The 55,734-nt window shown below is 71.6% G+C and carries 58 protein-coding genes and 1 pseudogene (2 of these 59 running past the window's edge); 32 read left to right on the forward strand and 27 right to left on the reverse strand.

Annotated elements, in window-relative coordinates:
- From BLS43_RS18365 to purL, 3 genes are all read right to left on the reverse strand, one after another.
- Positions 1 to 1,074, reverse strand: partial view of a putative bifunctional diguanylate cyclase/phosphodiesterase gene (locus BLS43_RS18365; RefSeq protein ID WP_176921405.1) — the start only. It extends 1,086 nt beyond the left edge of the window; only the first 1,074 of its 2,160 coding nucleotides appear in the window; it begins with the start codon at positions 1,072 to 1,074; the stop codon falls past the left edge of the window.
- A 122-nt stretch (positions 1,075 to 1,196) separates the two neighbouring features.
- Positions 1,197 to 1,529 (reverse strand): sterol carrier family protein, encoded by a 333-nt coding sequence (locus tag BLS43_RS18370; RefSeq protein ID WP_093086464.1) that lies wholly within the window; start codon positions 1,527 to 1,529, stop codon positions 1,197 to 1,199.
- 7 nt (positions 1,530 to 1,536) lie between these two features.
- The gene (gene purL / locus BLS43_RS18375; RefSeq protein ID WP_093086466.1) at positions 1,537 to 3,804 is read right to left on the reverse strand and encodes a phosphoribosylformylglycinamidine synthase subunit PurL; all 2,268 of its coding nucleotides are present in this window, start codon (positions 3,802 to 3,804) and stop codon (positions 1,537 to 1,539) included.
- A 90-nt stretch (positions 3,805 to 3,894) separates the two neighbouring features.
- Between purL and BLS43_RS18380 the strand changes: the two genes are divergently transcribed.
- Positions 3,895 to 4,434 (forward strand): dihydrofolate reductase family protein, encoded by a 540-nt coding sequence (locus BLS43_RS18380; protein WP_093086468.1) that lies wholly within the window; start codon positions 3,895 to 3,897, stop codon positions 4,432 to 4,434.
- A gap of 61 nt (positions 4,435 to 4,495) precedes the next feature.
- Positions 4,496 to 4,870, forward strand: a complete 375-nt coding sequence (locus tag BLS43_RS18385; RefSeq protein ID WP_093086469.1) for a hypothetical protein — start codon at positions 4,496 to 4,498, stop codon at positions 4,868 to 4,870.
- A 19-nt stretch (positions 4,871 to 4,889) separates the two neighbouring features.
- Here the strand turns inward: BLS43_RS18385 and BLS43_RS18390 are convergent, their stop codons facing one another.
- From BLS43_RS18390 to purS, 6 genes are all read right to left on the reverse strand, one after another.
- Positions 4,890 to 6,062 carry an HNH endonuclease gene (locus tag BLS43_RS18390; RefSeq protein WP_093086471.1) on the reverse strand — a complete coding sequence of 391 codons (1,173 nt, stop codon included), beginning with the start codon at positions 6,060 to 6,062 and terminating at the stop codon, positions 4,890 to 4,892.
- A gap of 580 nt (positions 6,063 to 6,642) precedes the next feature.
- Positions 6,643 to 7,092: a response regulator gene (locus BLS43_RS18400; RefSeq protein WP_093086477.1), complete on the reverse strand. Its 450-nt coding sequence runs from the start codon at positions 7,090 to 7,092 to the stop codon at positions 6,643 to 6,645.
- On the reverse strand, positions 7,089 to 8,696 hold the full coding sequence (locus tag BLS43_RS31705; RefSeq protein ID WP_093086480.1) for a sensor histidine kinase: 1,608 nt from the start codon (positions 8,694 to 8,696) through the stop codon (positions 7,089 to 7,091). Before BLS43_RS31705 ends, BLS43_RS18400 begins: the two co-directional genes overlap by 4 nt.
- Positions 8,693 to 9,844: a PP2C family protein-serine/threonine phosphatase gene (locus BLS43_RS18410; RefSeq protein WP_093086484.1), complete on the reverse strand. Its 1,152-nt coding sequence runs from the start codon at positions 9,842 to 9,844 to the stop codon at positions 8,693 to 8,695. The genes BLS43_RS31705 and BLS43_RS18410 overlap by 4 nt, the downstream gene beginning before the upstream one ends.
- Positions 9,845 to 9,928: 84 nt before the next feature.
- Positions 9,929 to 10,591: a phosphoribosylformylglycinamidine synthase subunit PurQ gene (gene purQ / locus BLS43_RS18415; protein ID WP_093086488.1), complete on the reverse strand. Its 663-nt coding sequence runs from the start codon at positions 10,589 to 10,591 to the stop codon at positions 9,929 to 9,931.
- Positions 10,588 to 10,818, reverse strand: a complete 231-nt coding sequence (purS, locus tag BLS43_RS18420; protein WP_093086491.1) for a phosphoribosylformylglycinamidine synthase subunit PurS — start codon at positions 10,816 to 10,818, stop codon at positions 10,588 to 10,590. The genes purQ and purS overlap by 4 nt, the downstream gene beginning before the upstream one ends.
- A 68-nt stretch (positions 10,819 to 10,886) precedes the next feature.
- On the opposite strand from purS, the gene BLS43_RS18425 reads away from it, so the two are divergent.
- From BLS43_RS18425 to BLS43_RS18455, 12 genes are all read left to right on the forward strand, one after another.
- Positions 10,887 to 12,338 (forward strand): recombinase family protein, encoded by a 1,452-nt coding sequence (locus tag BLS43_RS18425; protein ID WP_093086494.1) that lies wholly within the window; start codon positions 10,887 to 10,889, stop codon positions 12,336 to 12,338.
- Positions 12,335 to 12,580: a hypothetical protein gene (locus BLS43_RS29475; RefSeq protein WP_143030113.1), complete on the forward strand. Its 246-nt coding sequence runs from the start codon at positions 12,335 to 12,337 to the stop codon at positions 12,578 to 12,580. Before BLS43_RS18425 ends, BLS43_RS29475 begins: the two co-directional genes overlap by 4 nt.
- A gap of 134 nt (positions 12,581 to 12,714) precedes the next feature.
- On the forward strand, positions 12,715 to 13,371 hold the full coding sequence (locus BLS43_RS29480; RefSeq protein WP_143030114.1) for a hypothetical protein: 657 nt from the start codon (positions 12,715 to 12,717) through the stop codon (positions 13,369 to 13,371).
- Between the two features lie 737 nt (positions 13,372 to 14,108).
- Positions 14,109 to 14,351, forward strand: a complete 243-nt coding sequence (locus BLS43_RS29485; protein WP_143030115.1) for a helix-turn-helix domain-containing protein — start codon at positions 14,109 to 14,111, stop codon at positions 14,349 to 14,351.
- A complete protein-coding gene (locus BLS43_RS30095) occupies positions 14,351 to 14,524 on the forward strand; it encodes a hypothetical protein (RefSeq protein ID WP_176921406.1) in 174 nt (57 codons plus the stop codon). The genes BLS43_RS29485 and BLS43_RS30095 overlap by 1 nt, the downstream gene beginning before the upstream one ends.
- A 113-nt stretch (positions 14,525 to 14,637) precedes the next feature.
- Positions 14,638 to 14,949 (forward strand): hypothetical protein, encoded by a 312-nt coding sequence (locus BLS43_RS29490; protein ID WP_143030116.1) that lies wholly within the window; start codon positions 14,638 to 14,640, stop codon positions 14,947 to 14,949.
- Entirely contained in the window at positions 14,949 to 15,797 is an 849-nt protein-coding gene (locus tag BLS43_RS18430; protein WP_093086496.1) for a hypothetical protein, read from the forward strand. The genes BLS43_RS29490 and BLS43_RS18430 overlap by 1 nt, the downstream gene beginning before the upstream one ends.
- A gap of 1,064 nt (positions 15,798 to 16,861) precedes the next feature.
- Positions 16,862 to 17,053: a hypothetical protein gene (locus BLS43_RS18435; RefSeq protein WP_143030117.1), complete on the forward strand. Its 192-nt coding sequence runs from the start codon at positions 16,862 to 16,864 to the stop codon at positions 17,051 to 17,053.
- A complete protein-coding gene (locus BLS43_RS29495) occupies positions 17,050 to 17,760 on the forward strand; it encodes a hypothetical protein (RefSeq protein WP_143030118.1) in 711 nt (236 codons plus the stop codon). The genes BLS43_RS18435 and BLS43_RS29495 overlap by 4 nt, the downstream gene beginning before the upstream one ends.
- Before the next feature lie 1,112 nt (positions 17,761 to 18,872).
- Positions 18,873 to 19,067: a hypothetical protein gene (locus BLS43_RS18445; protein ID WP_093086504.1), complete on the forward strand. Its 195-nt coding sequence runs from the start codon at positions 18,873 to 18,875 to the stop codon at positions 19,065 to 19,067.
- Entirely contained in the window at positions 19,045 to 19,260 is a 216-nt protein-coding gene (locus tag BLS43_RS18450) for a hypothetical protein (RefSeq protein ID WP_093086506.1), read from the forward strand. The genes BLS43_RS18445 and BLS43_RS18450 overlap by 23 nt, the downstream gene beginning before the upstream one ends.
- A gap of 90 nt (positions 19,261 to 19,350) precedes the next feature.
- Positions 19,351 to 20,058, forward strand: coding sequence for a hypothetical protein (locus BLS43_RS18455; RefSeq protein WP_093086509.1), 708 nt, complete (start codon positions 19,351 to 19,353; stop codon positions 20,056 to 20,058).
- Between the two features lie 302 nt (positions 20,059 to 20,360).
- Here BLS43_RS18455 and BLS43_RS18460 read toward each other — a convergent pair whose 3' ends face one another.
- Positions 20,361 to 20,585 (reverse strand): winged helix-turn-helix domain-containing protein, encoded by a 225-nt coding sequence (locus tag BLS43_RS18460; RefSeq protein WP_176921407.1) that lies wholly within the window; start codon positions 20,583 to 20,585, stop codon positions 20,361 to 20,363.
- 101 nt (positions 20,586 to 20,686) lie between these two features.
- On the opposite strand from BLS43_RS18460, the gene BLS43_RS18465 reads away from it, so the two are divergent.
- The 7 genes from BLS43_RS18465 (at position 20,687) to BLS43_RS18495 (ending at position 26,408) form a co-directional block, all read left to right on the forward strand.
- Positions 20,687 to 21,376: a hypothetical protein gene (locus BLS43_RS18465; RefSeq protein ID WP_093086514.1), complete on the forward strand. Its 690-nt coding sequence runs from the start codon at positions 20,687 to 20,689 to the stop codon at positions 21,374 to 21,376.
- A complete protein-coding gene (locus tag BLS43_RS18470; RefSeq protein WP_093086517.1) occupies positions 21,373 to 21,726 on the forward strand; it encodes a hypothetical protein in 354 nt (117 codons plus the stop codon). The genes BLS43_RS18465 and BLS43_RS18470 overlap by 4 nt, the downstream gene beginning before the upstream one ends.
- Positions 21,727 to 21,801: 75 nt before the next feature.
- A complete protein-coding gene (locus BLS43_RS18475) occupies positions 21,802 to 22,164 on the forward strand; it encodes a hypothetical protein (RefSeq protein ID WP_093086520.1) in 363 nt (120 codons plus the stop codon).
- Between the two features lie 74 nt (positions 22,165 to 22,238).
- Positions 22,239 to 22,544 carry a hypothetical protein gene (locus tag BLS43_RS18480; protein ID WP_093086523.1) on the forward strand — a complete coding sequence of 102 codons (306 nt, stop codon included), beginning with the start codon at positions 22,239 to 22,241 and terminating at the stop codon, positions 22,542 to 22,544.
- Positions 22,541 to 23,638 carry a hypothetical protein gene (locus BLS43_RS18485; RefSeq protein ID WP_093086525.1) on the forward strand — a complete coding sequence of 366 codons (1,098 nt, stop codon included), beginning with the start codon at positions 22,541 to 22,543 and terminating at the stop codon, positions 23,636 to 23,638. The genes BLS43_RS18480 and BLS43_RS18485 overlap by 4 nt, the downstream gene beginning before the upstream one ends.
- Before the next feature lie 155 nt (positions 23,639 to 23,793).
- Positions 23,794 to 25,452: an MBL fold metallo-hydrolase gene (locus tag BLS43_RS32080; protein WP_425438556.1), complete on the forward strand. Its 1,659-nt coding sequence runs from the start codon at positions 23,794 to 23,796 to the stop codon at positions 25,450 to 25,452.
- Positions 25,453 to 25,469: 17 nt separating this feature from the next.
- Complete coding sequence (locus BLS43_RS18495; protein ID WP_093086527.1) at positions 25,470 to 26,408, forward strand: zinc-binding dehydrogenase; 939 nt, start codon at positions 25,470 to 25,472, stop codon at positions 26,406 to 26,408.
- A 24-nt stretch (positions 26,409 to 26,432) separates the two neighbouring features.
- Here the strand turns inward: BLS43_RS18495 and BLS43_RS18500 are convergent, their stop codons facing one another.
- The 6 genes from BLS43_RS18500 to BLS43_RS18525 form a co-directional block, all read right to left on the reverse strand.
- Positions 26,433 to 27,173, reverse strand: coding sequence for a DUF2334 domain-containing protein (locus tag BLS43_RS18500; RefSeq protein WP_093086529.1), 741 nt, complete (start codon positions 27,171 to 27,173; stop codon positions 26,433 to 26,435).
- 71 nt (positions 27,174 to 27,244) lie between these two features.
- Positions 27,245 to 28,078: a phosphoribosylaminoimidazolesuccinocarboxamide synthase gene (locus BLS43_RS18505; protein WP_093086532.1), complete on the reverse strand. Its 834-nt coding sequence runs from the start codon at positions 28,076 to 28,078 to the stop codon at positions 27,245 to 27,247.
- The gene (purB, locus tag BLS43_RS18510; RefSeq protein WP_176921409.1) at positions 28,075 to 29,493 is read right to left on the reverse strand and encodes an adenylosuccinate lyase; all 1,419 of its coding nucleotides are present in this window, start codon (positions 29,491 to 29,493) and stop codon (positions 28,075 to 28,077) included. Before purB ends, BLS43_RS18505 begins: the two co-directional genes overlap by 4 nt.
- A 64-nt stretch (positions 29,494 to 29,557) precedes the next feature.
- Positions 29,558 to 30,109 carry a TetR/AcrR family transcriptional regulator gene (locus tag BLS43_RS18515; protein ID WP_093086534.1) on the reverse strand — a complete coding sequence of 184 codons (552 nt, stop codon included), beginning with the start codon at positions 30,107 to 30,109 and terminating at the stop codon, positions 29,558 to 29,560.
- Between the two features lie 70 nt (positions 30,110 to 30,179).
- Complete coding sequence (locus BLS43_RS18520; protein ID WP_093086536.1) at positions 30,180 to 30,878, reverse strand: hypothetical protein; 699 nt, start codon at positions 30,876 to 30,878, stop codon at positions 30,180 to 30,182.
- The gene (locus tag BLS43_RS18525; RefSeq protein ID WP_093086539.1) at positions 30,875 to 31,381 is read right to left on the reverse strand and encodes a SigE family RNA polymerase sigma factor; all 507 of its coding nucleotides are present in this window, start codon (positions 31,379 to 31,381) and stop codon (positions 30,875 to 30,877) included. Before BLS43_RS18525 ends, BLS43_RS18520 begins: the two co-directional genes overlap by 4 nt.
- Before the next feature lie 152 nt (positions 31,382 to 31,533).
- Here BLS43_RS18525 and BLS43_RS18530 point away from each other — a divergent pair, with 152 nt between their 5' ends.
- Complete coding sequence (locus BLS43_RS18530; RefSeq protein ID WP_093086542.1) at positions 31,534 to 32,637, forward strand: GntG family PLP-dependent aldolase; 1,104 nt, start codon at positions 31,534 to 31,536, stop codon at positions 32,635 to 32,637.
- On the opposite strand, the gene BLS43_RS18535 is transcribed toward BLS43_RS18530, so the two are convergent.
- The 4 genes from BLS43_RS18535 to purD all read right to left on the reverse strand — a co-directional run bounded on the left by BLS43_RS18535 (position 32,561) and on the right by purD (position 36,502).
- Positions 32,561 to 33,331 (reverse strand): potassium channel family protein, encoded by a 771-nt coding sequence (locus BLS43_RS18535; protein ID WP_093086545.1) that lies wholly within the window; start codon positions 33,329 to 33,331, stop codon positions 32,561 to 32,563. The two genes, BLS43_RS18530 and BLS43_RS18535, sit on opposite strands and share 77 nt — an antisense overlap.
- A 7-nt stretch (positions 33,332 to 33,338) precedes the next feature.
- On the reverse strand, positions 33,339 to 34,433 hold the full coding sequence (locus tag BLS43_RS18540) for a pyridoxal phosphate-dependent aminotransferase (RefSeq protein ID WP_093086844.1): 1,095 nt from the start codon (positions 34,431 to 34,433) through the stop codon (positions 33,339 to 33,341).
- Positions 34,434 to 34,675: 242 nt separating this feature from the next.
- The gene (locus BLS43_RS18545) at positions 34,676 to 34,936 is read right to left on the reverse strand and encodes a hypothetical protein (RefSeq protein WP_093086547.1); all 261 of its coding nucleotides are present in this window, start codon (positions 34,934 to 34,936) and stop codon (positions 34,676 to 34,678) included.
- Between the two features lie 303 nt (positions 34,937 to 35,239).
- Positions 35,240 to 36,502 (reverse strand): phosphoribosylamine--glycine ligase, encoded by a 1,263-nt coding sequence (gene purD, locus BLS43_RS18550; RefSeq protein ID WP_093086550.1) that lies wholly within the window; start codon positions 36,500 to 36,502, stop codon positions 35,240 to 35,242.
- A gap of 123 nt (positions 36,503 to 36,625) precedes the next feature.
- On the opposite strand from purD, the gene BLS43_RS18555 reads away from it, so the two are divergent.
- Positions 36,626 to 37,585, forward strand: coding sequence for a glycerophosphodiester phosphodiesterase (locus tag BLS43_RS18555; protein WP_245707568.1), 960 nt, complete (start codon positions 36,626 to 36,628; stop codon positions 37,583 to 37,585).
- Positions 37,586 to 37,625: 40 nt separating this feature from the next.
- Here BLS43_RS18555 and BLS43_RS18560 read toward each other — a convergent pair whose 3' ends face one another.
- From BLS43_RS18560 to acs, 4 genes are all read right to left on the reverse strand, one after another.
- Positions 37,626 to 38,498, reverse strand: coding sequence for an alpha/beta fold hydrolase (locus tag BLS43_RS18560; RefSeq protein ID WP_245707570.1), 873 nt, complete (start codon positions 38,496 to 38,498; stop codon positions 37,626 to 37,628).
- A gap of 50 nt (positions 38,499 to 38,548) precedes the next feature.
- Complete coding sequence (locus BLS43_RS18565) at positions 38,549 to 39,052, reverse strand: phage holin family protein (RefSeq protein ID WP_093086557.1); 504 nt, start codon at positions 39,050 to 39,052, stop codon at positions 38,549 to 38,551.
- A gap of 79 nt (positions 39,053 to 39,131) precedes the next feature.
- The gene (arfB, locus tag BLS43_RS18570; protein ID WP_093086560.1) at positions 39,132 to 39,572 is read right to left on the reverse strand and encodes an alternative ribosome rescue aminoacyl-tRNA hydrolase ArfB; all 441 of its coding nucleotides are present in this window, start codon (positions 39,570 to 39,572) and stop codon (positions 39,132 to 39,134) included.
- 4 nt (positions 39,573 to 39,576) lie between these two features.
- A complete protein-coding gene (gene acs, locus BLS43_RS18575; RefSeq protein WP_093086562.1) occupies positions 39,577 to 41,547 on the reverse strand; it encodes an acetate--CoA ligase in 1,971 nt (656 codons plus the stop codon).
- A 113-nt stretch (positions 41,548 to 41,660) separates the two neighbouring features.
- Between acs and BLS43_RS18580 the strand changes: the two genes are divergently transcribed.
- Positions 41,661 to 42,386 (forward strand): oxidoreductase, encoded by a 726-nt coding sequence (locus BLS43_RS18580; RefSeq protein ID WP_093086565.1) that lies wholly within the window; start codon positions 41,661 to 41,663, stop codon positions 42,384 to 42,386.
- A 381-nt stretch (positions 42,387 to 42,767) separates the two neighbouring features.
- Here BLS43_RS18580 and BLS43_RS31215 read toward each other — a convergent pair whose 3' ends face one another.
- On the reverse strand, positions 42,768 to 43,595 hold the full coding sequence (locus BLS43_RS31215) for an HAD family hydrolase (protein ID WP_281245848.1): 828 nt from the start codon (positions 43,593 to 43,595) through the stop codon (positions 42,768 to 42,770).
- A gap of 620 nt (positions 43,596 to 44,215) precedes the next feature.
- Between BLS43_RS31215 and ssd the strand changes: the two genes are divergently transcribed.
- From ssd to BLS43_RS18620, 7 genes and pseudogenes are all read left to right on the forward strand, one after another.
- Positions 44,216 to 45,298: a septum site-determining protein Ssd gene (ssd, locus tag BLS43_RS18590; RefSeq protein WP_093086848.1), complete on the forward strand. Its 1,083-nt coding sequence runs from the start codon at positions 44,216 to 44,218 to the stop codon at positions 45,296 to 45,298.
- Positions 45,295 to 46,632 carry a TadA family conjugal transfer-associated ATPase gene (locus tag BLS43_RS18595; protein WP_176921410.1) on the forward strand — a complete coding sequence of 446 codons (1,338 nt, stop codon included), beginning with the start codon at positions 45,295 to 45,297 and terminating at the stop codon, positions 46,630 to 46,632. The genes ssd and BLS43_RS18595 overlap by 4 nt, the downstream gene beginning before the upstream one ends.
- Positions 46,629 to 47,444, forward strand: a complete 816-nt coding sequence (locus tag BLS43_RS18600; protein ID WP_093086570.1) for a type II secretion system F family protein — start codon at positions 46,629 to 46,631, stop codon at positions 47,442 to 47,444. The genes BLS43_RS18595 and BLS43_RS18600 overlap by 4 nt, the downstream gene beginning before the upstream one ends.
- 52 nt (positions 47,445 to 47,496) lie before the next feature.
- Positions 47,497 to 48,258 (forward strand): type II secretion system F family protein, encoded by a 762-nt coding sequence (locus BLS43_RS18605; protein ID WP_093086851.1) that lies wholly within the window; start codon positions 47,497 to 47,499, stop codon positions 48,256 to 48,258.
- A gap of 77 nt (positions 48,259 to 48,335) precedes the next feature.
- On the forward strand, positions 48,336 to 48,755 hold the full coding sequence (locus tag BLS43_RS31220) for a DUF4244 domain-containing protein (protein WP_245707572.1): 420 nt from the start codon (positions 48,336 to 48,338) through the stop codon (positions 48,753 to 48,755).
- Positions 48,755 to 49,390, forward strand: a complete 636-nt coding sequence (locus BLS43_RS31225) for a TadE family type IV pilus minor pilin (protein ID WP_245707573.1) — start codon at positions 48,755 to 48,757, stop codon at positions 49,388 to 49,390. The genes BLS43_RS31220 and BLS43_RS31225 overlap by 1 nt, the downstream gene beginning before the upstream one ends.
- Positions 49,387 to 49,719 (forward strand): annotated as a pseudogene (locus BLS43_RS18620) (Rv3654c family TadE-like protein); the annotation flags it as partial. The gene BLS43_RS31225 and the pseudogene BLS43_RS18620, both read left to right, overlap by 4 nt.
- 480 nt (positions 49,720 to 50,199) lie before the next feature.
- Here BLS43_RS18620 and BLS43_RS18625 read toward each other — a convergent pair.
- Together BLS43_RS18625 and BLS43_RS18630 are read right to left on the reverse strand one after the other, a co-directional pair.
- On the reverse strand, positions 50,200 to 52,503 hold the full coding sequence (locus tag BLS43_RS18625; RefSeq protein ID WP_245707596.1) for a DEAD/DEAH box helicase: 2,304 nt from the start codon (positions 52,501 to 52,503) through the stop codon (positions 50,200 to 50,202).
- 183 nt (positions 52,504 to 52,686) lie between these two features.
- Positions 52,687 to 53,514 (reverse strand): serine hydrolase, encoded by an 828-nt coding sequence (locus BLS43_RS18630; protein WP_143030119.1) that lies wholly within the window; start codon positions 53,512 to 53,514, stop codon positions 52,687 to 52,689.
- Positions 53,515 to 53,931: 417 nt separating this feature from the next.
- Between BLS43_RS18630 and BLS43_RS18635 the strand changes: the two genes are divergently transcribed.
- On the forward strand, positions 53,932 to 55,734 hold the 5' portion of the coding sequence (locus BLS43_RS18635; protein ID WP_093086858.1) for a sodium-translocating pyrophosphatase. Its footprint extends 504 nt past the window's final position; only the first 1,803 of its 2,307 coding nucleotides appear in the window; it begins with the start codon at positions 53,932 to 53,934; its stop codon lies off the right edge, out of view.

Here is a 55,734-nt window from a genome sequence, read left to right on the forward strand (position 1 = left end):
CGCCGCGGTGCGCAGCCGGTCGGCCAGTGCGGCGAGCAGCTCGTCGCCCACCGCGTGCCCGTGCATCTCGTTGACCCGGCGGAACTCGTCGATGTCCAGCGCGCAGAGCCCCACCCGCAGCGCGGACCCGCCGAAGGCCTGCCGCACGGCCACCTCGGTCAGGTGGCGGTTCGGCAGCCCCGTGAGCCGGTCCCGGGACGAGGCCTCCACCAGCGAGGACCGCAGCCGGTACCGCTCCGAGACGTCCTCGATCACACCGATCAGGTGGCTGGGGCGTCCGGAGTCGTCCCGGACCAGCGACCCGGTGACGTGCCCCCAGACCCACATCCGGGTGGGCCCGGCGAACCGGATGTCCAGGCTGACCGTCTCCGCGGTGCCGGACGCCAGCCGCCCGTAGGCGGCGAGGAAGGACTCCAGGTCGTCCGGGTGCACGAAGTCCGACACCGGCGCGGGCAGTGCCGGGCGCTCCACCATCCCGAGCATCCGCACCCCTGCCGGGTTGAGATCGACCAGCTCCCCGTCCAGCGTCGCGACGGCGATGCCGACCGGCCCCTGGGTGTAGATCGTGCGGTAGTGGGCCTCGCTCTCGGCGAGCTCGCGCTCCACCTCCCGGCGGGCCCGCAGCGTCGAGCGCAGCAGGTCCTCCTGGGCCTGGTGGGCGCGGAACCGCAGGCCGCCCGCGAAGCCGGCGGCGAACTCGTCGAGCGCGGGCACGAGCCGGTGGCGCTCCTGCACGGTCAGGTCCAGGGCACCGGGCGCGGCCTCCCGCAGCAGCCGGATCGAGCCGGGCAGCACGTCCTCCGGCGCCGACCCGACGATCCCGGCCCGGTCCCCGCAGAAGCCGGACGCCGCCAGGTCCGCCCCGATCCCGCGGGCGGCGAGCGGCCAGAAGGGCTCGGTGCGCAGGGCGGAGCGCAGGCGCAGCAGCAGCCCGGCGAGCACCCCCGCGTCGGTCACGGTGGCGTTGGGGAGGAGCTCGATCCAGCGTTGGGCCAGGGATCGCACCTCCGGCCCGGCGCGCTCGCCGAGCCCGACGAGCCGCACCGGGCGCCCCGGGAGGTCACTCGCTGCCACCACGCAGCACCTCCCGTCGCCCGCGGAGACCGTCCGACTGTCCCGATCGTGGTCAATCCTCTGCCTCGGGAAGGCGATTTTCCACCGGGAGTGCACCACGATCCCCCTTTCGGGGTGTCTCGTCAGCGCAGCGGCAGGTGGTCCGCAACCTCGGCGGCTCGCGATCCCGAGGCGCTCACCGTGCCCGATCGGACGGCGTCCGTCCAGTTCAGACGGCCGGTGGCCAACCCGAGCCAGGTGCGGGCGTCGCACTCGACGGTGTTCGGCGGGGTGCCGCGGGTGTGTCGCGGCCCCTCGATGCACTGGATGGCCGCGTACGGCACCACCCGCACCTCGACGCTGTGTCCGGGGGCCGTCTCGGCGAGTGCCGCGAGGGACTCCTTGACCGCCTCCTTGATCACCGAGCGTGGTGGGGCGGCGCCCCCGTCCAGCCAGGCGTCGAGCGGGTCGGTCATCGCCGCGTCAGGCGTCGAAGAGGGCGGGGAGGGTGCCCTCCCAGGCGGTGCGCAGCTCGTCCAGCGGGAGCTCACCGACGTTCGCGATCTCCAGGACGGAGCCGCCGACCTCGCCCAGGCGCTCGGCCGGGACGCCGGCCGCCGCGGCCGCCGCGAGGAAGCCGTCCGCGGCGTCCGGCGCGACCGTGACCAGCACGCGGGCCGTCGACTCCGAGAACAGCGCGACGAACGGATCGTGCCCCGGCAGGGTCACCCGCGCCCCCTGGCCGCCGACCAGTGACGCCTCGACGAGGGCCTGGGCCAGTCCGCCGTCGGACAGGTCGTGGGTGCCGGTCGGGCTCTGCGCGGCGAGGAGCTCGGCGAGCCTGCGCTCGGCCTCCAGGTCGACCGTCGGGGGCGTGCCGCCGAGGTGGCCGTGGACGACGTGCGCCCACTCGCCGCCGCCCAGCTCCTCGTGCGTGCGCCCGAGCAGGACGACGACGTCCCCCGCGTTCCGGAACCCGGACGGGATCCGCGCCGCGACGTCGTCGATCACGCCGAGCACGCCGACGACCGGGGTCGGCAGGATCGCCGTGGTCCCGGTCTGGTTGTAGAAGGACACGTTCCCGCCGGTGACGGGGATGCCCAGCTGCGCGCAGCCGTCCGCCAGGCCGCGCACGGCCTGGGCGAACTGCCACATGACGTGCGGGTCCTCGGGCGAGCCGAAGTTCAGGCAGTTGGTCACGGCGAGCGGCACGGCACCGCTGGTCGCGACGTTGCGGTAGGCCTCGGCCAGCGCGATCTGCGCGCCGGCGTACGGGTCCAGCGCGGCGAAGCGGGCGTTGCAGTCGGTGGCGACGGCGATCCCCCGGCCGGTCTCCTCGTCCACCCGGACCACGCCCGCGTCGGCGGGCTGGGCGGCGGCGGTGTTGCCGCGGACGTAGCGGTCGTACTGGTCGGTGACCCACGCCCGCGAACACAGGTTGGGGCTGGCCGCCATGCGCAGGATCTCAGCGCGCAGCTCGGAGGGGGCCTCCGGGCGCGGGAGCGTGTCGGGGGTGTTCCGCGCGAGCTCGTCCTGGTGGGCGCCGCGCTCGAGCGGCCGCCGGTAGACCGGCCCGTGGTGGGCGACCGTGCGCGGCGGCACGTCCACCACGGTCTCGCCGTGGAAGTCGATGACCAGCCGCTCGCCCTCGGTGACCTCGCCGATCACCGTCGCGATGGTGTCCCACTTCGCGCAGACGGCCAGGAACGCGTCGACGTTCTCCGGCGTGACGACCGCGCACATCCGCTCCTGCGACTCGCTGGAGAGGATCTCGGCGGGGGTCATGCCCGCGGCGCGCAGCGGGACCCGGTCGAGGTCGATGTGCATGCCGCCGTCCCCCGCCGCGGCCAGCTCGGAGGTGGCGCAGGACAGGCCCGCGCCGCCGAGGTCCTGGATGCCGACGACCAGCCCGGCGTGGAACAGCTCCAGGCAGCACTCGATCAGGACCTTCTCGGTGAAGGGGTCCCCGACCTGCACGGACGGCAGCTTCTTGCGGCCGGTGCTCTCCCCGAACGTCTCGCTGGCGAGCACGGAGACCCCGCCGATGCCGTCGAGCCCGGTGCGCGCGCCGAACAGGATGATCTTGTTCCCGGCGCCGGAGGCGAAGGCCAGGTGCAGGTCCTCGGTGCGCATCGCACCGACGCACAGGGCGTTGACCAGCGGGTTGCCCGCGTAGGAGGGGTCGAAGACCACCTCGCCGCCGACGTTCGGCAGGCCGAGGGAGTTGCCGTACCCGCCGACGCCCGCGACCACGCCCGGCAGCACCCGGGCGGTGTCCGGGGCGTCCGCCGGGCCGAAGCGCAGCGGGTCGCCGACCGCGATCGGGCGCGCGCCCATCGCCATGATGTCCCGGACGATGCCGCCCACCCCGGTCGCGGCGCCCTGGTAGGGCTCGACGTACGACGGGTGGTTGTGCGACTCGACCTTGAAGGTGACCGCCCAGCCGTCCCCGATGTCGACGACGCCCGCGTTCTCCCCGATGCCCGCGAGCATCTTCTCGCGCATCGCGTCCGTGGTGGTCTCCCCGAAGTAGGCGAGGTGCACCTTGGACGACTTGTAGGAGCAGTGCTCGCTCCACATCACCGAGTACATCGCGAGCTCGGCGTCCGTGGGACGGCGCCCGAGGATCTCGCGGATGCGCGCGTACTCGTCCTCCTTGAGGCCGAGCTCCTTCCACGGCTGCACCGTGTCCGGGGTCGCGGCGGCCTGGGAGACGGTGTCGACGGCGGGGCGGGAGTCGAACTCGGTCACGGGTACCAGCGTAAACGGCCCCACCGATGAGTTCGGCCCGACCGCCCGGTCTCACACCTCGACGATCCACTCACGAACCCGGAGCACATCATGGCGAAGATCATCGCGGGCCTGTTCACGTCGGTCGACGGCGTCATCTCCGACCCTCAGGACTGGCACTTCCCCTACTTCGACGACGAGGTCGGCGCCGTCGTCGGCTCGCTCACGCAGCCGCGGATGCTGCTCGGCCGGGTCACCTACGCGGGCTTCGCGGAGCACTTCGCCCCGCTCGCGGGCCAGGAGTTCGCCGACCAGATGGCGGCCCCGCCGAAGTTCGTGGTGTCCTCGACGCTGGAGTCCGCCGAGTGGGGCAACGCGACCGTCCTGGGTGCGGACTGGGTGGAGCGCCTGCGGGAGATCAAGGCGGGCGACGGCGCGGACCTCGGCATGAGCGGCAGCGTCGCGCTGATCCGCGGCCTGATCGGCGAAGGCCTGCTCGACGAGCTCCACCTCCTCGTCCACCCCGTCGTCGTCGGCAAGGGCGACCGCCTGTTCCCCGAGGGCTCGGGATCCTTCCCCCTCCCCCTGAAGTCCGCCACCACCCTGGGCAACGGCACGCTGCACGTCGTGTACGCCCCCGAGACCCGCTGAACGGCCCCGGCCCCGACCTTCGGTTTTCGGTAGCGTCGGGGGCGAGCCGGGAGGTCTGCAGATGTCGAAGGTCCTGCTGCGCGTGGCGCAGATCGTCGGGGTGTTGGTGCTCGCGGGGATCGCGGTCTCGGTGGTCGTCGGGCTCCTGCAGTGGGTGATCGGGCTCGCGGTGCTCGTCGCGATCCCGGTGGGCGGCTACTGGATCTACAAGCAGGTGAGCGGGAAGAAGCAGGCGCCCCCGGTGGTCGCCGCGCCGCAGGCCAAGGCCCTGGCCAAGGGCGCGGGCGACCGCCGGTCCCAGCTGGAGTCCCGGGCCGTCATGGACGCCTCGGGCCGCTGCGGCTGGTGCGGGCAGGCCGAGCTGCACAAGGACGAGTACGGCTTCCCCACCACCCCGCTGCGCTACCACCGCGCCGAGATCGACGCGATGCTCTGAGACTCCCCGAACGCCGGGTCTACGTGCGGAGGGTGTAGCGGCGGCCGGTGGGGGTCGTGGTGGTGTGGTCGGTGAGGTGCCAGCCTGGTTGTTCACGCAGCTGGTTGTGGAACGCGCAGGTGCCGCGGCCGTTGCCCAGGTTCGTCGGGCCGCCTTCGGACCGGCGTCTGCGGTGGTCGAGGTGGGCGATGGGGGCGTCGCAGCCGGGTTCGGTGCAGCGGCCGCGGTCGCGGGCGCGGATCCAGTCGGCGAGGACTCCGCCGAAGGCGCGGCGGCGGGAGTCGCCGCCGAAGACGATGCCGTCCCGGGTGACCAGCCGCCGCCACCCCACACACCGGGCCTCGTTCAGGAGGTTGGTGGGCCCGAACCCGGGGATCTCCGCCGGCAGCGGCGAGTCGGAGTCCAGCAGCGACTCCACGGGCACAAGGACCTGGATCTCCACCTGAGCGGGCGTGGTGGCGGCCTGCCCGCTCAGCCGTTCGACAAGGGTGTCGGCCATGATCTGCCCGCGGGTCCGGGTGACCGGCTCCGGGGATACCCAGTGTTCGGTGACCGCCTTGCGCAGCGCCGCATAACAGGTGATGGCCTGTTCCATCGGCAGCAGCGCCCGGATCAGCGCCATGCCGTCTTCGGCGGGGGAGATCGTGACGTGCCGATCCCGGCGGGCGGCACGGGCGCGTTCGGCGAAGGCTTCCGGCGCCACCGCCGCCGCGACCGTCCGGGCGAGGTCGGCGATCCGCCGCACCCCAAGCAGCGGCAGATCGTGCGCGGCGAGGCGCTGATCCAGCTCCGCGCGCTTCACCGCGTCCAGGTGAGCGGCGGCGGCGACGATCGCGGCGACCCGCCGCTCGTCCAGCTCCCCGGCGCCGAACGCCTCCCGGACGTTGTCCAGCCCGGCGTGCAGGTCACGGGCCAGACGCAGCTGCGAGCGGGCCCGGGTGGGCGAGACGCGCAGGGCGAGCCCGAGCTGCCCGAGGATGCTCGCCTCGACCCGTTCGGGATCGACCAGCGCCTCCTCCAGGCGGGCCTCGACCTCCCGCTGTGCTGCGGCCCGGACCTCTTCGGCGATCTCGGCGTCGATGCGGTTCCGCAGCGCGACCAGCCGCTCGATCCGGGCGAACCCCGCCGCCCGCTCCTCCCGCGACGGCACGGTGCCTGTCGCTGCGGGAGGGTCCGTGAGGATCGTGGTCATGCCGCTATTTTAGCAGCTCATAGCGCTGAAAGCGAACAAGTGTTCGACCGATAGCCGACCCGTCCCAGAGAGCCGGCAACGAGTTGGGTCCTGGTGAAGCGGGCCGCCGCGACCAGCTCCGGATCCAGCACTTGGCGCCTCGCGGTGGACGGGCGAGACGAAGCCGTCAGTGGGAGTGTCCTTGGACAGGTACCCGTCAACCCCGATCCAGCCGGACTCGCCTCGCCTCCTCCGCCTGCACGAGGTTCGCGCGCCGGGACCCGACCGCTCGACGCCGTCCGGGGTGAGGGCGGCGCTGCCGTACATCGTGGCCGCGATCATGGGGATGATCAGCGCGTTGTGGAGCAGCTCGTAGGCCACGAAGGCGGGCACGGCCTGCTCACGTCGACGGTCGTGAAGGCGCGAGGGGGCCGCGGCGTCGACGCCGCTGCTCCCGGTCCTCCTCGCGGCGGCCGACTGGCGCGAGCAGCTCTGCAAGATCAACGCGCGACGGCTCGGACCTCGGCACCTCCGCCCCCTGGGCGGCGGCACCGTCCACCTCGTCGACGCGCCCGATGTCCGCTGACGCGGTCGTGCGCAGTCAGTTGGGCAGCTTGACCACGCTGACGAAGAAGTGGTCGATCTGCTTGATGGCCTCGATGAAGCCGTCGAAGTCGACGGGCTTGGTCACGTAGGCGTTGGCGTGCAGCTGGTAGCTGCGCAGCACGTCCTCCTCGGCCTGGGAGGTGGTGAGCACGATGACCGGGATCGAGCGGAGCTGCTCGTCGTTCTTGATCTCGGCCAGCACCTCGCGCCCGTCCCGGCGCGGCAGGTTGAGGTCGAGCAGGATGAGGTCCGGCCGCGGGTGGTCGGTGTAGGGCTCCTCGTAGCGCAGGTAGGAGAGGGCGGCGTCGCCGTCGGTCACCACGTCGAGCCGGTTGTGCAGGTGCTCTTCGAACGCCTCACGCGTCATGAGAACGTCGCCGGGGTCGTCCTCGACGAGGAGCACGTTGACGATCCGGGCCGGATCGGTGAGGGCTGCGGAGGTCACACGGGCTCCTTCACGAGCGGGGTCGATGCGGCCGGCTGGACCGTGGGGAGGGTCAGCCGGAAGGTGGTGCCGGGCTCGTCGATCGTGCCGTGGTCGACCCAGATCCGCCCGCCGTGGAACTCGACGATCTTCTTCGCCAGGGCCAACCCGATGCCGGTGCCGCCGTAGACGTCCCGGCCGTGCAGCCGCTGGAAGATGACGAAGATCTTGTCGGTGAACTCCGGCTCGATGCCGATCCCGTTGTCCGACACGGCGAGCTCCCACTCGTCGTCCACCCGGGTGGCGGACAGCCGCACCACCGGGGCGACGTCCGCGCGGTGGAACTTGAGCCCGTTGCCGAACAGGTTGAACAGCAGCGCCTGCAACAGCCCGGGGTCGCCCGACACCGTCGGCAGGTCCTCGGGGACGACGATCTCCCCCTCGGTGTCCTCGAGGGCGGCGGCGAGCTGGCCCGCGGCCGTGCGCGCGACCGCACCCAGGTCGACCGGCTCGAAGCCGGACGTCGTCCGCCCGACCCGGGAGAAGGCCAACAGGTCGTTGATCAGGGTCTGCATGCGCTGGGCCCCGTCGACGGCGAAGGCGATGTACTGGTCCGCGCGGTCGTCGAGCTGCCCGCCGTAGCGGCGCTGCAGCAGCTGGCAGAAGCTGGACACCTTGCGCAGCGGTTCCTGCAGGTCGTGGCTCGCCACGTAGGCGAACTGCTCCAGGTCGCGGTTGGACCGCTCCAGGTCGCGGGTCTGCTCGTCGAGCCGGGCGTTGGCGTCGTGGAGTTGGTCGACCTCGCGCTGGATGTGCGCGCGCATGGCCTCGACGTCCGCCCCGAGCGCCACGATCTCGCGTGGCCCGCTGCCCCGAACCTCCGTCCCGACGTCACCGTCGACGACCTCCCGCGTGGAGGCGGCCAGCCTGCGCAGCGGCCGGAGGATGACGTTGCGCAGCCCCAGCGAGGCCAGCAGCACGAACAGCGCGGCCATCACGGTGATCGCGATCCCGACGATCGCCACGAACGCGATGGCCCCGTCCAGCTGGCCGCGCGCGATCCGGCGGCTCTCGTCGACCTCTGCGCTCAGGCCGGCGCCCGCGTCCCGGACCTGGTCGAACAGCACCCGACCCGCGGCCTGGTCCGGCCCCGGCTGCCCGGCGCGGGCGGCCGCGATCGCGGGCTCCGCGAACTCGGCCCGCCACCGCTGCGCGAGCTGCTCGGTCCGGTCGAGCGCGTTCAGGTATTCCTGCTGCGCGGGCAGCCCGTCGACGGCCCGCAGCTCGGCGGCGGCGTCCCGCTCGGCCTGGACCCCCGTGGTGTAGGGCTCCAGGAACACGGGCTCGGGCGAGAGGGTGAACCCGCGCAGACCCGTCTCCTGGTCGACGAGCGCGGCGTTCACGGTCTGCGCGGCGGTCACCACCGGCGAGACCTGGTCGAACAGCAGGTCGCGGGCCTCCCCGATGCGCACCACGGCCCACGTCCCGAGCCCGACGGCGACCAGCGAGAGCACCCCGACGACCGTGGCCCCGACGGTGAACCAGCGCCGCAGCGTCCAGCGGTTCTCGGCGTCCTCGAGCGCAGCGGTGTGCAGCCGCAGCGGGAAGCGGCGGACCTCGCTCATGCCAGGTCCGCCAGGAGCAGGATGGCGACGTCGTCCGCGAGCGGGCCGCCGTTGGTCTCCTCGGCCCGCTCGACGAGTCGGGCGGGCAGCTCGGCGGGCGGGACGTCCCGCTCCTCGGCGAGGAGCTCCACCAGGCCCTCCTGCCAGAGCAGCTCGTTCGGGCGCGGCCCGCGGCCCTCGATCAGCCCGTCGGTGTACAGCAGCAGGCTCCAGCCGGGCCCGAGCTCCATGGTCTGCGGCTCCCACTTCGTGTCGGTGAGCACCCCCAACGGGACGCCGATGCGCGGCCTGAGCGGTACCGGCCCCGGCTTCAGCGAGATCGGCGGCGGGTGCCCCGCGGACCGGACGAGCACCCGCGACCCCTCGATCACGACGGTGCAGACCGTGGTGAACAGCATGCTCTCGTGGCGCTCGCTGACCAGCACCTCCTGCAGCTTCGGCAGGACCTCCGGCTCGTCGACCCCGGCCAGTACCAGCGCCCGCCAGGAGACCCGCAGCAACGCGCCGAGGGCGGCCTCGTCGGGTCCGTGGCCGGAGACGTCGCCGATGATCGCGTGCACGGTGCCCGACGGGCCGCGGACGGCGTCGAAGAAGTCCCCGCCGATCACCGCGCGGGTGCGTCCGGAGCGGTAGAACTGCCTGCCGTGCACGGCGCTGCCCTCGAGCAGCAGGTTCGGCAGCAGGCCGCGTTCGAGGCGCACCGACTCGGCCGCGACCAGCTGCTCCTCGCGCAGCCGGACCATGCTGGCCTCCGACCGGCGGCGCTCGACGGCGTAGCGGATCGCCCGGATCAACACCGCCCCGTCCGCCTTGTTCTTGACCAGGTAGTCCTGGGCGCCCGCGCCGACGGCGGCGATGCCGAGGTACTCGTCGTCGAGCCCGGTGAGGACGCAGACCGCGGCGGAGGGATCGGCGAGCAGCAGCTCGCGCAGGCCCTCGAGGCCGCTGCTGCCGGGGAGGTTCAGGTCGAGCAGCACACAGTCGACGGCCGGCAGCAGCTCGATCGCCGCCGGCACCGACTGCGCCACCGACACCCGCACGGACGGGTCGACCTCGGCGAGCAGCTCCTGGACGAGGAAGACGTCCCCCGGGTCGTCCTCGACCAGCAGGACCCGCTGACCGGCCGTTTCGGGTAGGTCTCGGGACACGGACGACCTCTCGTCGGGGAGAGAGTCAGCCTAGGACGTGTCCGCGCACGCGGCAGCGCCGGGCCGGGTGATCCCGCTGCGCCTTCAGACGGCGGCGAGGACCGAGGTGAACAGGCCCAGCCCCTGGACCGACGGGCCGGTGAGCAGATCGATCGCGTGCTCGGGGTGCGGCATCAGGCCGACGACCCGGCCGTTCGCCGAGGTGACACCCGCGATGTCGTTCGTGGAGCCGTTCGGGTTGCCGCCGACGTAGCGGAACGCGACCCGCCCCTCGCCCTCGATCTCGGCGAGCGTCTCGGGGGCCGCGACGAAGCGGCCCTCCGCGTTCTTCACCGGGACGACGATCTCCTCGCCCGCGCCGTACCCGGAGGTCCAGGCGGTGTCGGCGTTCTCCACCCGCAGCGCCTGGTCGCGGCACACGAAGTGCAGCTTCTCGTTGCGGGTCAGGGCGCCCGGGAGCAGGTCCGCCTCGCAGAGGATCTGGAAGCCGTTGCAGATGCCGAGGACCGGCAGGCCCTTCGCAGCGCCGTCGACGACCTCGCGCATGATCGGCGCGAGGCTCGCGATGGCGCCGGCGCGCAGGTAGTCGCCGTAGGAGAACCCGCCGGGGACGACGACCGCGTCCACGCCCTGCAGGTCGTGGTCGCCGTGCCACAGGGACACGGCCTCGGCGCCCGCGTAACGGACGGCGCGGGCGGCGTCGACGTCGTCGAGCGTGCCGGGGAACGTGATGACCCCGATCCTCACAGCCGGGTCACCTTCCAGTCCTCGATCACGGGGTTGGCGAGCAGGTCACCGGCGATGCGGTGCAGCGTCTCGTCGTCCACCGAGTCGTCCACCTCGAGCTCGAAGTGCTTGCCCTGCCGCACCTCGATGCCGGACACGCCGATCCGGGTGAGCGCACGGGAGACCGCCTGGCCCTGCACGTCCAGGATCTCCGGCTTGGGCATCACGTCCACGACCACTCTCGCCACGTTTCCAGCCTACGGTGTCGTCCATGCAGCTCACCCACTACGGGCATGCTAACGCTACGGTTTGAGACGTGGGGAGAGTTCTGGGACGGGTGCGCCTGTCTGTCGCAGCCGATGAGTCGACGTCACCGGAGCGTCAGCGACAGCACATCGAGACGTGGGCAACATCCCGTGGTCACGAGGTCATCGGCTGGGCCGAAGACGTCGGCTACTCAGGGGCTAAGTCGCCGTTCGATGCCCCGGCGTTAGGCCCCTGGCTCAAGCAACCTGATCTCCGGGGCTCCTGGGACATCCTCGCTGGCTACCGCCTCGATCGGCTGACACGCCGGGTGCGGTACCTGTCCGAGCTCATCGAGCTAGCGGGCGAGCACGGTAAGGACATCGTCAGCACTACGGAGGCATTCGAGCTGGGCTCTCCCCTGGGCAAGGGGATGATCTACTTCATCGGGGTCTTCGCCGAGATGGAGTGGGACGCGATCAGCGAGCGCGTCACGGACTCACAGCGAGAGCTGAGGAAGGTTGGCCGCTACAGGGGTGGCCCGGTCCCCTACGGCTACCGGAAGGTCAAGGCTGACCCCGGGTGGCACCTTGAGGAAGACCCCGAGACTGCTGACATCGTCCGGGACCTCGTCGACCGCTACCTCGGAGGCGAGTCGCTGAGCGCTCTAGCCAGGTCCCTCAACGATGACGGCATCCCCTCTCCCAAGGGAGGCCAGTGGGCGACTAGCTCCCTGTCTGTCCTGCTGCGCTCGCGTGCCCTCATCGGACAGTCGACTCACAAGGGCGCCGTGGTAGTCGGAGCCAACGGCTTGCCGGTGCAGCGTGCCGAACCGCTCATCACGGCCGCCCGCTGGCACGATCTACAGGACGAACTCGCGAAGGGACGCAACCGGCCAGCCGGCGCCAAGAGTGGCCCGCCGAAGTTGCTCCGCGACATCCTGTTCTGTGGTGCCTGCGGTTCGAAGATGTATCACCAGAAGACCTCTTCGAGGGGCCGCTTCTACACGGCGTACTGGCGATGCTCTGCTGTCACACACCCAAGGGCCGACGGCCCGCGATGCTCTGAGCCATACGTTCCAGCCTCCTCCATCGAGGGCCAGGCGGTCGAGCTGGCGAAGGTGAAGATCGGCCACATCCCGCGCACTGTCGAGGTCTACCGGGAGGCAGAAGGGCCAGCGGAGGAACTGGCGGTGGTCGAGGATGCCCTTCGGATCGCCCGCAAAGAGCGGGACGAGGGCCTTTACGTCGGCGAGGATGACGCCTATCTCAATCGGGTGCGCGGACTCATCGCCACCCGCGATGAGCTGCGGAAGATGCCCTCACGACCGGCACGAATGGAACGCATCGCCTCAGGCGGGACGTGGGGGGAAGCCCTCGATGCCGCTGAGTCCCCGGAGGAGACTCGCGCCATCCTCCTCATGACCGGGATGCGACTTACAGCCAAGAATCGCGGCATTGACGTTGGCGTCTCGTTCGATGAGGGGATCATTGCGGCTGCATTCCCTGCGGAAGTCAGCGCATGAACCTGATCCACGACGTGTCCGGCCTGATCGAGGTCTACCAAAACGGGCCGCTCGTGACGATCGTCCGAGATTCCGGACTGTCACGACGAAGTACAGAGATCAGAGAAGTGAAAGCCCGGTTCCTGACCGGGCAGTCAGAACAATTGAGCCAAGAACTAGTGACCGCCGCCGCTCAGATGAGGAGCGGTTTTGCATATACAACGAACTATCTGATTGTGAATAATGACAACACCAAAGCCTAGCGCCACGTTCGGAGCGTGGCGATACGAATCCCTCAAGATGGCAGGCCGGGTCATCATCCCGGCCCATTTCAACGAGTACGACCGCAGGTCAATTGACAAGCGGACCGTGAACGACCACGACACGAAAGCCCACCATGACAGCGACGACGCCTGACTTCGAGGCGCACGTACGCGCTGAGTGGAGGAACGCCCCCGAAGGGGCGTATGAACTTGCAGCCGACTTGGCTTCACGGGCCGATGGCGACGGCATCGTGCGGACTCTGCCTCCGCAATGGAACAACACAGCTTCCGGCATGTTCGAGGCTCAGGGGCTTCTAGAGGCGATTCATGTTGCCGGCGTGCCCGTGGTGCGGTTGATGCTGCCTGCCCCCGAGCCGCTATCCATCCTTGAGCCGGTTATCCCGGTCGTGCTCGATGTCCAGACGGAATCAATAGCGGCTGAGTGGGAGTGGGATGCAAGTAAGGGTCTTCAGTCAGCCAAGCAATGGAGTCTAGAGCTGAACGCCTGCAAAGCATCGGGACTTACGGCTACGGATAAGCTGATCGCCTGGGCCATTCGTGAGCACGTGAATGTAAAAGATGGAACCGTCTACATCGGCTCCGATAGGGTAGCCCAATTCATTGGTCGAAGTAGCGATAACGTTAAGAAGCGCAGGAAAGCACTGCAAGATGCCGGATGGTTCCAGGACACCGGCCGTAAGGTCGGGTTCGCCAAGGTGTGGCGACTGAACATCCCCGAGTGCGACTGTGGCGCACACGGTGGCTTCACCCCCGTTCGAACCAAGGGGTAGTCCCGGCGAATTGGGGGGTAGGTCCAGAGATCCAGAGGGTAGACGGGTACCCCCTATACAACCAAGAGAACAACCGAGGTAAACAACCGAGGTTGTTCAGAGGTATTACAGGAGAGCCCCGACCTGATGGGGTCGGGCCTCCTTGTTCGGCCGCCAGGTGGCGGCGGATGCATCCTCACATATCTGCTCGGATGTTCAGCCTTCTGACGTCCCTTCGGGCCGGATAGTCGTCGGCAATCGATGATGCCGACGCTCATCTAAAGGGTGAGAGCTGAGCAGGGATCACCCGAACTTCGTCCGGCTGACCTGTGACCTCTGTATGACTCCGGTCACATCCCGTGAGTCCTCTGTCCTCGATCTGAACAGAGGACACCCATCTAACGGGTAGAGGGGTAAGAGAAGCACCCCAACCACCGCTCCCGGCTCTTCGGCCGGTAGATCAATGAGCCTTCCTCTTGCCTTGGGCTCTGGGCCACTCGTATCTGACGAGTGGCCCTATCAAGTTTGGGCTCCTCCCGCTAGGCGGCGGGGGATGAGTCCGCCGTCTGGGACTGTCGTCCCTGGCGGAAACATTCGGCTGTCCCTTCGGGATCGTGTGTGGCAGCCGACAGAGACGTTGGTTCACCAGGCCAACGGCTCCGGCCCCTCGATCACCTTTGCCCTCTCCATCGGTGATCGGGGGCTGTTCTTTTTCACCCTCACTAGTTCTTCCTCTTATTCTTCCCCTAAGGAGCATCATGGACGACGAGCGTGCTGCGCTCGTAGCAGGAATCAGGGCCGCGGTTGACCGCGTGCCAGGCACAAGCCAGATGGCGAAGGCCGCAGTTCTCGGCGTTGGGCCTTCCACTCTTGAGCGCTGGCAGAGCGGCGCTTCAAAGCCGGCTGAGCATCGGCTGGCACGGCTTGCTAACAAGAGCGGGCTATCCCAGGAGGCTATTAGAAACGGTGGCGTAGAGCCCACCGACGACATCGAGGATTGATGTTCAGCTACTCTCAATCGCAAGACCTTGCTCGTGACGAGCAGCTAGCCAAGCAAATGTCAGCGGCACTGTTCGGCTCCGATGAGCCGATCGACACCAACGAGACGGACGAAGACCCGTCCGTTGCTGGACTCATGCACGACTACCTTCTTAACAACCTGAACGGAATCTAATGGCATATACTTACGTTGATGTAGTCGGTGCATTTCGGTATCGACCGGATGGCTTGCCGCTCACCGGCTCAATTACTTTCACGCCACCGGCAGGAATTCGGGACTCGAACAACGTGAGCCTCACGGCACGCACCTTTACGCTGGTCGATGGCTCGATTCCTGTCGCTGCGAGTAATGCCGAGCGTCTTGCTCGACTTGATGACCCCGGAACGGTGAATCCGAGCGAGCCGTACTATACGGTTACCCACACTCTCCCGGCTGACATTGTTCCGGGCACGATTGCCGTGACGACCAGCCATTCGGTCATCGATCTTTCCTCGTCTGTCTCCCGGCCGAATTTCTCGATCGTGAGCTTGACGCAGGCCGAAATGGACAGCATCGCGGGAAACCTTGTTCCGCACGTTCTTTACGTGGTGAACGGCTGATGGCTCAGCAACTCGACCACATCGCGATGACTCGGCTGGTCACACAGCTCATGGCGGCGGGGGTCTGTGCCCCTCAGGAGCTCACCGACGCGATTGACAAAGCCCGATGGTCGGTAGGCGATCCCATGGACCTGGCCGTGTACGAACAGGCCGTAAGAGATGCGGATGATGAGGAGTCCTACAGGTCCGCGGTACGGGACTTGGCGGAGGCTTGCTCGATCAACCAAGGGACGTCTCACCACAGGTTCAGGAGCACCCTTGAGGCCCACGCGGGTCGTGCCTACGCACACGCTCTGACGTCGATCGCAGACGATCTGTTCGAGTCCCTGGCGTCCGTCATCGCTACGCACGCCGAAGCCTTCGAGGCGGCGGTCGTCGGCATCCCTGGTGACGTGATCGTCCGGGATGCGCTTGAGCTGTCGCCCGAGGACGCGATTGCCATCGACACTTCTAAGTCGGCTGCGAAGGCGATGCAGGATGCGAGGACCGCTTGGACGTCACTGTCCAACCTGACCGGCCGCACTCCCACCATCGGAGGTACAGGGCCAAGTAAGTACCTGGCGAGTGTGTATGAGCTTGGGTGTCCCGAATCAACGACGGTTGCCAACCGGGCCGCTGCGGCCATCTTCGACCGCAAGCATCTCGCTCTTGGTCGGGCACTCGATCCGTTCTGGGCTATGACACAGCAGGGGATCGCCATCGAGCCCGGGTCCGTCCCGGAGGCCGCGTACGAGCGGCGGGAGGGTGCTCAAGCCTTCGACGTCGCCGCCACTGAGGACGAACTGCCGAAGGGTAAGGCCAAGGGCCGGGCCGTGTTTAAGGTTTCGGCCTGGGACATGTTCCGCTAACTGTTGGAGGTGCGGGAGTCCTCCGCCAACTCCCGCACCATTTGTTGAGCGATTGGCCCTCAAACGAGCTTCATCTCATCTCATCTCAAAAAGCTGAGGATGGCACATCCTCGGAGGTCGGCACCGGGGTCGACCAGAGCGGGATCGAGCTGGCAGGGCGTGGCCCTGTAGCTAGTGCCGGGCATATCCGAGATGGGCACTGCCCGCCCTGGCGGCTAGGCCCGCGATGGCTGGAGCGAGGAACTGGCAAGCCCCAGCGGTCCGGCCCGGTGTACGGGGGCCTGTGTTGAGCAGGCCCGTACTGTGTGCCCCCAATAGTGAGCAGGCACATTCGCGTTACGCGTGCGTTCGGCTCGCTTTGGTATTGAGTTGCAGACAGGCGCGCTGGACTTTGCAGGTGCAGGACTGGGAATCGCAGCAGCGGGTATTGTCCTCGCACTAATGAGCATTCGCATTCCCCGGGAATGGGGGGCCTGGCGTCGCTTTCGGGGCTGGGATCGATGAGGGAATTGCTGGGACCCTACCGGGGCATCCCTCCCCCGCCTACGGCGGATCGCCCCGTGATGCGGCTCAGGGTTTTCGTGCATTGTAATGGAATTCCGAATTTGGGAGAACGACCTTGAATGATTATCGCCCCGACCAGCTCGGGGAGGCGGGTGCCCGTTTGTGGGATGAGACCGTCGAGCATTTCGAATTGACTTCCGCAGAGAGCCTGTTGCTCGAATCCGCTGCTCGTGAGGCCGATCTTGTCAAGGAGATCGAGGCCAGTTGGCGGGCTGAGGGATCACCGATGACCGCCCGGGGAAGTCAGGGCCAGGTGGTGGCCCACCCTGCGTTGCAGGAACTTCGTCAGCATCGCAACGCCCTTCGGCAACTCCTGGTCAGCCTCAAGCTGCCCGGAGAGGGTGAGGCTCCGGGCGGGGTCCTGCGACCGATGTCCCGGTCCGAGGTTGGGAAGGTCGCTGCCAGGGCTCGATGGGGGACCCGTGGCAGTGCGTAGGACTGACAAGCGGGTCCTGCCGTCCGTTGTCCCTGCCGATCTCCCTGACAGGTTCCTGAGTCCCGTGATCGAGATCGACCCGGGGCTCGACGTCGCCAACCGGAGGTTTCAGGGCTTCGTAGCCTTCCGTAGCTACGTGGCGGACCTCAGGGGCTGGCTTCGAGCTCACCACCCGGATGTCATGACGACGGACGTTCTAAAGGCCCTGGGCTTCGACATCTTGACGTTCCAGGCTGCTGCGGAGTCGGCGGGATGAGCTACGACGAGGCCGCCTTCTGGGGCGAGTGGGAACCGTGTGAGACTAAGCTCAGCCATGAACGGTACTCGAACAGTGTCAGGTTGGTTCAGCACCGCGAATCGGGCAAGATGGCGGTGTTGAAGCGTCTGATGGTTGACGATGGTTCTCAGGCTCGTTACCGGACCAATAACGAGGTGCAGGGTTACATCCTGGGGTCGCTGATTGGCGCTAATATTCCGAGAGTGGATCGTCTTGACTCTGCAACGGTTTTAGTTGACTTTGTCGAGGGTCACACAGCCCAGCAGTTCAGGGGCCTAGTCGGTACTGCATATTATCCCGCTCGTGTCCAATCATATCGTAACGATATGAACGCGTTGTTCGACTTCGTCGCCAACGTGTACGACAGACACCGATTTAACTGCATCGTGCATGACTACATGGATTTCTGGCTCATCGACAACGAACGGGCGTTTGCTGGAATCGTAGATTGTGAGCAGTTCGAACGAGATTCGTTCTTCGGGCTGCCATGGCATCGGGAGTCTTTGACGACTGACAGAGTCCGAAGTGCTATGTCCGCAGTGGAAGAATCCGATCTCCGCACGACCCTTGTCGAGAACTCAAAGAGTTGGTCCGGATACTCGACGGACTTGGCATATCGGCATGTTATGACGAACTTCGAGACCGTCATCAAGAATCTGCAGGAGCGGGATTCGTTACGCGGTTAGGTCGAGGTAGCTCAACCGCATATCGGCCAGGTAGCAGACCGGCGACCACGGAGGATAAGTTGAAGGATCGAGACGAGTCAGACGTCGAATGTATCGCGTAGGTACTGACACTTCTTGGCCCACTCGTCTCCACTGAGGTGTCAGGGGTAGCGTGTGACGGCTGGTAGGTCGAAACAGGCGGCGGGCCAGCCGGAGCGACTGCGACTGTCATATAGCATATCGGCTAAGCCGGGGAATACCCGGTTGTCGGCATCGTTCGGGCATATGTGTCTAGCTTCTATGTCGCCTGTCGGAATGCGCCGGATGCCGCCATCTCGGTAGGCAAACGTCAGACTGACGTCGTCAACGGCTAGTACCCAACCGTCCTCGACTGATATCGATCCTGTAATCCGAACCCGTTCGTGCGGGACACCCGGCGGGATTACGAACGGTTGCATAATCAGACTTAGGACTCCGAATATGCCAGCCATTGCAATCGCAAAGCGCCGAGCGATTCGAAATGGCCGCTTGAAGTCAAATTCGTTGCCGGGTGCGGATTCTGCATAGCTCATGAACGCCAGGACGACGAGGGGTGCGAGCATCGAGGAAAGTAGGTCGTCTGGGCCTGTGATGTATGTGAGACAGAACATCAGCGCGACGATTCCGATAGTCGCGATAGCGTATCTTGGCGTTCGCCAGAATCGGCCCTCAAAAGGGCCGGATCGGGCCTTGAGGACCAACAGAGTCCCAAGCACCATCGGGATAGCGACAGAGAACGGCTGAGTGAAGAAGATGAGCCCGAATATCCAGACGTTCAGGAGATTTACGCCGCTTATCCATGCGGCGAACAAATTGAGATCTAAGCGACTGATCACCAGAAGGCGGATCGCAGCGATTGCCAGCGGGGCCCCGGCGATGACAAGGGGCCATCCTCCGACTCGCTCGAACGTGACTCGGTTCCTCGTCTGACGCCTTACCGGCGGTGGCGGTGTCGGCCGCATTGACTTGATCTTGTAGGTGCGGCCCTTCGGGCGCTTCGGCGTACGGGCCACGCTCCTACGTCGCGTGACCGGCCAGGCTCATTACCGTGACGTTCCTTGCCTCGCGCTGGGCGGTCAGCGGACGATGGGCGAGTGGCGTACGCAGACGTGACGATGAGCCTTGAGGGCCTGGCGGAGTGGCTGGCCGTGCCCGCCGAGGATGTCGCGTTCACGATCAGTGAGACGTACGCCCTGGACCTGCACGAGGACAGCGTGCCTGTGGACCTGTGCGCGGACCTCCGGCGCTACTTCGGGGAGCGGGTCATTGAGCGGCGTTCTCCCCGCTGAGGACTGCCACGGCGGCGAGCTACACGATCTCGCCGACCGCCGTCTCTTGGAGCTGGGCGGGCCTCTCCTGGTGGTCGTCGCCCACGACATCGCCCGCGCCTACGTCGACCGGGCGTACCCGGATGACGATGAGTTCCGGAGGTCCGGGTACCTGGCCTCCCTCTGGCAGACTGTGGAACTGAACGAGCAGTGAGCAACTGCGGTGGATCGGCCAATTGAGCCAAGTCGGCCGATTTGCCGAACGGCATTGCCGCCTGAGTCGAACTAGGGCATCGTCCCTGCCGTGCCGGACCCCACGCGATTCGTGTTCTTTGCGGGCACCCACATTCCGTTTCATGATCGCGAACTCTGCCGGATGCTGGTTCGGTTCATTGCGGCCTGGCGGCCAGACGAGGTCATCCACCTCGGCGACCTTCTGGACTTTCCGACGCCTAGCCGCTGGGGCGACCGGGAGGTTGCCGCCTTCCGATCGGCTGTTGACGAGGACTGTGCGATTGGTAAGGCGTTCCTCGGCTCGATCCGGGAAGGTCACTCCGGAACGTTGACGGTGATCGCAGGCGCTCATGACCTGCGCCCTGCGAATAGTCCCATCGCCGATACGTTCAGCCTCGCTGAGTCTCTAGGCATGATCCCAATTGCTGGTCCCTACGAGTTCCATCCTGGTTGGATCGCCTGCTGCGGCGATGCATTGAGACTCGATCAGCAGGCCGGGCTTACCGCGCTGAACGGCGCGAAGCGGTTCGGCAAGAACGTCATCTGCGGACACACTCACCGACTCGGGAAGATCTCGTACTCCGAAGGCTACGAGCAGAATATCACCCGGACCCTGACCGGCGTCGAGGTCGGGCACCTGAGCGACAGGCGGCATGTCGAGTCGTCCAACAGCCAACAGGGCATCGCGATCGGTGAGGTTGTTGACGGTGAGTTGATCGTGACGCCGATTCCGGCACGCCGGAAGGGATTCCGCCTCCCCGGGCAGCTAGCAATCTGAGGCTCATCCCCGCACCCCCTGACCAGCGGGTTAATACAGATGTATATGACGCAGCGCTCGTCTCCCGGTCGCGGATCGGCCCGGTGGGTCCTGGGAGGGGTGAGCCCCTTCGAGGGCTTAGAACGGCTCTGAGAGAGCTTCCCGGTCGCTATCGGCGACGTAGTCCGTCGGTGCCGGTCGGTCTCGCGGCAAGGGCGTTGTTTCCCTTGCCGTGGGGGCGGGCGGTGCCGTAGCCCTTGTGGGCCGGTAGTGGCCGGGGAGCGGGACCCCCGGTTGCGGAGGCCCGGCCCGGAGGGCAGTCGTCAGCCATTGACGTAGATGCCCGACCCGGCAACGCCGCGCACTAGTCCCTCATCGGATAGTGCGCTGATGGCCGTCTTGATCGTGCCGGGAGACACCGCGTAGGTCTCCCGGAGCTGGGAGATCGGGGGCAGCCTGTCGCCTGCCTGCCAGCGGCCGGACTTGATCTTTTCGCGCAGGTCATCGGCGACGGCTTCCCACCGTCGGCGGTACTGACCTGTAGGCATGGATCGGGACTCTACCTGCATGTTTGCCCCCTACTTGTGTGGCTAGATCTGGTCATGTAGCTTTACTGTCTAGATCTGGTCAACTAAGCAGGGAGTTCAGCATGGAACACCACGAGACCGCCACTGCACGGGCGCTCAAGCTGAGCGTGATCATGCTGCGGGTCCTCTTCAGCCGGTTGCAGGACGGCAAGCCGTCGACCCTCAAGGCACTGGTGACCCGGGGCCTGATCGTGGCGGACGTATGTGGGGTCTACTCGCTGACCGATGAGGGGGAGCGGGTCAGGGCTGTGATCGATGGCGAGGTTGTGCAGGTGGGTGCCGCCGAGGGTGTGCAGGTGTGTGAGTCCTGTGATGCCCCGGCGAGGTTGGTCGTCGTCGATGAGCGAGAGCCTTGGGATCAAGTTTTCTGCGCCACCCACGGTGCAGACATCCCGGGTGCTGTCCCGCTGGAAGTGGTGGAGGCCGAAGCCGTCGTGTCTGTGGGTCCGATTGGGCCGGTCCGTCAGACCGTCGAGGGCAGTGCCATCCGCCCCGGGATCACGATTGGCCTCCCTGGTGACCGGGAGGTTCTGGTGACCTCCGTCGAGGTCCAGGGCCGTGAGGTCCGGATCATCGGCGACGAGCACGGGAGCCGCGTCGAGCTGTTCGTCCCCCTCGATCACAAGTTGACCCTGCTCGATGACGGAGCCCTGATCTCCGTCGAGGACCTGAGCGCGTCCCCTCCGCCTACTGCTGAGCCCCCGAAGCAGCCCCTCGCCCGTGCCGGACTCCGTCTGGTGACCGCAGCATGAGTGACAGATTCATGCGGTCCGTCGAGTCCGTGCGGGTTGTCGGGGACAACATCATCCCGAACTCCGCTGTGGTGGAGCTGTTCCACGCCGAGGACGTCGAGATCGTCGTTGACACCCGGTACAAGCCCAGCGCCGACCACCGTGCCCCGGTCGTTCTCGATCGGACCCGCGCCGCTGCTCTGGCCATGACGCTCGTGACCGCCATCGGAGAGACCTTCGATGAGGAAGCCGACGGTCTGACGACCACGGAGGCGATTGCCCTTCTGGGCGCCATCGAGCCCCTGTCTCTGGCGATCGAGGAACTTCGGTCGCAAGCGCTGATCTGCCTTCGGGTGAACGCACCCGCCTGACTCCGGACGGAGCGGCCGGTCATCCGCTCCTCTGCCCTGCGGGGCCACACGAGAACACCACGAGAGGAACCCATCATGCGATCGATCCCCGTCTCCCCTGACGTCGTACTTCTGGGCACCGGCAAGGCCGCAGCTCAGGGTGCCTATGCCGAACTCAGCAACGGCGAGCGCCGGCGCATCCCCGGCGAGCAGGGAAAGAACGCCGAGGGCGTCCCCATGTGGACCGTTGATGTCCTGTACCTGGACCCGGAGGGGGACCGCGCTGAGGTCTGCGGGGTCAAGGTCGCTTCCTGGGACCAGCCCCGCACGGACGTGGGGAAGCCGGTGAAGTTCGTCGGACTCGTCGCCGTCCCCTACGTGCAGCAGGGGACCAACCGTGTCGCCCTGAGCTTCCGCGCCGAAGGCATCGAGGGCCAGGCCGCCCCGAAGGCCGCCTGATCTGACCACCACCCGGAGCCCCGCCCGTCTTCCCTGCGGGCGGGGCCCTTCGTCGTTTCGAGAGGAGAACGAACGTGGACATCGTCGTGTGGGTCCTGGCCCTTGTGTGGGACGTCGTGTGCTGGGTGTGGTGGCTCTCGCCAGTCCACATCTCGCTCGTGCTGCTCGCTGCCCTGTGCGGGTTCGTCGCTGTGCTGCTCGTGCCCCGGGAGACGAAGTGGTTGCCGGTCGTCACGTACTGGCGGAGGGCTGTTCCGTGGGCAGCCGGGCATGACCCTGACGAAGCGGTGCAGTACGTCGAGGTGGCGGAATCCGTCGGGGTGCCTTCCGGGGACTACTCGATCAACGTCGTCTCGCTGTTCGAGAGGAAGGCGGCATGAGGCTGCCGTTTGGTCGCGGGGCGGACCTCGATCGCATCGAGACGATGGGCATGGTCGACGCATGGCATCGGGCGTGCGAAGGCGCCGGGTTGTATCGCTCCGTCGCCACGGTCACCGGGGAGACCCGGGTTATCCCGAAGGTGCTTGCCGCTGAGCCGTCCCGAAGCCGGCTCATCGTCCGGTTGGAGCCCGGAATGACTGCCGGTGATCTACGGGCAGCCTCACCACGAATCGCGCCGTTCGTGGGCGCATGGGGCCTCCGGGTCGAGCCCTACGGCCACGGGGAGAACGTCATCGTTCACCTGCTGGCCGGTGACCCCCTGGGCACACGGGCCCTTCCTTGCCCGGACCGCGGCCCCATCCTCGTTGGCCGCGACGAACACGGCGAGCACCTGGGCGTGGTCGATCCCGCCGAACTGACCCACATCTGCGTTCAGGGCCAGACCCGCTCAGGCAAGAGCGTGTTCCTGTACTCCCTGCTCTCAGCGCTCGATCGGCAGCGCAGACACGGCTATCCGCTCCGTATCGACGGAGTGGACCCCTCGGGGCTACTCCTCCGGCCGTTCATCGGGTCGGTGCTAGGACTCGGAGACCCTGACGCCGTCGAGGACTACCTCACGTCGGCTGTCCGTGAGCTCGACAGCCGCATCTCGAGAATTCCCCTGACCAGCGACGTTCTGCCCGTCTCCGACGACGACCCACTCAGGTTCATCGTCATCGAGGAACTACCCGGCCTGTGGCGTCATCTCGACGCCGTAGACCCCAAGCAAGCCAAGCGCTGCCGTGCCCTACTCGCACGCCTGCTCTCCGAATCCCACAAAGCAGGGATGCGCGTGGTCATCCTCTGCCAGCGGGCGGAAGCCACGACCATCGGCGCGAGCGAACGTGCCCAATGCGCCATGAGAGTCAGCTTCCGCAGCGACACCCGCGAAGGCGTCAAGCTGCTGCACGCCGACGTCGACGGAGACACCGCCGACCGCCACACCCGAGAAGCCGCAGGCATAGCGCTCCTGTCCGTCCCTGGCCGTGCCCTGACCCGTGTCCGCACCCCGTTTCTGCCCTACGCCGACTACGTGCGGAGGGTGTCCCAGTGACCACGGGTGGACGGTCAGCCCCGGCCGCGCCCGCAGCGACGGAGGAGCGGAAGGGCGTGGCGGCCGGGAGCGAAGCGACCGGCCCCCTTGGTAACACTGCGGGGCCTTCTACTCCGGAACGAGAAGATCGACGTCGAAGCCGTAGGCGGGAGGCGATGACCTGGCGTCGGAGGCTCTGGGACCTGACGACGTTGCCACGGTTGCGGAACTGCGGACGGGTCTCCCACACGGGTGTGGGCGGGGCCGTGGTCCGTGTCTCCGAGACCGACGAAGGACGTCGAGCGGGGCTGTCCGGACTTCAGTCCTGCGGATCGCCGTGGTCCTGCCCAGTGTGCGCGCGGAAGATCGGAGCGCAGCGCTCCGAGGACGTTGCTGCCGTCCTACGCGCCGTCGCCGCCGCGGGCGGCTCCGCTGCCCTTGTCACCCTCACCATGCGCCACCACAAGGGCCACAGGCTCTCTGATCTCTGGGACGCCCTGACGAAAGCATGGGCGGCCGTCACCGCCGGTGCCTCATGGTCTAAAGATCAGGCCCTCTTCGGGGTCCTCGGGTTCTGCAAGGCCGTCGAGGTCACCAACGGGGAGGCCGGATGGCATGTGCACTGCCACGCCGTGGTGGCCCTTGACGGGCCTGTGAGCCCTGAACTGATGGAGGAGCTGGGCGGGCGGATGTTCACCCGCTGGGAGCGGAAGCTAGCGCGTCTCGGTTTCAGTGCAGTCGCCGACAAGGGCGGGCTCGACGTCCGCCCGGTCCGCATGACGGCGGACTCGATCGAGCAGGTTGCCGACTACATCTCAAAGATCACTTCAGAGATCACGAGCCCCACAGCCAAGGAAGCACGGTCGGGCAACCGGACGCCGTTCGCCATCCTCCGGGACTTCCTCGCGACCGGCAACGCTGACGACTGGGACCTGTGGGAGACCTGGGAGCGGGCCTCTCACAACCGCCGTCAGCTCACCTGGAGCCGCCGCCTTCGCGACTGGGCGGGACTGCACCGGGAGAAGACAGACGAAGAGGTCGCCTCCGAGGACCGGGGCGGCGAAGCCGCGATCATCATCCCCAAGGAATCCTGGCCCCTTGTCCGTGACGACGTGGCAGACCTGCTCGACGCGATCGAGCTAGGAGGAGTAGACCAGGCAGTACGTTGGCTCACCTCAAGATCGTTAGGGTTTCGTCTCGTGACTCAAATCGTTCACTACGGGCACGCGTGTGTGCTGGTCGACACCGGCGCGGCCCGCATCCTCCTCGATCCCGGTGCCTTCTCGTCCGACTTCGAGGGGCTCACCGGGCTCGACGCGATCCTGGTCACCCACCAGCACTTCGACCACGTCGTCCCGGAGCGGCTGGACGACCTGCGCCGCGGCAACCCCTCCGCCCGCCTGATCGTGGACTCCCAGACGGCCGAGCAGCTCTCGGTCGACGCCGAGACCGTCACCCCGGGCGAGACGCTCACCGTGGCGGGCGCCACGGTCGAGGTGCTCGGCGGCGACCACGCCGTGATCCACCCCGACATCCCGGTGGTGCGCAACAACGCCTACCTGATCGACGGTTCGCTCCTGCACCCCGGCGACTCGTACACCCCGGTCGACCGGCCGGTGGACACGCTGCTCCTGCCCACCGGGGCGCCGTGGCTCAAGGTCTCCGAGGCCGTCGACTACCTGCGTGCCGTGGCACCGCGCCAGGCCGTGCCGATCCACGAGGCCGTGCTGGCCAACCCCGCCCTGCACTACGGCATGTTCGAGGCGCTGGCCCCGGCCGGGACAGCCGTGACGGTGGCGCCCCGCGCCGAGGCCCTTGACCTGAAGTCGACTTGAGGTCGGACCCTGTTCGCATGCGTGCGATCAGGGTGGACGAGTTCGGTGGACCGTCGGTGCTGCGCCCCGTGGAGCTGCCGACGCCGGTGCCGGGGCCGGGCGAGGTGCTGGTGGGGGTCGAGGTGGCCGGGGTGTTGTTCCTGGACACCCTGATCCGGCGGGGTGGGGCGCCGGCGTTCGGCATCACCCCGCCCTACGTCCCCGGCCGCGGCGCAGCGGGCGGGGTCCTGGCGGTCGGGCCCGACGTGGAGCCGTCGTGGGTCGGGCGGCGGGTGCTCGTCGACGGGCCCGGCACCTACGCCGCGGAGGTGGCGGCGCCGGTCCCGTCGCTGGTCCCGGTGCCCGACGGGCTCGACCTCGCCGACGCGATGGCCCTGCTGCACGACGGCGGCACGGCGCTCGCGCTCGTCGGCGCGGTGGGGGTGCGCCCGGGCGAGACCGTGCTGGTCCTGCCCGCGGCGGGCGGGGCCGGTTCGGTGCTCGTGCAGCTCGCGCGCCGGTCGGGGGCCCGGGTGGTCGGCGCGGCCCGCGGACGCAAGCTGGGCCTGGTCCGCTCGCTCGGGGCGGATCTGGCGGTCGACTACGGCGAGCCCGGCTGGGCGGACGCGGTCCGACGCCGCGTCGGCCAGGTCGACGTGGTGTTCGACGGCGTCGGCGGGACCCTGGGCGCCGAGGCGTTCGGGCTGGTCGCCGAGGGTGGCCGGTACTCCGGCTACGGCACCGCGGGCGGGGCGCCCGTCACCCGCTCCACCCCGGACGTGGAGGTCCGCGGCGTGGCGCAGCTCGCCGACTTCGCCGACGGTCGCCGCGCCCGCCAGGAACGCGTCCTCGCCGAGGCAGCGGCCGGGCGCCTGCACCCCGTGGTCGGCAGGGAGTTCCCCCTCGAGAAGGCCGCGGACGCCCACGCCGCGCTGGAGAACCGCGAGATCGCGGGCAAGGCCCTGCTCCTCCCCTGACGGGGTGCGCCAGTCGGGCCCGGCTCAGGCGATGCGGGTGCCCGGAGCGACCGCGGACAGGCTCGCGTACGTGGTGGGCCAGGCCCCCGCGGCGAGGACGGCGTCGACGGTCTCCAGGACCGCGGCGATCCGGGCCGGGCGGCGCAGGTCCTTCGCGCGCACACCGATCCGCACCACGCCCGCCCGGCGGGCGATCCGCACGGCCTCGGTGTGCAGGATCCGCGCGCGCCAGGACTCGGCGCGCCTGCGGGCCGCGTCGGACACGGCCTGGTCGAGGCGGAAGCCGAGGGCGCGGGCGCGGAGCACCACGCCGTCGTCGAACAGGTGGACGCCGGTGTCGTCGAGGCACATCCGGAAGCCCTGCTCCCGGGCCGCGTCGACGGTGCCGGGCGAGGCGAGCCAGCGCGGCGCCGCGAAGATCTCGGTGGTCAGCCCGAGCACGCTCAGCGCGCGGCGGGCCGCGACCAGGCGCAGGCCGGCTTCATGGCGCGGCAGTGCGGAGAACTCGCCCTTCCGCCCGACGCCGCCGCGCCGTGCCGGGTCCGGGGTGTGGTCGTAGCCGTGCAGCGCGATCGTGTCGCCCCGCTCGCCCATCCAGTCCAGCAGCGCGTCGGACGGCGGACCCGCGGGCGAGGCCGGCTGGACCAGCTGCGTCAACGGGACGCCCCGCGCGTCCAGGTCGGCGGCGAGGGTGCGGGCGGTGACGAGGGCGTCGGATCGGGCGTCGGTGAGCCCGGACAGGGAGACCACCAGTCGAGCGGGCATGGTCGTCAGCGAACGCTGCGGAGATGAACGAGCCGCAAAACCCCCGTGAGTGGCAATCGTCGCTCTGACGACTATCGCCACTCACGGGAGGTGATGCGCTCGTAGACCTCGACGTAGCGGGCCCGGACGGCGGCCACGACCTCCGGCGGCACCTCGGGGCCGGGCTCGGTCTTGTCCCACCCCGTCGAGACGGCCCATTCGCGGGCGTACTGCTTGTCGAAGCTGTGCTGGGGGCGGCCGGGCTCCCAGTCGTCGGCGGGCCAGAACCGGGAGGAGTCCGGGGTGAGGACCTCGTCGCCGAGGACGATCTCCCCCGCCGCGTCCCGCCCGAACTCCAGCTTGGTGTCCGCGAGCAGGATCCCGTTCTTCTCGGTGATCTCCGCGCCCAGCCGGTAGACCTCGAGGGTGAGGTCGCGCAGGCGGGCGGCGGTCTCCGCCCCCACCAGCTCCTCGACCTGCGCGAACGTGATGGCCTCGTCGTGCTGCCCCATCGGCGCCTTGCTCGACGGCGTGAAGATCGGCTCGGGCAGCCGGGAGCCGTCCTGCAGGCCGGGGGGAAGGGCCACCCCGGACACCGACCCCGTCGCGCGGTACTCGGCCAGCCCGCCGCCGGTCAGGTAGCCACGGGCCACGCACTCGACCGGCAGCATCTCCAGCCGTCGGCACCGCACCGCGCGGCCTGCGAACTCCTTCGGGACGTCGGTCGCGGAGAGGACGTGGTTCGGCACCAGCGACGCCACGCGCTCGAACCACCACAGCGACAGCGCGGTGAGGACGGCGCCCTTGTCCGGGACCGGCGTCGGGAGGATGACGTCGTAGACCGAGAGCCGGTCCGAGGCGACGAGGATGATGTCGCCCCGGTCCTCGTAGACGTCTCGGACCTTGCCGGAGTGCAGCAGCTTCACAGGATCGCTCCGGGCGTGTAGGCGGCGGCCTCGGGGTGGGCGTCGGTGATCTCGGCGACCTGCGCCACCACGGCGGCGACCTGCGCCGTCGCCGCGCCGGTGAAGGAGAGCGGGTCCTTGAGCAGCCCGTCGAGCAGGCCCTCGGGCAGCCCCAGGCGCGCGTCGTGCTGCAGGCGGTCCAGCAGGTCGTTCTCCAGCAGGCCCTGCTCGCGCATCGCCAACGCGACGCCGACCGCGTGCTCCTTGATCACCTCGTGGGCGGTCTCCCGGCCGACGCCCGCCCGGACCGCGGCCATCAGCACCTTGGTGGTGGCCAGGAACGGCAGGAAGCGGTCCAGCTCGCGGGCGATGACGGCGGGGTAGGCGCCGAACTCGTCGAGCACCGTCAGGGTGGTCTCGTAGAGGCCGTCGAGGGCGAAGAACGCGTCCGGCAGGGCGACCCGGCGGACGACGGAGCAGAACACGTCCCCCTCGTTCCACTGCGCGCCCGCCAGCTCCGCGGCCATGTTCGCGGTGCCGCGCAGCACGACCTGCAGCCCGTTGATCCGCTCCGCGGAGCGGGTGTTCATCTTGTGCGGCATGGCGCTCGACCCGACCTGGCCGGGCTTGAAGCCCTCGGTGGCGAGCTCCTGGCCCGCCATCAGCCGGATCGTGGTGGCCAGCGACGACGGCGCGGCGCCGAGCTGCACCAGCAGGCTCGTGACCTCGTGGTCCAGCGAGCGCGGGTACACCTGGCCGACGGAGGTGAACACCCCCGAGAACCCGAGGTGCTCGGCGACCCGGGTCTCCAGCTGCGCGAGCTTGCCCGCGTCCCCGTCGAGCAGGTCCAGCATGTCCTGCGCGGTCCCGACCGGCCCCTTGATCCCCCGCAGCGGGTAGCGGGCCCGCAGGTCTTCGAGGCGGTGGTAGGCGACGAGCAGCTCGTCCGCCGCGGAGGCGAAGCGCTTGCCGAGCGTGGTGGCCTGGGCGGCGACGTTGTGCGAGCGGCCCGCCATCACCAGGTCCGAGTACTCCGCGGCGCGCCGGGCGAGCCGGGCGAGGATCGCGACCGTCCGGTCGCGGACCAGCTCCAGGGACAGCCGCATCTGCAGCTGCTCGACGTTCTCGGTCAGGTCCCGGCTGGTGAGACCCTTGTGCACGTGCTCGTGGCCGGCGAGGGCGTTGAACTCCTCGATCCGCGCCTTCACGTCGTGGCGGGTGACGCGCTCGCGCTCGGCGATCGACGCCAGGTCCACCTGCTCGACGACCCGCTCGTAGTCCGCGACGGCCTCCGCCGGCACGTCCACCCCGAGGTCGGCCTGCGCCTTGAGCACCGCGATCCAGAGCCTGCGCTCCAGCACGATCTTGTGCTCGGGCGACCAGAGTGCGACGAGCTCCGGGCTGGCGTAGCGGGCGGCGAGGACGTTGGGGATCACGTGCACAGATGGTATGCGCTGCGCGGTCGTGAGCGGTAAGTGGTGCTCTGGCACCACTTGCCGCTCACAGGCTGCGGAGCAGCGCGGCCCGGGCCACGGCGCGCGGATCGGGTGCGGCCTCGATCAGCGCGGAGATGACGGCGCCGTCCACGGTCTCGACGACCCGGCGCAGCCCGTCGGCGTCGAGCGGGTGCCCCGCGCGGGCGAAGGCCTCGGCGAGCAGCCCGTCGAGCTCGCCGCGGAGCCTGCGCATCAGGGGTGCCAGGTAGGGCCTGCGGCCCGCGCCGACGAGCTGCTCGTAGCGCAGCAGGACCGCGTCCAGTCCCCCGTCGCGCGAGGCGCTGCCCAGCAGCTGGTCGAGCACGACGTCGAGCGGTTCGGCCGCGGACTCCAGCGCCGCGCGCCCGGCGGCGAGGTCCTGGCGGCTCGTGTGCTCGACGGCGGCGGTGATCAGGTCGTCGAGGGAGTCGAAGTAGTACGTCGTGGACGCCAGCGGCAGCCCGGCCCGCTCGGCCACCGCGCGGTGGCGCAGCGCGTCGAACCCGCCCTCGCGCAGCAGCTCACCGGCCGCCTCGGTGAGCGCCTGCCGCCGCCGCTCCCCCTTCTGCGTCGCCACCGGCGCAGTCTCCCATCAGGCCGGCCCCGCGGTCGTGAGCGGTGATCGTCGCCATGGCGACGATCGCCGCTCACAGGTGGGGGGCCAGGGCGGAGGCGATCTCGGGGACGCGGTCGCCGAAGGGCACGCCGCCGCTGTCCGACTCGGCGCGGCTGGTCACGGTGACCAGGCCGCCGGAGGCGGTGGACACCTCCGCCGTCGCCCAGCCCACCGCCGAGGCGGTCTGGCTCGGCTCCTCGCCCGGCGCGGTGTAGACGACCGAGAACAGGCCGGTCAGCTCCCCGTCGGCCACCTGCAGGTTGACCTCGCGGCCGCCGCCGGGGCGGCAGATCATCGTGGTCGGGGCCGGGGACGCGGTGGCGACCTCGGGCAGCACCTCGTCCACGACCGCGCGCAGCTCGGGGTCCTGGGGGTTCACGCAGTCCCCGGCCGCGGGCCCGAGCGGGACACCGACCGGGGTCGGGGGCACCGCGGGAGCCTCGCGGGCCATCTCCGGTGCCCCCAGCGAGCGCGCGCCCGCATCGGAAGCCGGGGCCGCCGCGGAGGTCTCCCCACCGGAGCGAGCGAGCAGCACACCCGTGGACACCCCGCCCGCCAGCACGATCGCCGCCGCCGCGACCCCGCCGACCAGCAGGTTCCGGTTCCGCCTGCCGATCCGGTGCGACTCGCGCCGGACGTCGTCGGCCGAGAACCCCGCCTCGGGCGGGGTGTCCGCGGCGGCGCGGAAGGCCGCCGCCAGTCGCTCGTCCGCGTTCGGTCCGCCGTTCATCCCGCCTCCCTCAGATCACCCAGCGAGTCCCCCAGGACCGCGCGCAACGCCGCCAGCCCGTGCGCGGTCTGGCTCTTCACCGTGCCCTCCGAGCAGCCGAGCGCGGCGGCGGTGCCGGCCACGTCGAGCCCCTCCAGGTACCGCAGGACCAGCACCGCACGCTGCCGCGGGGGCACCGAACGCAGCGCGGCCACCAGCGTGGTCCGGGTCGCGACGTCCGGTTCGGACGTGCTCGTCTCCGGCGTGCGGTCGGTCGAACGCTCCCGCCGCCACGGCCGCCGCGACTCGTCGACCACCGCGCGGACGAGGGTCCGGCGCACCCAGGCGTCGAGGGCCTGGTGGTCGCGGATGCGCCGCCAGTGCCGGTGCAGCGCGACGAACGCGGACTGCGCGTGGTCGTCCGCCCGGTGCCAGTCCCCGCAGAGCAGGTAGGCGGTGCGGCGCACGGTGTCGCGGCGCGCGCGGAAGTACTCCGCGAACGCGGCCTCCTCAGCGTCGTCCATTCGTCCCCCTCCGACCCTGTCGCACCTCGGACGCAACGGGCGCCGGACACGGTTGCACGCCGCGGTCACCATCACCCGACCGGCCCAATGTCGTGACCATTCCGTGACCCCAGCGTTCCGCGGAGGCCCGCGCCTGACACAATGCGCACTCGATGCGGACTCGAACCCGACGACCGGCGCGGCGACTGAGCACGGCGAAGGCCGACACGGCCCCGATCGACCTGCGCTCGGACACCGTCACCCGGCCCACGCCCGAGATGCGCAAGGCGATGGCGGCGGCCGAGGTGGGGGACGACGTCCTCGACCACGACCCCACCATGGCCGAACTGGAGGAGCGGGTCGCCGGGCTGCTCGGCGCCTCCGCCGCCCTCTGGACGCCCAGCGGTTCGATGGGCAACCTCATCGCGCTGATGTCGCACCTGCAGCGCGGCGACTCCTTCCTCGCCCCCGCGGGTTCCCACGTGCTCGACGCCGAGCTGGGCACGGCGGCGTGGCTGGCGGGCGGCATGCCCCGCCCCCTGGAGCACGACGCGGGCCCCGGCCGGGTGTCCGCGGCGGCGGTGCGCCGGGCCGCGGGTGGGGACGCGCCCTACTACGCGCTGACCACCCGGCTGCTGTGCCTGGAGAACACGCACAACGCAGCGGGCGGCACGGTCACCCGGCCCGAGGACCACGCCCGGGTCGCCTCGGCGGCGAAGGCCGCGGGGCTGGCCGTGCACCTCGACGGCGCCCGCCTGTGGCACGCGGCGGTGAAGCTGGGCGTGCCGCTCGGCGCGCTGACGGTCGGCTCCGACACCGTCCAGGTGTGTCTGTCGAAGGGGCTCGGCGCGCCCGTCGGGTCGGTGGTGGCGGGGTCGGTCGAGTTCGTGCAGCAGGCCCGCAGGCTGCGGAAGATGCTCGGCGGCGGGGTCCGGCAGGGCGGGGTGCTCGCGGCGGCGGGGCTCGTGGCGCTCGACCGCGTCGACCGGCTCGCCGAGGACCACGCCCGCGCCGCGACGCTGGCCGCGGGCCTGCGCGAACGCGGCTGGCGCGCGCCGGAGCCGGAGACGAACATCGTGCTCGTCGCGGTGGCGGACCTGCCGGGCACGCTCGCCCGGTTCCGCGAGTCCGGCGTCCTGGCCAGCGCCATGTCCGGCAAGGTCCGGCTGATGACCCACGCGGACGTCGGGGACGCCGAGATCACCGCGGCGCTGGATCGGATCGGCCCCCTGGAGCAGGGGCAGGCAGGGCGTCCAGCCGTGCGTGGAGCCTCCTGACCTCGGCCACCAGCACGTCGATCTTCTGCTCGGCCTCGGCCAGCTCGGTCTCGGTCCGCTCGGACGAGGCGCGCAGGTTCTGCACGAACCAGCTCGCGATCGACGCCGTCACCACGCCGAGCAGCGCGATCCCGGCGACCATCAGCGTCGCCGCCACGATCCGCCCCTCCACGGTGACCGGGTAGCGGTCGCCGTAGCCGACGGTGGAGATCGTCGTGATCGTCCACCACAGGGCCTCGCCGAAGGTCGTGATGGTGGCGTCGGGGGCGTCCCGCTCGGCCTGCAGCACCGACAGGGCCGCCACGAACGCCACCAGCCCGACGGTCCCGGTGACGTAGACGGCGATCCGGCCGCGGAAGTCGTCCCGCAGCTGCCGGTTCAGCACGCTGATCACCGTGACCACCCGCAGCACGCGGAGCTGCCGGAACATCGGCAGCAGCAGGATCACCAGGTCCAGGACGTGGGTGCCGACGAAGCGCAGCCTGCGGCGGGCCAGCGCCAGGCGCACCAGGTAGTCCGCGGCGAACAGCAGCCAGATGACCGTGAGGCCGCCGTCGATCCAGTCCGGCGAGCCGCGGTCGAGGACGTCCCAGGCGTAGAGCGCGAGGAACAGGGCGGCCAGGCCGGTCAGCGGCCAGTCCAGCCGACGGTCCCAGGCGGCGATCCGCGGCTCGTCCGCGCTCGTGTCCGGCATGGGCGCACTATGCCCGGCGCTCCACGAACGGTCGCATCCGCTCCAGCGCCTCCTCGATGGGCGCGGTGGCCCCCGCGAACGACAGCCGCACGAACCGGTGCCCGTCGACGGGGTCGAAGTCGACGCCGGGGGCGACCGCGACGCCGGTCTCGCCGAGCAGCTCGTAGACCAGGCGCATCGAGTCGTCGGTGAGGTGCCCGACGTCGGCGTAGACGTAGAACGCGCCGTCGGCGGGGGCGAGCCGCTCGATGCCGAGCGTCGGCAGCCCCTCGAGCAGCAGGGCGCGGTTGCGCGCGTAGTGCTCCACGTGGGCGTCGACCTCGGCGTAGGACTCGGGGGTGAACGCCGCGACCGCCGCGTGCTGGGGCAGTGCGGGCGGGCAGACGGTGAAGTTGCCCGCCAGCCGGTCGACGGCCCGGCGCAGGTCCTCGGGCACCAGCAGCCACCCGAGCCGCCAGCCCGTCATCGAGAAGTACTTGGAGAACGAGTTGACGACGATCGCCTCGCGGGAGGTCTCCCACGCGCACGAGACCGCTCGGTCGTAGCCGATGCCGTGGTAGATCTCGTCGCTGACCAGCCGGATGCCCCGCTCGGCGCAGTGTGCGGTGAGCGCGGCCAGCTCGTCCGGGGACACCACGGTGCCGGTCGGGTTGGCCGGGGAGGCCACGATCAGGCCCTGGACGTCCAGGTCCTCGATCATCTCGACGGTGGGCTGCCAGCACGGCAGCTCCACGACCTCGCAGCCGAGCGCCGTGAGGATGTTGCGGTAGCACGGGTAGCCGGGGCGGGCCATCGCCACGCGGTCGCCCGCGTCGAAGGCGGCGAGGAAGGCGAGCAGGAACCCGCCGGACCCGGCGGTGGTGACGACGACGTCGTCGGGGGCGATCTCGATCCCGTACATCCGGCGGTGGTGGGCGGCGATGCCCTCGCGCAGCTCGGGGATCCCCAGCGCCACCGTGTAGCCGAGCACCTCGGTCTCCAGCGCGGCCGCCGCGGCGGCCCGCACGGGCGCCGGGGCGGGGGTCGACGGCTGCCCCGCCGACAGGTTGATCAGGTCGCCCCTGGTCCGCTGACGCTCGGCGGCCGCGGACCACACGTCCATCACGTGGAAGGGTGCGATGCCGGACCGGTCGGAGACTCTCACCTCGCGAGCGTACGAAACGGCGAAGCGGGGCCGTCCGGGACGACCCCGCTCCGAAGCACCGCATCCGCCCGAGGCCCCCTCTGCGCGCGGATGCGGGGGTCCGGTCACCGGGGGCGGGGAGGCTTTCGGGGAGCCCGACCGCCACCGGCGTCGACCGACCCGGGCGGCGGGCAGGAGAGTCCCGCCGCCCGGGGGGTGGATCAGCTCTCGAACTGGCCCGTCAGCACGCCGACGACGTCGAAGATCTGCTTGTCGGTGGCGGCCACCGCGTCGTCGACGTAGGCGCCGACCGGCTCCAGCGGCGGGGTGCCGTAGGTGACGTTCTCGTCGAGGTAGGCGCCGACCGGGGCGAGCTCGGCGGCCGAGGCCTGTCCGGCGACGGCGATCATGGCCGCGGGGGCGACCAGGGAGGCCAGACCGGCGGCGAGCAGGGTGGCCTTGCGGGGAGCGTGCGAACCCATGGGGATCTCACTTTCGAAGGTCGAGAGGGGAAGTCCTGTCATCCCCGCCGCACGTCGGTGGGCCGCGGGTGATGCACACCCTGACCCGCGGGTAACCCCGGCTTCAACCGACGACGAACCGGTTTACACGCTGTTTGCACGAAGATCATGTAGCCCACTTGGCCTAATCGTGCTGCTCTGAACGGGTCATGCCTGGTCATCGCGCAACACGCACCATTGCCGCATTCGCGACATGGCGAAACACGATCGTCAACATGCGCGACACATCTGCGTAACACGAGACACGATCGCGTGAGCCCGAGATCACCGTCCCGGGACCGTCACGTCGCCCTTCTCCGCCTTCAGCCCGATGTCCGTGCGGTGGTGCGAACCCGCCAGGTGGACGCCTGCCACCCGCCGGTAGGCCTCCTCGCGGGCCGCCGCGAGGTCCGGTCCCGTCCCCACCACCGACAGCACCCGACCGCCCGCGGAGACCACGGCACCGTCGTCCCGGCGGCGGGTGCCCGCGTGCAGCACGCCCTCGCCCTCGGCCCCGGTGATGACGTCGCCGAGCCGCGGGGTGGCCGGGTAGCCCTCGGCGGCCACCACCACGGTCACCGCGGCACCGTCGGACCACTCCAGCGGCGGGTGGGCGGCCAGCGTGCCGGTGGCGACCGCGTTCAGCAGGCCCGCGAGGGGCGTGCGGAGCAGCGCCAGCACCACCTGGGTCTCGGGGTCGCCGAAGCGGCAGTTGAACTCGATGACCGAAGGCCCGTTCGACGTGAGCGCCAAGCCTGCGTAGAGCAGCCCGGTGAAGGGGGTGCCACGGCGGACCATCTCGTCGGCCACCGGCTGCACGACGGTCGCGACCAGCTCCTCGACCAGGCCCTCGCCCGCCCACGGCAGCGGCGCGTAGGCACCCATCCCGCCGGTGTTCGGGCCCGCGTCGCCGTCCCCGACCCGCTTGAAGTCCTGGGCGGGCACCAGCGGCACCACCGTGTCGCCGTCGACCAGACAGAACAGGCTGGCCTCCGGCCCGTCGAGGTAGGACTCGAGCAGGACGGGGTGGCCCTCGTCGAGCAGGTGCATGGCGTGGGCGCGGGCGAGCTCGAGGTCCGCGCTGACCACCACGCCCTTGCCCGCGGCCAACCCGTCGTCCTTGACGACGTACGGGGGCGTGAACCGGGCGAGCTCCTCGTCGAGCTTGGCGGGGTTGTCCACGATCACCGACGCGGCGGTGGGCACGCCCGCCGCCGCCATCACGTCCTTGGCGAAGGCCTTGGAGCCCTCGATCCGGGCCGCGTCGGCGCCGGGGCCGAAGCAGGCGAACCCGGCGGTGCGGACGGCGTCCGCCACGCCCGCGACGAGCGGGATCTCCGGGCCGATCACCACCAGGTCGGCCTGCCAGTCACGCGCCAGCGCGACGACGGCGGCACCGTCGCGGGCGTCCACCCCCCGCTGCTCGGCCACGGCCGCGGTCCCGGCGTTGCCGGGGGCGCAGGCCAGCGCCGTCACCTGGGGGTCCTGCGCCAGGGCGAGGACGAGGGCATGTTCTCGGGCACCGCTCCCGACGACCAGTACGCGCACGGTGCGCCACCCTACCTACCTGGGCGAACAGCGCCCCGCGCACCGCACCGGTCGTCGGGCGTTCACCCGGTGGACGGGCCCCCGCCGGCCGTCCGACTCCCCCGCCCGGGACACTGGACACCCGTGACCCCCCTCGTCATCGCCCATCGGGGCGCGAGCGGCTATCGCCCCGAACACACCCTCGCGAGCTACGAGCTCGCCGCGCGGATGGGGGCGGACTTCCTCGAGCCCGACCTGGTCAGCACGGCCGACGGGGTGCTCGTCGCCCGCCACGAGCCCATGATCGGCGCGACCACGGACGTGGCCGCGCACCCCGAGTTCGCCGCGCGCCGCACGGTCCGCACGCTCGACGGCGAGCAGGTCGAGGACTGGTTCGCGGACGACTTCACCCTCACCGAGCTGCGCACCCTGCGCGCCGTCGAGCGGCTCCCCGGCCTGCGCCAGGGCAACACCGTCTACGACGGGCTGTTCCCGGTCCCGACGTTCGGCGAGATCCTCGAGCTGCGGGCCCGGCTCTCCGCCGAGCTGGGCCGCGAGATCGGCGTCTACCCCGAGACCAAGCATCCGAGCTACCACGCGTCCCGCAGCCTCGCCTGCGAGGACGCCCTGGTCGCTGCCCTGCGCGCCCACGGCCTGGACCGCGCCGACGCCCCGGTGTTCGTCCAGTCCTTCGAGGTGGGGAACCTGCGGGCGCTGCACGCCGCCACACCGGTGCCGCTGATCCAGCTGCTCGACGCCGAGGGCGGGCCGGCCGACGGCGGCCCGTCCTACGCCGCGCTGTGCACCCCGGACGGGCTGGCCGCGATCGCGGAGTACGCGGCGGGGATCGGCCCGGAGAAGTCCCTCGCGGCGCCGCCGTCGTCCCTCGTGGCGGACGCGCACGCGGCGGGGCTGCTCGTCCACGTCTGGACCCTGCGCAACGAGAACGCCTTCCTGGCCGCACCGTGGCGCCGCGGGACCCGCGCGGACGAGTACGGGGACGCCCTCGCCGAGTACCGCACGTTCGTCGAGGCCGGTGTGGACGGCCTGTTCACCGACCACCCCGACACCGCGGTCACCGCCCTGAGCCTCCTCCCCCTGTGAACCCCGCGAGACCCGTGAGCGGCGATGGTCGCTCTGGCGACTATCGCCGCTCACGGGGCTTGAGGTGGGACAACAGGAGCGCGGTCGTCTCGGCCGGGCGCTCCTCGTGGACGAAGTGGCCCGCGTCGAGGGCCTCGTGGCGGAACTCCCCCGCCACCCACCGGGCCGACCCGCGGGCCGTGCCCTCCAGCACGCAGGGATCCTCCGTCCCGTGGACCTGCAGCACCGGCATCTCCGCCCGCCGGGCGACCGCGGCGGCGAAGCGGCGGCCCTCGGCGCGGACCTGCGAGCGCGCCATCCAGCGGTAGTACTCCAGGGCGCAGTGCGCGACGGTCGAGATCCGGATCGCCTCGCGGTTGCGGCCGACGGCCTCGGCGAAGTCCGCCGTGTCGGTCCACCCCGGCCCCGACCAGGCGCGCATGATGCGCTCGACCCGGGCGCCGTCGTCTCGCCGCAGCGTGGCCTCGGGCCTGCGCGGGAGCTGGAACCCGGCCATGTACCGGGAGGCCCGGCCCTGGCCGAGCGGATGCCGGAGCAGGGCACTGCGGAAGGCGAGCGGGTGGGCGATGCCGATCGCGGTCAGCGTGTGCAGCCGCCGCGGGTGCAGCGCGGCCAGGGTCCACGCGACGGCGCCGCCCCAGTCGTGCCCGACCACGTGGGCCCGCTGCTCGCCCAACGCGCGGATCAGGCCGTCGACGTCCCCCGCCAGCGTCCAGAGGTCGTAGCCGCGGGGCGGCTTGTCGGAGTCCCCGTAGCCGCGCAGGTCGACCGCCACGGCCCGGAACCCGGCCTCGGCGAGCGCCCGCAGCTGATGGCGCCAGGACCACCAGAACTCGGGGAACCCGTGCAGCAGCACCACGAGCGGGCCCTCGCCCGCCTCGACGACGTGCAGCCGGATCCCGTTGGCGGACACCGAACGGTGCGTCCACGGGCCCGGAACCCGGACCGAGGACGGTTCTGGTCTCAGCGGGCGTGCCCGTTGAGCTGGGGCGCCGTGGGCTCCTCGGACCGGCCGCGGTTCTGCAGCACCTGCGCGGTGTCCTTCAGCGAGGAGATGGTCCGCTCCGGCTTGCGGATCTTCTTGACCCGCAGGTAGCCGACGAGCGCGGACAACGCCGCACCCAGGATCATGATGCCGAAGACGATCCCGAACGCCGCCGAGCGGGGCAGCCAGATGTCGAGCACCTCGCCGATCGCCAGGAACAGGAAGAACAGGCTGAACAGGGCGATGACGAGCGCGACGATGAAGAAGACGCTGCCCTGTACACCCTTCTTGACCTCGGAGGTCACCTCCGCCTTGGCCAGCTCCACCTCGGAGCGGACGAGCGTGGAGACGTGCGAGGTCACGTCGCGGACGAGATCGCCGATCGACTGCTCCGAGGAACCGGGCGCCGGCTCCTTCGACAGCGGGATCGAAGGCAGTACGGGCGGAACGTCCGTGCCGCCGGAGCTGGTCGGGGTGGCCACCGGGGTCCCTCCTGCAGGGTCTAGGTCTCGGGCATCCTTCCACGACGGGCTTCCCCGCACCGGGCCGGTCAACCCTTGATCACTCGGGAGTGTCCCACCCACCCCGTCCGCGCAACCGCTTGACGCTCCCGCGGCGGGTCTTCTGGTCCAGCCTGCGGCGCTGGGAGCCCTTCGTGGGCTTGGTCGGACGACGGGTGGGCGGGGGTGCCTTCGTGGCCTCGCGCAGCGCCTGGGCCAGCCGTTCGCGGGCGGACTCGCGGTTGCGCAGCTGGCTGCGCGAGTCGCCCGCGGCGATGGTCAGAACCCCGTCGACGAGCGTGAGGTTGCGCAGGGCGCGGTCCCGGACGTCGTCGGGCAGGCTGGGCGAGTTCGCGACGTCGAAGCTCAGCTCCACCCGCGAGTCCGTGGTGTTCACGCCCTGCCCGCCCGGCCCGGACGAGCGGGAGAACCGCCAGTGCAGCTCCCGGGCGGGGATGACGACCCCACGGCGCACGAGCACGCCGTCGGGGTCGTCCGTCATGCCCCTAGTCTTCCTTACCCTCGCCCAGACCCGTCTTGATCAGGTCCATGACGCTGGAGTCGGCCAGGGTGGAGACGTCCCCGACCTCGCGGTTCTCCGCGACGTCCCGCAGCAGCCGCCGCATGATCTTGCCGGAGCGGGTCTTGGGCAGCTCGTCCACGACCATGATCTGGCGCGGCTTCGCGATCGGCCCGATCTCCTTGCTCACGTGGTTGCGGAGTGCGGCGATCGCGTCGGCGCCCTTCGCCTCGTCCTGGGCCACGTTGCCGCGCAGGATCACGAACGCGACGATCCCCTGGCCCGTGGTCGGGTCGGAGGCGCCGACGACCGCGGCCTCGGCCACCGTCGGGTGGCTGACCAGCGCGGACTCCACCTCGGTGGTGGAGATCCGGTGCCCGGAGACGTTCATCACGTCGTCCACGCGGCCGAGCAGCCAGATGGCGCCGTCGTCGTCGTACTTGGCGCCGTCACCGGCGAAGTAGTAGCCCTGCTCGGCGAAGCGGGACCAGTAGGTGTCCTTGTAGCGCTCCTCGTCGCCCCAGATGCCGCGCAGCATCGACGGCCAGGGCTTGTCGAGCACCAGGTAGCCGCCCTCGCCGTTGCCGACCGGGGTGCCGCCCTCGTCGACCACGGCGGCGCCGATCCCCGGCAGCCTGCGCATCGCCGAACCGGGCTTGGTGGCGGTGACCCCCGGCAGCGGCGAGATCATGATCGCCCCGGTCTCGGTCTGCCACCAGGTGTCCACGATGGGGCAGCGCTCGGCGCCGATGACCTCGCGGTACCACATCCAGGCCTCGGGGTTGATGGGCTCGCCCACCGAGCCGAGCACCTTCAGCGAAGAGAGGTCGTACTTCTCCGGGATCTCCCGGCCCCACTTCATGAACGTGCGGATGAGCGTGGGGGCGGTGTAGTAGATCGTGACGCCGTACTTCTGCACGATCTCCCAGTGCCGGCCCTCGTGCGGGGTGTTCGGCGTGCCCTCGTACATCACCGAGGTGGCGCCGTTGGCCAGCGGGCCGTACACGATGTACGAGTGCCCGGTCACCCAGCCGATGTCCGCGGTGCACCAGTAGACGCTCTCGCCCGGCTTGTGGTCGAACACCACGTGGTGGGTGTACGCCGCCTGGGTCAGGTAGCCGCCCGAGGTGTGCAGGATGCCCTTCGGCTTCCCGGTGGTGCCCGAGGTGTAGAGGATGAACAGCGGGTTCTCGGCGTCGAACAGCTCGGGGGTGTGCTGGTCGGAGGCGGCGTCGACCACGTCGTGCCACCAGACGTCCCGGCCCTCGGTCCACGCGACGTCGGACTCGGTGCGCTTGACCACCAGCACGTGCTCGATGGTCGTGCCCTCGACGGCCTCGTCGGTGTTCTCCTTCATCGGGGCGGGCTTGCCCCGGCGGAACTGGCCGTCGCTGGTGATCAGCAACTTGGCCTCGGCGTCCTCGATGCGGGCCTTCAACGCCCCCGGGGAGAACCCGCCGAACACCACGCTGTGCATCGCGCCCAGCCGCGCGCAGGCGAGCATGGAGAACACGGCCTCGGGGATCATCGGCAGCTGGATCGCCACCCGGTCCCCGGCCCGCACACCCAGCTCGGTCAGCGCGTTCGCCGTCTTCGAGACCTCGCGCTGCAGGTCGGCGTAGGTGATGGTGCGGGTGTCACCCGGCTCGCCCTCCCAGTGGAAGGCCACCCGGTCCCCGTTGCCCGCCTCGACGTGGCGGTCCACACAGTTGTAGGCGACGTTGAGCTTCCCGCCGACGAACCACTTCGCGAACGGCGGCTGCCAGTCGAGGACCTCGGTCCACCGCTCGCCCCACGACAGTCGCTCCGCCTGCTCGGCCCAGAAGGCCTCGCGATCGGTGTCCCCGCGCTCGTACCAGTCCGCCGTCGCGTTGGCCTGCGCCGCGAACTCTTCGCTCGGCGGGAAGCTGCGGCTCTCGGTGGACAGGTTGCTGAGCGTCGCTCCCGACTCGGCCATGTCCTCGTGTCCTCCTCAGGCACCGGTGCTACTGGCCTCTGAACCTAGTGCTCCGCCACCGCGTATGCACCGTCAGTACGGAGAGGACGACCCCCGTGCGGCAGCATGGCGGGGTGCCGGATCCCCTCGCCCCGCTCCTGGACCTCCCCGGCGTCGCCGACGCGGTCGCCGCCGCCCGAGACGCCCTCGTCCCGGTGCACAACCACACGGTCAACCGCCGGGGCTGGCCCGCGACCGCCGCGGAGGCCGCGCTGCGGGCCGCCCGCGCGTCGGCCGCGCTGGAGGGCGCGCCGCTCACCCCCGCGCGGGAGGAGCACGTCACGCACCCCGTGCTCGCGGGGGCGGTGCGGGTGGCGGACGAGGCCGGGAAGCTGCTGGCCACGTGGAAGGGGGCGCCGCTGCAGGCGCTGGCCCGGCTGCACGTCCTGGCCGCCACCGACCTCGTCGAGGACTCGTCCGTGCTCGGCCGCCCCCGGGACGGTGCCTCGGCCCGACTCGGCCTGCTCGCCGACATGGTCACCGGCGGCACGGCGGTGCCCGCGCCGGTGCTGGTCGCGGTGGTGCACGGCGAGCTGCTCGCCCTGCGCCCCTTCGGCACCGCCGACGGCGTGGTGGCCCGCGCGGCGGCGCGGCTCACCGCCGTCGCGACCGGCCTGGACCCGAAGTCGCTGGCCGTCCCCGAGGTCGGCCACCTGCGGCGGGCCGCGGAGTACCGGGCCGCCGCGGTCGCGTTCGCGACGGGCGCGCCGGACGGACTGCGCGAATGGATCGTGCACGTGTGCGCGGCGTGGGAGACCGGGGCCCGCGAGGGGATGGGGATCGCCGAGGCCCAGGCCTGAACGCCGGCCGGACGCGAGAAACGGGCGGTGCCCCGTCTGCAGTGGGGGCACCGCCCGTCTCGCGCGACCCTCCGGGGTCCAGGCGTGCACTACGTGTCGTGATCCGGCCTCGGCGTCCGGCGTCCCGGTCCGCAGGCCCACGACGACATGCCTCCCGCGGCGTGCTGTGCGTGGAGTGCCCGGCGATCGCGCACGGAGCTCTGGGAGGGGGAGCCGGGTGCTTCTCCACCGCACCGACCCTGGCCTTCCGGAGGTCCGTGAGACCATTCGTACTCCGTGACCGGGGCCACAGCAAGGGGGTCGGTCAGGTGCACCGGTTCAGCTGCGGAGGGTGTCGATCACCGAGCCGGAATGGACCCGTCCGGCGGTCGCGCAGTGATCTCACCTGCGGAAACGTAGCCACGCTGCGGTGCAGGCCACGGCGACCCCCACCAGCGCCCCCGCGACGAGGGGCGAGCGCCCGGTCAACCGGGTGCGCAGCGAGATCGGCGCGGTGAACGTCCGCACGGGCCACCCGCGGGCGTGGGCCATCGCGCGCAAGGCCTTGTCCGGGTTGACCGCCGTCGGGTGCCCCACGGCGGCGAGCAACGGCTCGTCGGTGATCGAGTCCGAGTACGCGGAGCAGTCCGCGAGGGAGTAGCCGCGGTCGGCGGCGATGCGCCGCGCCACCACCGCCTTCTCCTCGCCGTAACAGTAGAACTCGATCTCCCCGGTGTAGCGGCCGCCGCGGGCCTCCATCCGGGTCGCGACGCAGCGGTCCGCGCCCACCATCGCCGCGATCGGCTCCACCACCTCGAGCCCCGACGCGCTCAGCACGACGATCTCGTCGCCCCGCGCGCGGTGCTCCGCGATCAGCGCCGCCGCCTCGGCGTAGATCATCGGCTCGACGATCTCGTGCAGCGTCTCCGCCACGATCGACCGCACCTGCGCCACGTCCCATCCCGCCGCCAGCGCGGTGATCCGCCTGCGGAGCAGGTCCATGGTGTCCGCGTCGGCGCCGGCGAGCAGCAGGAGCAACTGCGCGTAACCGCTGCGCAGCACCGCGCGGCGGGTGATCAGGCCCTCGCGGCGGAACGGGCGGGAGAACGCGAGCGCGCTCGACCCCGCGATGATCGTCTTGTCGAGGTCGAAGAACGCGGCGGCGCGCGGCGACCCGGGAACCGCTCCGTCGCCGGGGAGACGGTCGGGCGGGGCGGACGGTCCGGGCACGGGACGAGCCTGCCAGACCGGCACCCGACCCCGGAGAAGGGACGGCCCTCGCCAGGGGGGATTGGCGAGGGCCGTCAGGCGGTTCAGCCCCGGGGGGTCGGACTGAACCCGGGCCGGGGCAGGCGAAAACGCACACCCGAGCCGACTCAACTGTAACCGCAAGTCCGCCACACCACCACGTCTCCACGTCAGGTGTTCGCCGGGCGGTCGCTGCGGTGTGCGGCGGCCGGCGGGCGGCCGCGACCACGCCCTCGTACAGCCCGTACACCCGCGGCGGTGATCACGCACCGCGACCGGATCGGCACGGCGCGGAGGCAGCGGCACGGCCGTCGCCCGCCCTCGTGCCCGCGCGCGATTCGGGGACCCTCGATCTTCATTCTGCCCGGCCGGACCGACGCCGGCGGCGCGAACGGCGTCGCGACGGGGCATCCATCCACAGGCGGGGTCGGCCATCCACAGGTTCGCGGTTCGTCGTCCGGAAGCGCCGCGGAGGCCGCAGGCTCGACGTCGCCACGGCACCGACCGGGGTCGTGGCGGGTGGGCGCGGGGCCGCACGGGGTCCCGCGGCCGAGTCGGTTCGCGGCCGGATGGGTCGCGGACGCCGAGTGGAGGAGGCCCGGATGAGCGAGCGGACCCTGCTGATGGTGGAGGACCCCGACCTGCTCGACGCGGTGCTGCGGATCGCGGCGGCCGCGGGGTGCGAGGTGCATCGGAGCCCGGACCCGGCCGAGGCGCGCCCGTACTGGTCGCGGGCGCCGTTCGTCGTGCTGGACGAGGGGTCGGCGGCGCGGTGTCTGCGGGCCGGGTTGCCCCGGCGCGCCGACCTGGTGCTCGTCGGGTTCGGGTCGGCGTCGATGGAGGCCCTCCACAGCGCCGTGGCGCTCGGCGCGGAACAGGCGCTCGAGCTGCCCGCCGCCGAGGAGCATCTGCTCTCGCGGCTGGCGGCCGCCGTCGAACGCGGCGGCTCCCCGGGCCGGGCGGGGCGGGTGCTGGCGGTCGTGGGCGGGCGGGGTGGGGCGGGTGCCTCGGTCCTCGCGGCAGCGCTCGCGGTGGTCGCGGCCCGGTCCGGGGAGCGCACCCTGCTCGTGGACTGCGATCCGCTCGGTGGGGGATTGGACCTGGTCCTGGGGGCCGAGGAGGTCACCGGCCTGCGATGGCCGGACCTGCGGATCGCGGACGGCCGGGTCGCCGCCTCGGCCCTGCACGCCGCGCTGCCCGCGCCCGCGGTCGGCCGCTCCGGCGAGCTCGGGGTGCTCTCCTGCGGGCGCGAGCCGTCGGGTCCGTCGGCGGCCGCGGTCACCGCCGTGGTCGAGGCGGGTCGCCAGGCGGGCGAGACCGTGGTCTGCGACCTGCCGCGCTATCCGACCGATCCCGCGCTGGCCGCCCTGGAGCTGGCCGACCGGGTGTTGTTGGTCGTGCCGGCGGACGTCCGGTCGTGTGCGGCCGCGGGGCGGGTGGCAGCCGTCCTCGCGGAGCAGACCCGCGAGGTCGGCCTCGTCGTGCGCGGGCCCTCCCCGGGCGGGCTCACCCCGGCGGACGTCGCGGAGGCACTGGACCTGCCCCTGGTGGCCGAGATGGCCCCGGACAGGGGGATCGCGCGGGCCCTCGAGCAGGGCGTCCCGCCCGGACGGCGCCGGGGGCCGCTGGCGAGCGCGGCCCGCGCGATACTCGACCCGGGCCCGGCACTGCGGAGCGTGTCGTGAGCGAGCTCGCCGAGCGGATCCGGTCCCGGCTCGCCGAGGAGGGTCGGGAACCGACCCCGGCGGCGGTCGCGGCGGCCTTCCGGGCGGAGTCGGGCGGGGTCGCGTCGGACCAGGACGTCCTGGTCGCCCTGCGTTCCCTGCGCGAGGAGCTGGTGGGCGCCGGCCCCCTCGAACCGCTGCTGCGCGACCCGGACACCACTGACGTCCTCGTGTTCGGCGGCGGCACCGTGATGGTCGACCGCGGAGCCGGTCTGGAGCGCTCCCCGGTCCGTCTGGACGGCGAGGCCGCGGTGCGCAGGCTCGCCCAGCGCCTCGCCCAGGCCGCCGGGCGCAGGCTGGACGACGCGAGCCCCTCGGTCGACGGGTTCCTCGCCGGCGCGCTCGACGGGTCCGGTGGGACCCGGGTGCACGCCGTGCTCGCACCCGTCGCCCCGGACGGCACCTGTCTGTCCCTGCGCGTGCTGCGCCCCGCGGCGCACGATCTCGCCGCCCTGCGCCGGTCGGGCACCCTGGCGGGCCCCACCGGGGACGTGGTGCAGGCGATCGTGGCGGCCCGCCTCGCGGTGCTGGTGTCCGGCGGCACCGGGTCGGGCAAGACCACCCTGCTGGCCGCGCTGCTGGGCGAGGTCGACCCCGCCGAGCGCATCCTCACCGTCGAGGACGCCCAGGAGCTGCAACCCCGCCACCCCCAGGTGGTCCGGCTGGTGGCGCGGCCGCCGAACATCGAGGGGGCGGGCGGGGTGTCCCTGCGGGACCTGGTGCGCCAGGCGCTGCGGATGCGCCCGGACCGGCTCGTGGTCGGTGAGGTCCGCGGCGGCGAGGTCTGCGATCTGCTGTCCGCCCTGAACACGGGACACGACGGCGGCGCCGGGACCGTCCACGCCAACTCCGCCCGCGAGGTCCCGGCCCGCATGGAGGCGCTGGCCGCGGTGGGTGGCATGGACCGGGCCGCGCTGCACAGCCAGCTGGCGGCGGCGGTCCAGGTGGTCCTGCACATGCACCGTGGGCCAGGGGGCCGGGTGCTCGCGGCCGTCGGGGTCCTGGAGCGGGCACCGTCCGGCGAGGTGCGGGTGGCCCCGGTCTGGGAGCACCGGACCGGCTGGACCGCCGACCGGCCGCGACTCGACGCGCTGCTCCGCGAACGGGGTGTGCAGCCACCGTGGACGGGGCGGGCCGTGGCGGCCGGCGCGCGGGTCGCCCGGTCGGGCGGGGTCGTCGAGCGGGTCGGGCACCGCGTCGAGGGTGCTCACGGACGGGGCGGGACGGGCCCGGCCGGTGTCCGACCAGTCGCCTTCCACCTGCGGCTCCCCGCCTCCGCGCGGAGCGGGTCGTGAGCGCCGCCGGACCGGGCTGGGCGGTGTGCGCCGCCGTGGCGGCGGGCCTGCTGATCGCACCCGGCCCGCCGGCGCGGCAGCGGCTCGGGACCGTCCGGCCCGAGGTGGCGCGCCGGTTGCCGGTGCCACCCGCTCCCCTCGCCGTGGCGCTGCTCGGAGCCGTGCTCGGCGGGTTGGCGTGTGGGGTGGCGGGGAGCCTGGCGGGCGGCCTGGTGGCGACGACGATCCGCAGGCGGCGGGCCCGGTCGCGAGACCGGTCCCGCGCCGGGGCCGAGGCCGCCGAGCTCGCCGAGTCCCTGGCCCGGATCATCGAGGAGCTCCGTACGGGCGCGCACCCCGCCGCGGCCCTGCAGGGCGTGCGCTCCGACGGCGCCCTCGCCGACCGCACGCTCGGCCCCGCCGCCGCGGCCGCCCGCCTGGGAGACGACGTGCCGGCCGCGCTGGTCCGCACCGCCGCCCGCGGTCCGGCGGCGGTCCGCGCCGAGCTGCAGCGGATCGCGGCGGCGTGGTCGTTGAGCGACCGGCACGGCGCACCGCTGGCCGACCTGCTCGACGGGGTGCTCACCGACCTGCGGTGGCGGCTCGCCTTCGCCGCGCGCACCCACGCCCGTTCCGCGGGTCCACGGGCCACCGCGGCCGTGCTCACCGCGCTGCCCGTGCTCGGTCTGGGGCTCGGCCATCTGCTGGGGGCCGACCCGCTGGGCGTGCTGCGGTCCGGGATCCTCGGCCAGGCGCTGCTCCTGGTCGGTACCGGCCTGGTGTGGGCGGGTCTGAGCTGGAGCGACCGGCTCACCACGGGGGCGGCGCCGTGACCGCCCGGACGGCTCGCAGCCGGTGGTCCGGGTCGATGCGGCGGTGCGCGCGATGAGCGCGGGCCCCGGTCTCGTGGCGGCGTGTGCCCTCGTGGCGCTGGCGGTGGCCGTCGCGGGCGACGGTGCCGCCCGGCCCCGGCTGCGCGGCCTGCGCCCGCCGGTCGAGTCCGCGGACCCGGGATCGGGCGTGGGCGGGCGGTCGCGCTTGCCGGTCGTCGCCGGTGTCGGGGTCGCCGGGATCGTCTGGGTCCTGGCCGGTGGGCCCGCGGGTGGGCCGACCGCGGTCCTCGCGGCCGTACTCCTCGGAGGTCTGCTGCCGCCGGGGGTCTCCACCGCGTTCCGCCGACTCGGGACCCGGGCGGCGGGTCGTGTCGACGCCGGCGGGCTGGCCGCGGGCTGGGAGCTGCTCGCGACCTGTCTCGACGCCGGGCTCCCGGTCCCGACGGCCGTCCAGGTGGCGGCGGAGCGGATCGACGGGCCCACGGCGGTCGCCCTGCGGCGGGTGGCCGGGCTCCTGGAGCTGGGCTCGCCTGGCGAGCAGGCCTGGGCCGCTGCCGCGGAGCTCCCGCAGCTGGCCGCCTTCGGTCGGGCCGCGCGCCGCTCGGCGGACACCGGAACCGGGCTCGCCCGGGTCGCCCGCGGCGAGGCCGCCCGCTTGCGGGACGGGCTGGCGGACGCGGCCGAGGCCCGGGCGGAACGCGCCGCGGTGCTGGTCGCCGCACCGCTCGGGCTCTGTTTCCTGCCCGCGTTCCTGGCGCTCGGGATCGCCCCGGTCGTCCTCGGTCTGGCCGGTGAGGCCTTGAGCCGATGGTGACCCCACCCGCCCGATCACCCCCCCCCCGGGGAGCGCCCGCTCCCCGGATCCGAACCCCATTCCCCAGGAGGAACCCCATGACCGCCACCGTTCTCGTCGACCCCGGCCCCGAGCGTTCGCGCGGCCCGCGCAGCCGAGCCCTGCGCACCTGCCCGAACCCGCCCGCCCAGACCGACCAGCGCACCGGACGGGCCCCGCGCGATCCCGAGACCACCCCACCCGACCCCGGGCCGCGCGCGGCACCCGACAGCCCGCCGGGCCGGCGAGCCACCCCGGCCCACCTGCTCGCCGCGCTCCTCGGCCCGCTGGCCGCGTGGGCGCGGGCGCTGGCCGACCGTGCCAGGCGGGACGACCGCGGAATGTCCACGGTGGAGTACGCGATCGGCACGCTCGCCGCGGCGGCGTTCGCCGCGGTGCTCTACACGGTGGTCAGCGGCGAGTCGGTGGTGACGGCGCTGACCGGGCTGGTCGAGCGCGCACTGCAGGTCACGTTCTGATGCGCCCGGCCGAGCGCGGCGCGGTCACCGTCGAGGCGGCGATCGCCCTCGCCGCACTGACCCTGGTGCTCCTCGCCGCGCTCGGCTCGCTCAGCGCGGTCGGGGCGGCGGTGCGCTGCCAGGACGCGGCGCGCGAGCTCGCCCGGCTCACCGCCCGCGGTGACGACCGGGCCCACCAGGCCGCCGCGGCGGTCGCCCCGGCGGGCGCGACGCTGGAGGTGAGCACCGTCGGCGACGAGATCCGCGCGCAGGTGACCGCCGCCCCGATCGGTGTGCTCCCCGTGCGGATCAGCGGCTCGGCCCTCGCGATCCGCGAGCCCGGCGCTCTCGACGCGGGGATCTCCGGGCCCGGAGCCCTCGATCCGGACGCCCCCAATCGCGGAACCGCGGAGCCCGACGTCGCCGAGCCGGGCGCCGCCGAGTCGAGCGTCGCTGAGCCAGGCGCTCTCGATCCCGGCGCCCCGAATCCCGGCGCCTCAGTTCCCGACGGCGCCGAGCCAGGCGCTGTCGATCTCGGCGCCCCAGACCCGGGCGCCCCCGACCCCGACCCGCTCGATCCCGACGCGCTCGACCCCGGAACCCCGGATCCCAGCGCACGCGATCTCGGGGCGTTCGACTCGGCCGGGCTCCGATGAATCCGGGCGCGCCCGACCATGGCGCGGCGACGGTGTGGGCGGCGACGGCCGCGGCGCTCCTGCTCGCGGTCACCGCGCTGCTGCTGGACGTCGGCTCGGCGGTGGTGGCCCGCCACCGCGCCCAGGCCGCCGCGGACCTCGCCGCCCTCGCGGCCGCGGGCGACCCCGTCGAGGGTGAACGCGTCGCGTGCGCGGCGGCGGAGCGGGTGGTGAGCGCCATGGACGGGCGGCTCGCCGCCTGCGCCCTCGACGGCTGGGACGCCCTGGTCGAGGTCCGCGTCGAGCGTCCCTGGTCGCTGCTCACGCGCTCCGCCGCGACCGCCAGGGCGCACGCCGGACCGGTCGACGGCCCGTCGGCGCCACCGGCTCCGGCGCCGCCGCCGACCCCCGGCGCTCCCACCGAGCCGGAACCAGGTCCCGAGCCGGAGAGCGGCGGGTCACCGGCCGCGGCGTTCCCGGCCGGGCCCGCACTGCGCCGAGTCCGCCGGGCCCGGCCCACGTCCGCCGCCCCGAACCGAGGGTTGATCCACATTCCGGGAGCCGAACGGTCGGAAATCGACCGCCCGCCTCCCCACGGACGGATCATGGACCGCGTCGCGGGCCTCCCGGGCGTCCCGGGCGTCGCGGGCCTCCCGGGCCTCCCGGGCGTCGCGGGCCTCCCGGGCCTCCCGGGCCTCCCGGGCGTCCCGGGCCTCGCGGGCGTCGCGGGCCTCGCGGGCCTCGCGGGCGTCCGTGGCGTCGTCGCGGGCCTCGCGGGACGGACGGGCTCGGCGTGCGACGGCACCCCGCCGGACCGCCCTCGCGACGGGTCAGTGCGCCGCCAGCGCCTGGAGCACGATGTCCAGCACCCGCACCGCGCCCGCCTTGTCCAGCGGGTTGTTGCCGTTGCCGCACTTGGGCGACTGCACACAGGACGGGCAGCCCGTGCGGCAGCCGCAGTCCCGGATGGCCGCCCGGGTCGCCCGCAGCCAGCGCTCCAGGACCGCGTGCCCCCGCTCGGCGAGCCCGGCGCCGCCCGGGTGTCCGTCGTGGACGAACACGGTGGGCAGCCCGGTGTCGGGGTGCAGCGCCGTGGACAGCCCGCCGATGTCCCAGCGGTCGCAGATCGCGAACAGCGGCAGCAGCCCGATCGCCGCGTGCTCCGCCGCGTGCAGGGCGCCGGGGATGCGGGCCGGGTCCAGGCCGGCGTCCGCGAGCGCGGCGTCGTCGACCGTGTACCAGACCGCCCGCGTCTCCAGCTCCTGCGCGGGCATGTCCAGCGGCACGGTCTCCAGCACGGCACCGTCTGCGGCCCGGCGCTGGTAGGCCACGACCTGCCCGGTCACCCGCACGTCCCCGAAGTACACCGACACCGGCCCGTGGTCGCTGCGGGACCGGACGGCGACGACGTCGACGTCCGCGGTCGACCGGGCGTCGGTGCGCCAGTCCGGCTCCTCCTGGTGCAGGAGCGCCACCCCGGCGTCGAGGTCGAGATCGTCGACCACGTAGCTCTCACCGCGGTGCAGGTACACGGCGCCGGGGTGCACGGTCCCGGGGGCGGAGGCACCGTCGACCGTGCCGAGCATCCGGCCCGTGCCCGCCTCGACCAGCGCGACCTGGCCCAGCCCGGAGCCCCGGATGTCGACCGACGCAGCGGGCTGCTCCCGCGTCGAGGGCCAGAACCACCCCGTCGGGCGGCGGCGCAGCACGCCGTCCTCGACCAGCTCGTCGAGGAGTTGCGCCGCAGGTCGGCCCCCGAACACGGCGGCCACGTCCGCTTCGGTGATCGGCAGTTCGGCCGCGGCGCACACGAGCTGCGGGGCCAGCACGTACGGGTTGGTGGGGTCCAGTACACAGCTCTCGACCGGTGCGCCGATCAGGGCCCGCGGGTGGTGCACGAGGTAGGTGTCCATGGGGTCGTCGCGGGCCACCAGGACGACCAACGCCTCGTCCGACGCCCGGCCCGCCCGGCCCGCCTGCTGCCAGAAGGAGGCACGGGTGCCGGGGAACCCGGCGACGATCACCGCGTCCAGCCCGGCGATGTCCACGCCGAGCTCGAGGGCGTTGGTGGTGGCCACCCCGAGCAGCTCGCCGCTCATCAGCGCGGCCTCCAGCTCGCGCCGCTCTTCGGGCAGGTACCCGCCGCGGTAGGCGGAGATCCGCTCCACGAGGTCGCGGTCGACGTCCGCGACGAGCCGCTGCGCCCCCAGCGCGGTCGTCTCCGCGCCGCGGCGCGAGCGGACGAAGGCCAGGCTGCGGGCGCCCTCCAGGACGAGGTCGGCCAGCATCCGGGAGGACTCGGTCGACGCGGGCCGGCGCACCGGTGCCCCGTTCTCCCCGGTCAGCTCGGGGAGCAGCGGGGGTTCCCAGAGGGCGACGGTCCGACCGGCGCTGGGCGAGCCGTCCTCGGTCACCGCCGTCACGGAGCGGCCGGTGAGCGCACAGGCGTGCTCGGCGGGCCGGGCCACGGTCGCGGAGGCCAGCACGATCACGGGTTCGGCGCCGTAGCGGCGGGCCACCCGGAGCAGCCTGCGCACCAGCAGCGCGACGTGCGAGCCGAACACCCCGCGGTAGGTGTGGCACTCGTCGACCACGATCACGCTGAGCCTGCGCAGGAACTGCGCCCATCGGCCGTGGCGGGGCAGCACCGAGCGGTGCAGCATGTCCGGGTTGCTGAGGATCCAGCGGCCGTGGTGACGGATCCAGTCCCGCTCGTCCATCGGGGTGTCCCCGTCGAGCGTCGCCGGACGCATCGCGGGGAGGTCGAGCTCGCGCAGCGTGCGGAGCTGGTCGGCGGCCAAGGCCTTCGTGGGCGCGAGGTAGAGGGCCGTGGCCCGCGGGTCGGTCACCAGCCGGGTGAGCACCGGCAGCTGGTAGACCATCGACTTGCCGGACGCCGTGCCGGTCGCCACCACCACGTCCCGCCCGGCGTGCGCCAGCTCCGCCCCCTCGACCTGGTGACTCCAGGGCCGCGCGACGCCGATCCGCCCGAACGCCTCGACGACCTCGGGCGGCGCCCACCCCGGCCAGTCGACGCTTCGGCCCGGGCGGGGCGGCAGTCGCACGGCGTGGCGCAGCGGGTTCAGCGGGTCGGCGGGCTCGCCTGCGGTGTCGGGTCCGTCCAGGGGCGGCAGCTCGCCCGAGGGCCCGAGCTCGAGGACCGGCGCGGCCGGGTCCACCCCCGACCCCGCGAGCACCCGCCCGAGCAGCTCCAGGCCGCGGGCGGAGCGGACCACCGGCGCGGCGGGCTCGACGATCCGCTGGTCATGCACGTCGTCGAGGCTCGCACACACCCCCGACAGCTCGCGCACACGGGCTCATCCCACCGGGACCGCGCCCGCCAGCGTCGCGGCGAGCGCGCGAGCGACCGTGTCCAGGCCTGCGCGGGCGTCCGCCCACCCCGCGGCGCGGGGCTGGGTGCTGAGCAGCGACACGACGAACCGCGACCCGGCACCGACCACCCCGGCGCTGTGCAGGTAGTACCGCTGACCGAAGCAGCACATCCAGCCCTGCTTCGCCGCCACGGGCCCGGCGCCGTCCGCCAGTCCCGGCGCGAGCAGCCCGAAGTCCTGGGCGAACCCGTCGCGCGCCACCGCGGGCACCGACCCCAGCGCGTCCATGATCAGGTCGCGGTCGGGCCCCGGCATCGCCAGCACGTGGTCGTAGACCCGCAGGTGATCCTCCGCAGACACGAGCATCTCGCCCCACTGCGAGGGGTCGGCCGGATCGCGGGTGGCCGAGAGCCCGAGCCGCCCGGCCACCCGGGAGGCGGCGTGCGCACCGTCGAAGCGCGACCACAACGCGTTCATCGCCGCGTCGTCGCTGGGTCCGAGTGCCCGGCGGAGCAGGGCGAGGTCGGCGTCGCCGACCTCGAGGCCCTCGGTGCGGCGGTCCAGCACGTCGACGGCCACCACCAGCTTCGACAGCGAGGCGGCGTAGGTGGGCTCCGCCGCGGCGCCCGCGGAGGCCCACTCCCCAAGCTCCCGGTCGAGCACCGCGATCCGCAGGTCCAGACCCTGCACGACCGCGGCGGCCGTGGTGGCCGAGAGAACGGCGGCCGCGGCGGTCCCCCGCTCCGGCTCCGGCTCGGGTTCCGGCTCCCGGGGGACGAGCGCGAGCAGCCTCGCGAGCTCGGCCTCGGGCACCGCGGCCAGTCCGACGGAGAGGTCCGAGACACCCGAATCGCCGGGTGGCGCCCCGAGGAGCGCCGGCGCGGAAGTCGCCGGCGCGCTCAGCAACAGCGGCCCCATCGCCAGAACGACCCCGACGGCCACCAGGCCGATCCGGCGAGTCCCGCTGACGGTGCGGCCTCGGTGGTAGATCTCTCAAGCATCCGGCAGGCATCGGCACCCGGCAACCGCACGACTGTGTTGTCGATCACCTCACCCTGTCGACGGGGGGAGTGGTGTGGATCTCAATTGCGACATCGGCCACACTCTGCGTGTGCATCCGGCGGCCGCACCGTCGCGGCGGTCGGGTGCCGACGACGTCAGGGCTGCCGTCGCGCGATCTCCACGGCTCGACAGGTCTCACTGACGCACTGCGACGCAACAGGAGGTCGGATGACCGTGCCCGCTTTGGGGCTCGAGCTGGGATCGGGGGATCGGATCGTCGTCGGCGTGGTCGCCGTCGTCGCCCTCGCGGCCCTGGCCATCGGCTATAAGCTGCTCCGAGAAGTACTCAGCGCCGACCCCGGCACCCCCGAGATGCAGAGGATCGGCGAGGCGGTCCAGGAGGGCGCCCAGGCCTACCTCAGACGGCAGTTCAAGACGCTCGGCATCTTCGTCGTGATCGTCTTCCTGCTGCTCTTCGCGCTCCCCGCCGACGACATCGGCGAACGGATAGGCCGGTCGATCTTCTTCGTGATCGGCGCCGGGTTCTCGGCGGCCATCGGCTACCTCGGCATGTGGCTGGCCACGCGCGCCAACATCCGCGTCGCCTCCGCCTCGCGCGAGGCGGGCGGCCGCGAGAAGGCGACCCGGATCGCGTTCCGCACCGGCGGCGTCGTCGGCATGTTCACCGTCGGCCTCGGCCTGTTCGGCGCGGCGCTCGTCGTGCTCGTCTACGCGGGCCAGGCGCCCAAGGTGCTGGAGGGCTTCGGCTTCGGCGCGGCGCTGCTCGCCATGTTCATGCGAGTCGGCGGCGGCATCTTCACCAAGGCCGCGGACGTCGGCGCCGACCTGGTCGGCAAGGTCGAGCAGGGCATCCCGGAGGACGACCCGCGCAACGCCGCGACCATCGCGGACAACGTGGGTGACAACGTCGGCGACTGTGCGGGCATGGCGGCGGACCTCTTCGAGTCCTACGCGGTCATGCTCGTCGCTGCGCTGATCCTCGGCACCGCGGCGTTCGGCCTGCAGGGGCTGCTGTTCCCGTTGATCATCCCGGCGATCGGGGTGCTGACGGCGGTGCTCGGCGTGTACATCACCCGGACCCGCGTCGGCGAGGGCAGCCTGACGACGATCAACCGCAGCTTCTACATCTCGGCGGGCGTGTCCGCGGTGCTGTGCGCGATCGCCGCGTTCGTCTACCTGCCGGGCACCTGGGCGGGGCTGAGCAACCCGACCGACTCCTCGGTCGTCGCGGACATGGGCGGGGCGGACCCGCGGATCATCGCGACCATCGCCGTGATCATCGGCATCGTGCTGGCCGCGGCCATCCTCAAGCTGACCGGGTACTTCACCGGCACCGAGGACAAGCCCGTGCAGGACGTCGGCAAGTCCTCGCTGACCGGCGCCGCGACCGTCATCCTGTCCGGCATCTCGATCGGCTTCGAGTCCGCGGTCTACACCGCCCTCGTGATCAGCGCGGCCGTCTTCGGGGCGTTCACGCTCGCCACGGGGTCGATCACGGTGGCGTTGTTCGCCGTGGCCCTCGCGGGCACCGGCCTGCTGACCACGGTCGGCGTGATCGTCGCGATGGACACCTTCGGCCCCGTCGCCGACAACGCGCAGGGCATCGCGGAGATGTCCGGGGACGTCGAGGGCGAGGGTGTCGACATCCTCACCGAGCTCGACGCCGTCGGGAACACCACGAAGGCGATCACCAAGGGCATCGCGATCGCCACGGCGGTGCTCGCGGCGACCGCCCTGTTCGGGTCCTACCGGGACGCGATCAGCCAGGCGTTGAGCAAGGCGGGCGTGGCCCTCGAGGACGCGGGCACCGCGTTCGCCAACGAGGTGTTCTCGCCGAACACGCTGGTCGGCGTGATCATCGGCGCGTCGGTCGTCTTCATGTTCTCCGGGCTGGCGGTCAACGCCGTCACCCGTGCGGCGGGCGCCATCGTGTTCGAGGTGCGTCGCCAGTTCCGGGAGAACCCCGGGATCATGGAGGGCACGGTCCGCCCCGAGTACGGGCGCGTCGTG

The organism is Pseudonocardia oroxyli, assembly GCF_900102195.1.
GTDB classification, from domain to species: Bacteria; Actinomycetota; Actinomycetes; order Mycobacteriales; family Pseudonocardiaceae; genus Pseudonocardia; species Pseudonocardia oroxyli.

Bases quoted from the DNA above. Each gene is read 5' to 3' on its own strand.
- BLS43_RS18370 (WP_093086464.1), bottom strand. From the start codon at position 1,529: ATGACCGACCCGCTCGACGCCTGGCTGGACGGGGGCGCCGCCCCACCA.
- BLS43_RS18380 (WP_093086468.1), top strand. From the start codon at position 3,895: ATGGCGAAGATCATCGCGGGCCTGTTCACGTCGGTCGACGGCGTCATC.
- BLS43_RS18385 (WP_093086469.1), top strand. From the start codon at position 4,496: ATGTCGAAGGTCCTGCTGCGCGTGGCGCAGATCGTCGGGGTGTTGGTG.
- BLS43_RS18390 (WP_093086471.1), bottom strand. From the start codon at position 6,062: ATGACCACGATCCTCACGGACCCTCCCGCAGCGACAGGCACCGTGCCG.
- BLS43_RS31705 (WP_093086480.1), bottom strand. From the start codon at position 8,696: ATGAGCGAGGTCCGCCGCTTCCCGCTGCGGCTGCACACCGCTGCGCTC.
- BLS43_RS29475 (WP_143030113.1), top strand. From the start codon at position 12,335: ATGAACCTGATCCACGACGTGTCCGGCCTGATCGAGGTCTACCAAAAC.
- BLS43_RS29480 (WP_143030114.1), top strand. From the start codon at position 12,715: ATGACAGCGACGACGCCTGACTTCGAGGCGCACGTACGCGCTGAGTGG.
- BLS43_RS29485 (WP_143030115.1), top strand. From the start codon at position 14,109: ATGGACGACGAGCGTGCTGCGCTCGTAGCAGGAATCAGGGCCGCGGTT.
- BLS43_RS30095 (WP_176921406.1), top strand. From the start codon at position 14,351: ATGTTCAGCTACTCTCAATCGCAAGACCTTGCTCGTGACGAGCAGCTA.
- BLS43_RS18430 (WP_093086496.1), top strand. From the start codon at position 14,949: ATGGCTCAGCAACTCGACCACATCGCGATGACTCGGCTGGTCACACAG.
- BLS43_RS29495 (WP_143030118.1), top strand. From the start codon at position 17,050: ATGAGCTACGACGAGGCCGCCTTCTGGGGCGAGTGGGAACCGTGTGAG.
- BLS43_RS18460 (WP_176921407.1), bottom strand. From the start codon at position 20,585: ATGCCTACAGGTCAGTACCGCCGACGGTGGGAAGCCGTCGCCGATGAC.
- BLS43_RS18465 (WP_093086514.1), top strand. From the start codon at position 20,687: ATGGAACACCACGAGACCGCCACTGCACGGGCGCTCAAGCTGAGCGTG.
- BLS43_RS18470 (WP_093086517.1), top strand. From the start codon at position 21,373: ATGAGTGACAGATTCATGCGGTCCGTCGAGTCCGTGCGGGTTGTCGGG.
- BLS43_RS18475 (WP_093086520.1), top strand. From the start codon at position 21,802: ATGCGATCGATCCCCGTCTCCCCTGACGTCGTACTTCTGGGCACCGGC.
- BLS43_RS18485 (WP_093086525.1), top strand. From the start codon at position 22,541: ATGAGGCTGCCGTTTGGTCGCGGGGCGGACCTCGATCGCATCGAGACG.
- BLS43_RS32080 (WP_425438556.1), top strand. From the start codon at position 23,794: ATGACCTGGCGTCGGAGGCTCTGGGACCTGACGACGTTGCCACGGTTG.
- BLS43_RS18495 (WP_093086527.1), top strand. From the start codon at position 25,470: ATGCGTGCGATCAGGGTGGACGAGTTCGGTGGACCGTCGGTGCTGCGC.
- BLS43_RS18500 (WP_093086529.1), bottom strand. From the start codon at position 27,173: ATGCCCGCTCGACTGGTGGTCTCCCTGTCCGGGCTCACCGACGCCCGA.
- BLS43_RS18520 (WP_093086536.1), bottom strand. From the start codon at position 30,878: ATGAACGGCGGACCGAACGCGGACGAGCGACTGGCGGCGGCCTTCCGC.
- BLS43_RS18525 (WP_093086539.1), bottom strand. From the start codon at position 31,381: ATGGACGACGCTGAGGAGGCCGCGTTCGCGGAGTACTTCCGCGCGCGC.
- BLS43_RS18530 (WP_093086542.1), top strand. From the start codon at position 31,534: ATGCGGACTCGAACCCGACGACCGGCGCGGCGACTGAGCACGGCGAAG.
- BLS43_RS18535 (WP_093086545.1), bottom strand. From the start codon at position 33,331: ATGCCGGACACGAGCGCGGACGAGCCGCGGATCGCCGCCTGGGACCGT.
- BLS43_RS18540 (WP_093086844.1), bottom strand. From the start codon at position 34,433: ATGGACGTGTGGTCCGCGGCCGCCGAGCGTCAGCGGACCAGGGGCGAC.
- BLS43_RS18545 (WP_093086547.1), bottom strand. From the start codon at position 34,936: ATGGGTTCGCACGCTCCCCGCAAGGCCACCCTGCTCGCCGCCGGTCTG.
- arfB (WP_093086560.1), bottom strand. From the start codon at position 39,572: ATGACGGACGACCCCGACGGCGTGCTCGTGCGCCGTGGGGTCGTCATC.
- acs (WP_093086562.1), bottom strand. From the start codon at position 41,547: ATGGCCGAGTCGGGAGCGACGCTCAGCAACCTGTCCACCGAGAGCCGC.
- ssd (WP_093086848.1), top strand. From the start codon at position 44,216: ATGAGCGAGCGGACCCTGCTGATGGTGGAGGACCCCGACCTGCTCGAC.
- BLS43_RS18605 (WP_093086851.1), top strand. From the start codon at position 47,497: ATGAGCGCGGGCCCCGGTCTCGTGGCGGCGTGTGCCCTCGTGGCGCTG.
- BLS43_RS31220 (WP_245707572.1), top strand. From the start codon at position 48,336: ATGACCGCCACCGTTCTCGTCGACCCCGGCCCCGAGCGTTCGCGCGGC.
- BLS43_RS31225 (WP_245707573.1), top strand. From the start codon at position 48,755: ATGCGCCCGGCCGAGCGCGGCGCGGTCACCGTCGAGGCGGCGATCGCC.